The sequence below is a fragment of the Endozoicomonas gorgoniicola genome, from assembly GCF_025562715.2.
In the GTDB taxonomy this organism is placed as follows: domain Bacteria; phylum Pseudomonadota; class Gammaproteobacteria; order Pseudomonadales; family Endozoicomonadaceae; genus Endozoicomonas_A; species Endozoicomonas_A gorgoniicola.
Map to the genome: position 1 here is coordinate 4,052,501 of NZ_JAPFCC010000001.1, position 57,671 is coordinate 4,110,171.

General features: G+C 47.0%; 43 protein-coding genes and 3 pseudogenes (2 of these 46 running past the window's edge). 22 read left to right on the forward strand and 24 right to left on the reverse strand.

The window, feature by feature from the left end; all coding sequences use genetic code 11:
* The 3 genes from NX722_RS18420 to nrdG form a co-directional block, all read left to right on the forward strand.
* A protein-coding gene (locus NX722_RS18420; RefSeq protein ID WP_262564310.1) for a hypothetical protein crosses the window boundary here: on the forward strand, nucleotides 1-1,441 show its 3' portion. 107 nt of this gene lie to the left of the window's left edge; only the last 1,441 of its 1,548 coding nucleotides appear in the window; its start codon lies beyond the left edge, outside the window; the stop codon is at nucleotides 1,439-1,441.
* 283 nt (nucleotides 1,442-1,724) lie between these two features.
* Nucleotides 1,725-3,842: an anaerobic ribonucleoside-triphosphate reductase gene (nrdD, locus tag NX722_RS18425; protein ID WP_262564311.1), complete on the forward strand. Its 2,118-nt coding sequence runs from the start codon at nucleotides 1,725-1,727 to the stop codon at nucleotides 3,840-3,842.
* A gap of 68 nt (nucleotides 3,843-3,910) precedes the next feature.
* Nucleotides 3,911-4,402, forward strand: coding sequence for an anaerobic ribonucleoside-triphosphate reductase-activating protein (gene nrdG, locus NX722_RS18430; protein ID WP_262564312.1), 492 nt, complete (start codon nucleotides 3,911-3,913; stop codon nucleotides 4,400-4,402).
* On the opposite strand, the gene NX722_RS18435 is transcribed toward nrdG, so the two are convergent.
* The 3 genes from NX722_RS18435 to NX722_RS18445 are packed head-to-tail and all read right to left on the reverse strand — an operon-like array spanning nucleotide 4,397 to nucleotide 5,691.
* Nucleotides 4,397-4,801, reverse strand: coding sequence for a hypothetical protein (locus tag NX722_RS18435; RefSeq protein WP_262564313.1), 405 nt, complete (start codon nucleotides 4,799-4,801; stop codon nucleotides 4,397-4,399). The two genes, nrdG and NX722_RS18435, sit on opposite strands and share 6 nt — an antisense overlap.
* 9 nt (nucleotides 4,802-4,810) lie before the next feature.
* On the reverse strand, nucleotides 4,811-5,494 hold the full coding sequence (locus tag NX722_RS18440) for a zinc metallopeptidase (RefSeq protein WP_262564314.1): 684 nt from the start codon (nucleotides 5,492-5,494) through the stop codon (nucleotides 4,811-4,813).
* 20 nt (nucleotides 5,495-5,514) lie between these two features.
* Nucleotides 5,515-5,691 carry a hypothetical protein gene (locus NX722_RS18445; protein WP_262564315.1) on the reverse strand — a complete coding sequence of 59 codons (177 nt, stop codon included), beginning with the start codon at nucleotides 5,689-5,691 and terminating at the stop codon, nucleotides 5,515-5,517.
* 137 nt (nucleotides 5,692-5,828) lie between these two features.
* Between NX722_RS18445 and NX722_RS18450 the strand changes: the two genes are divergently transcribed.
* Complete coding sequence (locus tag NX722_RS18450; RefSeq protein ID WP_262564316.1) at nucleotides 5,829-7,013, forward strand: ADP-ribosylglycohydrolase family protein; 1,185 nt, start codon at nucleotides 5,829-5,831, stop codon at nucleotides 7,011-7,013.
* Here the strand turns inward: NX722_RS18450 and NX722_RS18455 are convergent, their stop codons facing one another.
* Entirely contained in the window at nucleotides 7,014-9,836 is a 2,823-nt protein-coding gene (locus tag NX722_RS18455; RefSeq protein ID WP_262564317.1) for a hypothetical protein, read from the reverse strand.
* A gap of 415 nt (nucleotides 9,837-10,251) precedes the next feature.
* On the opposite strand from NX722_RS18455, the gene NX722_RS18460 reads away from it, so the two are divergent.
* The 6 genes and pseudogenes from NX722_RS18460 to NX722_RS18485 all read left to right on the forward strand — a co-directional run bounded on the left by NX722_RS18460 (nucleotide 10,252) and on the right by NX722_RS18485 (nucleotide 18,121).
* Nucleotides 10,252-10,875, forward strand: a complete 624-nt coding sequence (locus NX722_RS18460; RefSeq protein ID WP_262564318.1) for a DUF1007 family protein — start codon at nucleotides 10,252-10,254, stop codon at nucleotides 10,873-10,875.
* An 80-nt stretch (nucleotides 10,876-10,955) separates the two neighbouring features.
* A pseudogene (locus tag NX722_RS18465) lies at nucleotides 10,956-11,845 on the forward strand (nickel/cobalt transporter).
* Nucleotides 11,846-12,052: 207 nt separating this feature from the next.
* Nucleotides 12,053-13,177: an RNA-guided endonuclease InsQ/TnpB family protein gene (locus NX722_RS18470; RefSeq protein ID WP_262564319.1), complete on the forward strand. Its 1,125-nt coding sequence runs from the start codon at nucleotides 12,053-12,055 to the stop codon at nucleotides 13,175-13,177.
* 607 nt (nucleotides 13,178-13,784) lie between these two features.
* Entirely contained in the window at nucleotides 13,785-15,488 is a 1,704-nt protein-coding gene (locus NX722_RS18475) for an IS66 family transposase (protein ID WP_262563696.1), read from the forward strand.
* 252 nt (nucleotides 15,489-15,740) lie between these two features.
* On the forward strand, nucleotides 15,741-16,571 hold the full coding sequence (locus NX722_RS18480; protein ID WP_262564320.1) for a protein kinase domain-containing protein: 831 nt from the start codon (nucleotides 15,741-15,743) through the stop codon (nucleotides 16,569-16,571).
* 32 nt (nucleotides 16,572-16,603) lie between these two features.
* Nucleotides 16,604-18,121, forward strand: a complete 1,518-nt coding sequence (locus NX722_RS18485; RefSeq protein ID WP_262563985.1) for an IS1182 family transposase — start codon at nucleotides 16,604-16,606, stop codon at nucleotides 18,119-18,121.
* A gap of 321 nt (nucleotides 18,122-18,442) precedes the next feature.
* On the opposite strand, the pseudogene NX722_RS18490 reads toward NX722_RS18485, so the two are convergent.
* The 6 genes and pseudogenes from NX722_RS18490 to NX722_RS18515 all read right to left on the reverse strand — a co-directional run bounded on the left by NX722_RS18490 (nucleotide 18,443) and on the right by NX722_RS18515 (nucleotide 25,428).
* Nucleotides 18,443-19,056 (reverse strand): annotated as a pseudogene (locus NX722_RS18490) (IS1 family transposase).
* Nucleotides 19,057-19,146: 90 nt separating this feature from the next.
* Nucleotides 19,147-20,721 (reverse strand): alkyl hydroperoxide reductase subunit F, encoded by a 1,575-nt coding sequence (gene ahpF / locus NX722_RS18495; RefSeq protein ID WP_262564321.1) that lies wholly within the window; start codon nucleotides 20,719-20,721, stop codon nucleotides 19,147-19,149.
* 86 nt (nucleotides 20,722-20,807) lie between these two features.
* Entirely contained in the window at nucleotides 20,808-21,377 is a 570-nt protein-coding gene (ahpC, locus tag NX722_RS18500; protein ID WP_262564322.1) for an alkyl hydroperoxide reductase subunit C, read from the reverse strand.
* A 137-nt stretch (nucleotides 21,378-21,514) separates the two neighbouring features.
* Entirely contained in the window at nucleotides 21,515-22,891 is a 1,377-nt protein-coding gene (locus NX722_RS18505; protein WP_262564323.1) for a hypothetical protein, read from the reverse strand.
* Entirely contained in the window at nucleotides 22,888-23,880 is a 993-nt protein-coding gene (locus NX722_RS18510; protein WP_262563592.1) for an IS30 family transposase, read from the reverse strand. The genes NX722_RS18505 and NX722_RS18510 overlap by 4 nt, the downstream gene beginning before the upstream one ends.
* 60 nt (nucleotides 23,881-23,940) lie before the next feature.
* Nucleotides 23,941-25,428 (reverse strand): hypothetical protein, encoded by a 1,488-nt coding sequence (locus tag NX722_RS18515; protein WP_262564324.1) that lies wholly within the window; start codon nucleotides 25,426-25,428, stop codon nucleotides 23,941-23,943.
* Nucleotides 25,429-25,669: 241 nt separating this feature from the next.
* On the opposite strand from NX722_RS18515, the gene syd reads away from it, so the two are divergent.
* Nucleotides 25,670-26,230, forward strand: coding sequence for a SecY-interacting protein (syd, locus tag NX722_RS18520; RefSeq protein ID WP_262564325.1), 561 nt, complete (start codon nucleotides 25,670-25,672; stop codon nucleotides 26,228-26,230).
* A 193-nt stretch (nucleotides 26,231-26,423) separates the two neighbouring features.
* On the opposite strand, the gene NX722_RS18525 is transcribed toward syd, so the two are convergent.
* The 3 genes from NX722_RS18525 to NX722_RS18535 all read right to left on the reverse strand — a co-directional run bounded on the left by NX722_RS18525 (nucleotide 26,424) and on the right by NX722_RS18535 (nucleotide 30,735).
* Nucleotides 26,424-27,653 (reverse strand): dicarboxylate/amino acid:cation symporter, encoded by a 1,230-nt coding sequence (locus NX722_RS18525; RefSeq protein WP_262564326.1) that lies wholly within the window; start codon nucleotides 27,651-27,653, stop codon nucleotides 26,424-26,426.
* Nucleotides 27,654-27,807: 154 nt separating this feature from the next.
* Nucleotides 27,808-29,091: a dicarboxylate/amino acid:cation symporter gene (locus NX722_RS18530; RefSeq protein ID WP_262564327.1), complete on the reverse strand. Its 1,284-nt coding sequence runs from the start codon at nucleotides 29,089-29,091 to the stop codon at nucleotides 27,808-27,810.
* Nucleotides 29,092-29,478: 387 nt separating this feature from the next.
* Nucleotides 29,479-30,735 carry an outer membrane protein transport protein gene (locus NX722_RS18535; RefSeq protein ID WP_262564329.1) on the reverse strand — a complete coding sequence of 419 codons (1,257 nt, stop codon included), beginning with the start codon at nucleotides 30,733-30,735 and terminating at the stop codon, nucleotides 29,479-29,481.
* A gap of 249 nt (nucleotides 30,736-30,984) precedes the next feature.
* Between NX722_RS18535 and glk the strand changes: the two genes are divergently transcribed.
* Nucleotides 30,985-31,932 (forward strand): glucokinase, encoded by a 948-nt coding sequence (gene glk, locus NX722_RS18540; RefSeq protein ID WP_262564330.1) that lies wholly within the window; start codon nucleotides 30,985-30,987, stop codon nucleotides 31,930-31,932.
* Between the two features lie 75 nt (nucleotides 31,933-32,007).
* Here the strand turns inward: glk and NX722_RS18545 are convergent, their stop codons facing one another.
* From NX722_RS18545 to NX722_RS18560, 4 genes are all read right to left on the reverse strand, one after another.
* Nucleotides 32,008-32,658, reverse strand: coding sequence for a hypothetical protein (locus NX722_RS18545; protein WP_262564331.1), 651 nt, complete (start codon nucleotides 32,656-32,658; stop codon nucleotides 32,008-32,010).
* Nucleotides 32,659-32,908: 250 nt separating this feature from the next.
* Nucleotides 32,909-33,562 carry a hypothetical protein gene (locus NX722_RS18550; RefSeq protein WP_262564332.1) on the reverse strand — a complete coding sequence of 218 codons (654 nt, stop codon included), beginning with the start codon at nucleotides 33,560-33,562 and terminating at the stop codon, nucleotides 32,909-32,911.
* 102 nt (nucleotides 33,563-33,664) lie between these two features.
* On the reverse strand, nucleotides 33,665-35,047 hold the full coding sequence (gene nhaC / locus NX722_RS18555; RefSeq protein ID WP_262564333.1) for a Na+/H+ antiporter NhaC: 1,383 nt from the start codon (nucleotides 35,045-35,047) through the stop codon (nucleotides 33,665-33,667).
* A gap of 114 nt (nucleotides 35,048-35,161) precedes the next feature.
* Nucleotides 35,162-35,890 carry a redoxin domain-containing protein gene (locus NX722_RS18560; RefSeq protein WP_262564334.1) on the reverse strand — a complete coding sequence of 243 codons (729 nt, stop codon included), beginning with the start codon at nucleotides 35,888-35,890 and terminating at the stop codon, nucleotides 35,162-35,164.
* A gap of 158 nt (nucleotides 35,891-36,048) precedes the next feature.
* Between NX722_RS18560 and rep the strand changes: the two genes are divergently transcribed.
* Entirely contained in the window at nucleotides 36,049-38,061 is a 2,013-nt protein-coding gene (gene rep / locus NX722_RS18565; protein ID WP_262564335.1) for a DNA helicase Rep, read from the forward strand.
* Nucleotides 38,062-38,884: 823 nt separating this feature from the next.
* Nucleotides 38,885-40,258, forward strand: coding sequence for a hypothetical protein (locus NX722_RS18570; RefSeq protein WP_262564336.1), 1,374 nt, complete (start codon nucleotides 38,885-38,887; stop codon nucleotides 40,256-40,258).
* A gap of 170 nt (nucleotides 40,259-40,428) precedes the next feature.
* On the opposite strand, the gene NX722_RS18575 is transcribed toward NX722_RS18570, so the two are convergent.
* The 3 genes from NX722_RS18575 to NX722_RS18585 are packed head-to-tail and all read right to left on the reverse strand — an operon-like array spanning nucleotide 40,429 to nucleotide 42,603.
* Entirely contained in the window at nucleotides 40,429-41,067 is a 639-nt protein-coding gene (locus NX722_RS18575; protein ID WP_262564338.1) for a hypothetical protein, read from the reverse strand.
* 28 nt (nucleotides 41,068-41,095) lie between these two features.
* Nucleotides 41,096-41,689 (reverse strand): 5-formyltetrahydrofolate cyclo-ligase, encoded by a 594-nt coding sequence (locus NX722_RS18580; protein WP_262564339.1) that lies wholly within the window; start codon nucleotides 41,687-41,689, stop codon nucleotides 41,096-41,098.
* A gap of 35 nt (nucleotides 41,690-41,724) precedes the next feature.
* A complete protein-coding gene (locus NX722_RS18585; protein WP_262564340.1) occupies nucleotides 41,725-42,603 on the reverse strand; it encodes a LysR family transcriptional regulator in 879 nt (292 codons plus the stop codon).
* A gap of 136 nt (nucleotides 42,604-42,739) precedes the next feature.
* Here NX722_RS18585 and NX722_RS18590 point away from each other — a divergent pair, with 136 nt between their 5' ends.
* On the forward strand, nucleotides 42,740-43,732 hold the full coding sequence (locus NX722_RS18590; RefSeq protein ID WP_262563592.1) for an IS30 family transposase: 993 nt from the start codon (nucleotides 42,740-42,742) through the stop codon (nucleotides 43,730-43,732).
* A gap of 91 nt (nucleotides 43,733-43,823) precedes the next feature.
* Here the strand turns inward: NX722_RS18590 and NX722_RS18595 are convergent, their stop codons facing one another.
* From NX722_RS18595 to NX722_RS18610, 4 genes are all read right to left on the reverse strand, one after another.
* Nucleotides 43,824-45,158 carry a CoA-disulfide reductase gene (locus NX722_RS18595; RefSeq protein ID WP_262564341.1) on the reverse strand — a complete coding sequence of 445 codons (1,335 nt, stop codon included), beginning with the start codon at nucleotides 45,156-45,158 and terminating at the stop codon, nucleotides 43,824-43,826.
* Nucleotides 45,159-45,260: 102 nt separating this feature from the next.
* Nucleotides 45,261-46,658, reverse strand: a complete 1,398-nt coding sequence (locus NX722_RS18600) for an L-cystine transporter (protein ID WP_262564342.1) — start codon at nucleotides 46,656-46,658, stop codon at nucleotides 45,261-45,263.
* 462 nt (nucleotides 46,659-47,120) lie between these two features.
* Nucleotides 47,121-47,717, reverse strand: coding sequence for a single-stranded DNA-binding protein (gene ssb, locus NX722_RS18605; protein ID WP_262564343.1), 597 nt, complete (start codon nucleotides 47,715-47,717; stop codon nucleotides 47,121-47,123).
* Nucleotides 47,718-47,890: 173 nt separating this feature from the next.
* Nucleotides 47,891-49,243 (reverse strand): MFS transporter, encoded by a 1,353-nt coding sequence (locus tag NX722_RS18610; RefSeq protein ID WP_262564345.1) that lies wholly within the window; start codon nucleotides 49,241-49,243, stop codon nucleotides 47,891-47,893.
* Between the two features lie 196 nt (nucleotides 49,244-49,439).
* On the opposite strand from NX722_RS18610, the gene NX722_RS18615 reads away from it, so the two are divergent.
* From NX722_RS18615 to NX722_RS18645, 7 genes and pseudogenes are all read left to right on the forward strand, one after another.
* Nucleotides 49,440-50,399: a hypothetical protein gene (locus tag NX722_RS18615; RefSeq protein WP_262564346.1), complete on the forward strand. Its 960-nt coding sequence runs from the start codon at nucleotides 49,440-49,442 to the stop codon at nucleotides 50,397-50,399.
* A gap of 116 nt (nucleotides 50,400-50,515) precedes the next feature.
* The gene (gene uvrA, locus NX722_RS18620; RefSeq protein WP_262564347.1) at nucleotides 50,516-53,347 is read left to right on the forward strand and encodes an excinuclease ABC subunit UvrA; all 2,832 of its coding nucleotides are present in this window, start codon (nucleotides 50,516-50,518) and stop codon (nucleotides 53,345-53,347) included.
* 292 nt (nucleotides 53,348-53,639) lie between these two features.
* Nucleotides 53,640-54,029, forward strand: a complete 390-nt coding sequence (locus NX722_RS18625; protein ID WP_262564348.1) for a helix-turn-helix domain-containing protein — start codon at nucleotides 53,640-53,642, stop codon at nucleotides 54,027-54,029.
* A gap of 354 nt (nucleotides 54,030-54,383) precedes the next feature.
* The gene (locus tag NX722_RS18630) at nucleotides 54,384-54,860 is read left to right on the forward strand and encodes a hypothetical protein (protein ID WP_262564349.1); all 477 of its coding nucleotides are present in this window, start codon (nucleotides 54,384-54,386) and stop codon (nucleotides 54,858-54,860) included.
* 20 nt (nucleotides 54,861-54,880) lie between these two features.
* Nucleotides 54,881-56,584 carry an IS66 family transposase gene (locus NX722_RS18635; RefSeq protein ID WP_262563696.1) on the forward strand — a complete coding sequence of 568 codons (1,704 nt, stop codon included), beginning with the start codon at nucleotides 54,881-54,883 and terminating at the stop codon, nucleotides 56,582-56,584.
* Nucleotides 56,585-57,005: 421 nt separating this feature from the next.
* Nucleotides 57,006-57,524: pseudogene (locus tag NX722_RS18640) on the forward strand (ATP-binding cassette domain-containing protein); the annotation flags it as partial.
* A 141-nt stretch (nucleotides 57,525-57,665) separates the two neighbouring features.
* Nucleotides 57,666-57,671: the start of a bactofilin family protein gene (locus NX722_RS18645; RefSeq protein WP_262564350.1), read on the forward strand. Its footprint extends 456 nt past the window's final position; the window shows 6 of its 462 coding nt (coding positions 1-6); it begins with the start codon at nucleotides 57,666-57,668; its stop codon lies beyond the right edge, outside the window.

A 57,671-nucleotide genomic window follows, 5' to 3' on the forward strand; every position in this document is an offset into this window, starting at 1 on the left:
AGTCTGCAAGGCCAGTCAATTTGGTTACGTAGTGGAAGATATCCCACCAGGTAGCGACCTGACATTAATAATAAACCAGGCTCGTACCCAGCCATCACGGACAAAAAGAGCAGCCTGGCAGGCAGATGCTAGCGGTTCTGGCTCCGATGAGCCATGGTATGACATCATTCATCAGTCGATGGTTACACCGCCGCCACCTTCAGAAAACTCCAACAGCGGCTCTGGCTCCGATGAACCATGGTATGAAATCATTCATCAGTCGATGGTTACACCGCCGCCACCTTCAGAAAACTCCAACAGCGGCTCTGGCTCCGATGAACCATGGTATGAAATCATTCATCAGTCGATGGTTACACCGCCGCCACCTTCAGAAAACTCCAGCAGCGGCTCTGGCTCCGATGAGCCACGGGGTAGAATGATTCATGAATCAATGGTTACAGCACCGTCACCACATTCAACATCACCAACCATTCATTATGACGATGATGATGAAGACTTTCACACAGAATACCGGGCAACTGACTCAGGAACCGGAGAGGCTGATAAATATTCAGCAAAAACAACACAGGACGGGATAACCCTACCCAAAAAAATACTGCTTATTCTTCCAAAGTCTGACAGGCCTTACTTAATGACCGGCCCGATCAAAATTAATGATTATGCTTTGAAAATCTGCAGCCCCCCTGAAGAAAATGACGGCTCGGAAAGAAGCTTTGCCGATGTCAAACCTGCCACAGTGAAAATAAAAACCAAATCTGAAACTGACGCCCCTCCTTTCTTTTCCGTAACAGGACAAGGACTGCTTTACATGTCCGGTATTACGCTGGACGCTACAGAAGTACAAATACGCTCTTCGTTAATTTACGCTGACAACTCCATGGTATTTATTGACTGGTCAGATATTATCCTGACATCGTCGAGATCATCTCAGTCAAATAAGTCGATCCTGAGCCTGAAAGGCGGTGCATCGAACATGCTACAGGTAAGGATTTCCGACTCCCGGCTGTATAATGGAATAAGCAAAGGGCGGCTTTCAATGATAGAACCCTCGACTCCCGGAAAGCTGACTACAACAGCAAAACTCTTTGTATCAAACAGCCTCGCCTATGTAACCGAAAATACCAGCGAATTTGAAGGGGGTTCTTTTACGAAAATCACAAAACGCGATTTCAAAACATACACCTCTGCCTCCCCTGATTTCTACACCTATGTTATGCAAAATTGTCCAAATCGCCCCTGGTATCTGATGTCTAAAAATGATGGCTATGGAAGTATGCTTGAGACAATAGACGACATAAGTTGTCTGAAAACCTATGGTGCCAGTTTTTATTCAGTACGCAATTCAACGCAACAGGTAAATAACACCGCCCCTGACCAGGGAGCCAGACCTCTTACACTCTTAATCACTGCGACAGCACTGATCCTTGCAAAAAACCTGTAAGCCAGCCATCAATAAACAGCCCCCGGGAAAACTGTAAGAAAAGTAATATTCGTCACCTCCCAATCAACCCCATGCTGCCCGAAACTTCGGGAATAGTGGACACTGACTTTTTTAGCCACAGGGAAAAATCCCTGCACTTTTTCGTCTTGTCAATATTGAAGATTTATTATCTTTCCGGATAATAAGCGGACGGAAACACTACATCTTGTGTCTCCACAACCAACGCACCACAACCAGATGATTCCCTTCATCATCTCAACCTGATATTCCGGAGAAGTTCTCAATGACCGAGATCATCAAACGCGATGGCTCACGCCAACCATTCGACGCAGAACGTATATTCAAAGCTGTCGTACGCGCGTTGAATGATGCTCATGTTAAAGACGACACTTTTTCCCGATTTGTAGCGTCTAAAGTAGCCAGCACCTGCGAAGGTCAGAAGCAGGTCGATATCTATGATATCCAGGATCTGGTAGAAGACCTGCTGATGAGCAGCCCCTACCATGATGCTGCCCGCAAATACATCGAGTATCGTCATACCCGTGATATTGCCCGGGAATCACGTAACGCTCTAAGCAAAGATATTCTGAGCATTATTAATCAGGATAACGATGAACTGCTGAATGAAAACGCGAACAAGGATAGTAAGATTATTCCAACCCAGCGTGACCTGCTGGCAGGCGTTGTAGCGAAGCACTATGCCAAGCAGCACATTCTGCCAAAAGACATTTCAGCGGCTCATGAACGTGGTGAAATTCATTACCACGACCTGGACTATGCGCCTTTCTTCCCAATGTTCAACTGCATGCTGATCGACATTGAAGGCATGATGACCAAGGGTTTCCGCATGGGTAATGCGGAAATTGAAACACCCCGATCCATCACAACCGCCACTGCGATCACCGCACAGATCATTGCCCAGGTATCCAGCCATATTTATGGCGGTACCAGCATCAATGAGATCGACCGGATTCATGCGCCTTACGTCACGAAAACGTTTGAAAAACACCTGAAAGAAGGTATTCGCTGGATTGGCGATGAAGCCAAAGCCCGTGAATACGCCATGGAGCGTACCGAGAAAGACTGTTTCGACGCTTACCAGGCATTGGAATACGAAGTAAACACCCTTCACACAGCTAACGGTCAGACACCGTTTGTCACCTTTGGCTTTGGTCTGGGAACCAGCTGGGAAGAGCGACTGGTGCAGAAGTCGATTCTGAAGAACCGCATCCGTGGACTGGGTCGTAACAATAAGACACCTGTCTTCCCTAAGCTGGTGTTCGCTATTCGCAAGGGCGTCAATTTCAGCAAGGACGATCCAAACTACGATATCAAACAACTGGCTCTGGAATGTGCCAGCAAGCGCATGTACCCGGATATCCTGAACTACGACAAGCTGGTTGAAGTGACTGGCAGCTTCAAGACACCAATGGGCTGTCGTTCATTCCTGAGTACCTATGAAGAAAATGGCCAGCTGGTACACGACGGTCGTAACAACCTGGGGGTTGTCTCCCTTAACCTGCCTCGTATTGCCATAGAAAGTGACAGTGAAAGCGACTTCTATAAGCGTCTTGATGAGCGTATGGAACTGGCAAAAGCCGCCCTGATGACACGCATCAAACGTCTGGATAATGTTCAGGCAAAAGTGGCGCCTATCCTTTATGTTGAAGGTGCTTGCGGTGTTCGCCTGAAGCCTGAAGATAAAATCAGCGAAATCTTCAAGCATGGCCGAGCCTCTATCTCCCTCGGTTATATTGGTATTCACGAAACCATTAACGCCTTGTATGACAACGGACATATCTACGACAGTGAAGAACTGCGCCAGAAAGCCCTGTCGTTAATTGAATACATGCGTGGTCGTGTAAATGAATGGAAAGCAGAAACCGGCTATGGATTCAGCCTTTACTCCACCCCCAGTGAAAGCCTGTGTGATCGTTTCTGCCGGCTGGACCAGAAAGAGTTCGGTGTTATTGAAGGTGTCACCGATAAAGGTTACTACACCAACTCTTTCCACCTGGATGTTGAAAAGAAGGTCACGCCTTACGACAAGGTGGACTTCGAGATGGATTACCCGATGCACGCCAGCGGTGGTTTCATCTGCTATGGAGAATTCCCGAACCTGCTGAATAACATCAAGGCTCTGGAAAACGTCTGGGACTACACCTACGACAAGGTGCCATACTATGGCACCAACACACCCATCGATACCTGCTACAGCTGTGGTTACGAAGGTGAGTTCAACGCCACCAGCCGTGGTTTCGAATGTCCACAGTGTAAAAACCGGGACTCTGAAAAAATGTCTGTAACCCGTCGTGTTTGTGGTTACCTGGGTCAGCCTAACAGTCGTCCGTTCATTAAAGGTAAGCAGGAAGAAGTGGTACGCCGCGTTAAACACCTGTAACTACAGCCCATGATGACAAGCGGCATCTGGTCAGGTGTCGCTTTCTTATTAACACAGACACAGCCCTTATGAGATACCAGCGTTACTACCCTATTGATGTCGTCAACGGAGAAGGCACACGGGCAACCCTGTTCGTCAGTGGTTGCGAACACTTTTGCAAAGGCTGCCATAACTCCACCACCTGGGACCCGGATTCCGGCATCCCGTACACCGATGAGTTTGAACAGAAAATCCTGGACGACCTTGCCGATGAGCGGGTAAAGCGAGATGGACTTTCTCTGTCTGGTGGTGATCCACTATTTCCGGGCAATCTGGATAATATTGAACGACTGGTCAGCAGGGTAAAAAGTGAGTTGCCGGACAAAGACATCTGGCTCTGGACTGGCTACACCCTTGAACATCTCAGCCCTAAGCAAAAAGCAATTATCAAACACGTCGACGTGCTGATTGACGGTAAGTTTGAAGAAGACAAGCGCAACCTGAGCCTTCCCTGGAGAGGTAGCAGCAACCAGAGGGTTATGCGACTGGTGAACGGCAAACCGGATTCTTATATTTTATAAATCATCAGTATGATCTTGAACGGGGTCACACTGATGCTCTTTGCCAAAACCAAAACTTTTTACTTCGCTGATGCGTACCAAACCATTAAATTGCAAAGCAAAACCATCCACCTGCTCATTCAATATCTGCCCGCGAAAGCTTATAAACATCGGCTGGTAAGGTTTGGATAGATGGGCTTTGTAGTAATTCTGCATTTCTCTGCCTGCCCAGTCGAAACTGACCCAGTAGGTTTTATCAGAAGAGCAGGGAGAAAAAGTGTGAACTTCGCCACCCCAGATATAATGCCCATGGAAAATTTGTTCGGTGACCGGTTCTGCCTGAATCTCTTCTGCCCCGCAAAACACCGAGAACAATAGCGCAGGCAAAACGCTGCAAAATAAAGATCCATCAATAAGCATTGGGATTCCCTACCGCCTCAGAATGATCAACCACCTACCAAGATTCAGCAGGCTCGCTAACGCTGCGGCAACATAGGTATAAGCAGCCGCTTTCAGCACTGCCCGCGCCCCCAGCAGATCATTCCCGGTCAGATACCCTTCTTCCAGAATCGGCATCGCCTTGTCAAAGCTGGCATCCATTTCAACGGGCAGGTTTTTGAACTGCACCCATACGTTCGCCAGCATGCCTGAGATACCAATTAAAACCGTTAAGATCATACTGTGAGGCACACGGGTCAGGGCAAAAATAATCGGCGACACCAGTAAAGCCATCACACTGAACCGTTCGATGGCCATGGCGGTACGAATACGTTTTTGCCGCTTCATGAAATCAGGGTTTTGTTCTTTATGCTGAATCGCATGGCCGGTTTCGTGGGTTGCAACAGCAACGGCTGCCACAGACTGACCATCGTAGTGTTGAGGTGACAGGGAAATTATTTTTTCTTCAGGGTCATAGAAGTCTGCCCCCATTGCCCCGCGAACCACTTTTACCCCGTCAAGCTGAAAGCGTTCAACCAGGTGTTCCGCCAGTTCTCCGCCCGTACCCTGCAGGTCTTTACGCCACTTGCCATAGCGTTTCAGGGTTGTCCTGATCCAGTACTGCGGGCCAAAGATCAAGACCAGTATCAACAACCCGAACAGAACGTAAATCACTCCCTGTCTCCCTTTCCCTGTTAAACAGCCGCTTCGCGAATCATGACCGCCAGAGTTTTCAAAACCACCAGCAGTAATATCAGTCGCGGTGCCCAGTGCATATCTCTTATATCTTGAATAAAGCGTTTGATTAACATCATTATGCCCCCCGCATCACTGGCAGAGTAGCACAGTTTAAACAGGAACTGGACGCTCATACTTCATAGCACCTTCCGGGGGAGCTGCTATGGTTTACACCCTCGGAAATAATTCATGAACGCAACTGGTTGGTATGATGGTTTCTCCAATGTTTAGTACGTCAGCACTTTTCATAGTGTTTTTATTGGTAGCCTCGATGCCAGCATTCGCAACACCTCCCACTAATGCAGAACTTGCCTTGCTGGGTACGGCACTCGGTGACCACAAAGGTGAGCATAATTACAAAAAGAAGCCTGATCAGAAAGGGAACGTAAATTCTTTATTCACCGATGATACTCAAAAAGCCGCAGCCATCTTTGCTTTTTTGTCAGAGTTTTATACAAAAAAATGTAAACACATCAACATGGTCGAAATGGCTCGTTTTCAGTGTTTTATAAAATTTCCAAAAAATCAGCGTTTTGGCTTGATGATGGAAGGCTCTCCTGAGATCAACCTGACCGGCTATGGGGTTGATCATGCACGACTGTTGAAGCGGTTTTATAAAGGGTTTGAGCAAGGCAGCATAAAGAATTACAAGGACATACTTCAGCTTTCTGGCACCTGTATCAAAGGGAATACCGGCTCCTGGGGTAATGGCGGCTGTATGGGGATCGCCCCGATAGTTGGTATTCTTGATAGCAACCCATACATTAGTGATCAGGATTTTGTCAGCCTTGTCACACAGGTGGTTCAGGTTAGCCATAATCATCCTCAGGCAATATCCTCCGCAATCGCTATAGCCCTGGCGGCAAGAAGTAGCATTGAATACCGAACAACCGATGCAATGGAAAGACCTGCACGCCGTGCTTTTGCACAGGCCACTATAGAACGCATTCGTGCGCACGTCAGTGACAGCAGTTTCCTGAAATGCCTGAAGGTTGTTGAAAACTATGTCGGTACCTCTTCGCATGACGATATCTCTTCGCATGGCAGAGCAATGTCAGAATTAAACCAGTATCTTCCCCCAAATGACCGAAGATATAACCCCCGGAGCAGAGTGTTACAGGGCAGCTGGGGGCCCAGTTCGGCAGCAGCCGTTTTACATTTTTTCTTCACTGAAACCGAAACTCAACTGGAGCTGCTTCAACTTGTTGAGCAGTTTACTTCTGATCAGGACACTGTTGGAGCTATGTTGATGGCCCTCAGTGCCCTGAGGGAAGGTGGGTTCAGGCACGATGAATTTAATGCTGATGAGCTACAAGGGTTGCTGAACTTTTTTCCACCATGGGTCAGGATGAACCGGAATGCCAGTGACTACCTGACAGACAATGCCCCGGGTACTGCCACTGATGCTTGTACTTGTGCTGGTGCCTGCGGTTGTGCCACTGGCTACGAAAAGTAGTTAATCCCCTTTACCTTTTGGTTGTTTAGAAAACAGGGGATCATCCTCACTGTTTTCCATTTCGTCCTTGCCCTCTGATTCATTCTGCGAGGACGTCGCACAGTTACAGGCTCCATTGCAACAGATCTCGCCGGTTTCACCTGCATCTGGAATGGCTGGAGGAGTAAATATGTCCAGGCGGTTATGAATCTGAACACGATTCTCCTCTGGATCTGTTGGCCTTATTACGTGCGTCTCTCCTTCATCCCCATTGAGGTTGCTCAGTTCAAGCAGAACCTGAAATTTATCATGCGTCGCATAGTTGCGAACCCAGTTGGAGCTGCTTCTCTTGGTTCGTATACAGGCCAGAACGAGCTGTTCATAAATTTTTTCCAAGTATTCAGTTATGTTCATACCAGGAATAATCTCAACCTGACCCACTGCCTCATGAAAAGACTGTTTCAGCTCATTCGTTTTAAGGTCGTAAATATTCACAGCAATGACACGCTCCCGAAGCCTCTGGATAGCGGTTTCGAAATAGATTGATTTGCCAGTGTCCAGAAGGGGAATCCACCAGAAACTTAATGGGTTATTACCAAACCGGTTGAAAAACGACCCAAGCAAAGTTAACACAGAGATTACAGCTCTTGTGTTAAGAGGCCGCCTCATGGCATCGACGTGCTGAAGTTGTGACGATATAGCCGGATCAGTCTGTGATGTGATTTCACGAATGATTGCATGTTGTGCCCAGAGGGCAATGAACACAGATGCCGAGGCAAAATAACTCCCAAACCGAACAGTTTCAGCATAAGCAGAGTCTCTCGGAAAGAAGAGGTTACACGACAGGGAGGTAATGCCTGTCGTAAAAAAGGTACTGCTGTCAGGCTGGCACTCAGAGAAAGCACCCAGCATATGGGAACCCCCATACAAACCCATAGTCGCAAAAATAGAAATAAGCCCGATGCAGACATCTCGTCGTTGCATCAGAGAAGGCTGGTCGCTGCGAGAATTGTACAGCGTTCTTATGCTGTGCAGTAAATAAGCAGGAAAAGCGGCACCAAAAAGGCCGTTTAATACCTGACAGAGTCGAAGGTTTTCAGGCTGGTCAGGAAGCATCATGCCAAAGATTAATCCGATGATGGTAAACAAGTCTTTCAGGGTGTTCAGCCCTCCCAGAACCATTATGTTCTGAGTTGAAAAACAGTCTGTCATCTTTAATAGTGCGCACAGGGAGATGGTATTGAGTGCTGACGCCACAATACTGGCACCGGTACTGAAGCCTGACATCAGGAATACCAGCAGCTCATCTACATCCACGTCTGAATCAAAATAGGCACCCTGATTGAAATAAACATATGAGAGAATGAGAGTTGAGAATGCCATAACGGCAGAGTGCGTGCCAAACACCCCTCTGGCGGCATCTGCGAAACGTACTCCCGGGCAATAGCTGGTCAGGCCGCAGTATGCCCCCTGACATCCCCCGGCGTTTTTTGTTTCTTTGAGCCTTTGGGGCAGACAAAATCCCTGTTGGTTTATCAGTTGCTGAAGTTCATTGATGCGGTTAAAGGCCATAATTTGACCAAACGTTTGTGTCAACAGGTCGGACACAATGGCTAGCTGGCCTTCAGTAAGGCCCGGGTGATGTCGATTTAATTCTGCAAGGTAGGCATTTAACAACGCAGTACAGTAATAGCTTTCCTCATCGTTTCTGTAGGTATAGGCAAGTGTCGTGTATGCACCCGCAATAACAGAATCCATTCCAGTTTCAAGTACAGCCAGTTCAGCCTGGCTGACTCCAAACCAGTCCCTCAGGTAGTTCCTTAAACCCAGGGCCAGCCCTCTCGGTTGATCAGCCCATAGCCGCAACAGGTCAGCTACCATGGGATCGATGGTGACTTCCTTGTCGATCTGGAAAGTAATCGCGCCATTTATGAACAGTAAATACTGCATCAATTGTGTCGGTTTTAATTTGAATGGGGCTGGAGGCATCTCATGATAATCATCAGGCGCTTTCCTACCCTGCCGCCGCCTCTTATCAGGATCATCATCGCCATCGTCACCCGACGATGGCAGTTTGCCTGATGCAGTGCTTCCGGAGGTCGCTCTGTCTGTATAGGCATCAGTGGTGCTGGACGTTGACGGTTGTGGGTTTGCCTGTCCGGGCTCCGTTTGTTCCTGGTTTGCATGCTGTCTGCCTGTTGCACGGGTTTGCCGATAAATCCCGCTTCCGTTAGATGAAATGGAGACTTCTTCTCCGTCCATGGTTATCCGGGTAGATTTGCCGGGCTCTTCTGTCATCTCTATCAAAGAAACAGGGTTCGGATTGTATGGCTGATAATGGTTATATGTTTCGGTTTTTGTGATATAGCCGGTGCTGCACGGTTCTGAGAGTTGCTCAGTGCAGTTGATAGCCTGTTTTAAATGCTGGACAAATCCGGAGCTGACCATTCTTGCGACATTAAAATGAACATTCAGAGGGTCGTAGTGAGTGTAATCTAACTGAATTTCAATGTTTCCTTTGTCCTGTATAATTTCGTCGAGCGTGTTGTGAATGTTATGGTCATTCTGAGAAGAATTATAAGAAGAGTTATGAGAAGAGTTATGAGAAGCGTTGTGGGTAATCAGAATAACCTTCTGGTTCATAGGCTGGTAAAAAACACGATAGCGTATTTTATTCCTGAATCGGTAAGTCGCTGAATAATCATCATTGCTGAATCGTGTTATTTGTACCTGATCAAACTCTTCCGGGTTCTGAGCTTCAACAACATAGCTACTTAGCTGATAAATGTTTTTGATCTGATTTTCCCGGGGTAGCGAAAACTCTTCAAAAGCAGGAAGATGCACTGAGTCGTGTAAAACTGAGCCGTGGGAGTGTGCTACGCAAAAAAGAAAAAGCACACAATTAACAAAAAAACAGCCAACCCGAAAAGAACTCATTCCCATGGGGCTCCGGAGATTATTAGGTGAATCAGAAAACAGCCCGAACCATTCTAGACATCATTTTATTGGGCTGCCGGATTCTTGCGTTCCCGGGGGATTGAAGATTGCCTTTTTATTAATCGGTCAGAAACCAAAAGCGTAAATCTCGACAATTTTTTCAGAGGTTCCTTATAGATAAGCTAACGGGTCTGTAAGATGATAGCTATTTTCATGTTTTCAACTGGCTCTCCAGCCCCTGCACAAGGTTTTTATGGTTCTCAGATCACTATCCTATTGCAAAAAATTAAGCACACTAGCCTGTCTGGCATTGTTTTCTTTTATGCTCTCAGGGTCTCCTTCTGCCCTGGCTCACCCGCATTCATGGGTTGATATGAAAACTCATGTTGAAGGCAAAGGTGGTGTTATTACTGGTTTTCAAATGGAGTGGACTTTCGATGCCATGTCATCAGCCTTTATGCTTGAGGGAGAGAAAAAGTCCCCACAGGAACTGCAAAAAGCTCTGGAAGAGCTGACTGCCTCTGTCATGGAAAACATTAAGAAAGAACACTATTTCACTCATTTCCTCGACGGCGACAGACATATCGATTTCGGTATAGCCACTGATGCAAAGTTCAGTCGTAACCGCGCTCGACTGGTTCTCACTTTTAACCTGCCACTGTTAAAGCCAGAGCCCTTGAAACAAGACTCTCTGAAGTTACAAATTTTCGAGCCAACTCACTATACCGATATGAGCTGGCTTGCCAGAAGTAGCGTCAGCTTATCGGACGAATTGGCAAAACAGTGTGAACTTAAACTGATTCCCCCCAGTCCGACACCACAACAGATGAGTTATGCTCTTGCCCTGCCAGAAGATGCTGATCCGGATAACACCCTTGGACAACTATTTACCCAGAGCATTCGTTTTCATTGTTCAGTAAAGCCGGGCAAGGAAGTCGGGCAATGACACAGCTCACTTATAAAAACAACGTCGTACGAAAAACACGTCACTGGGTTGTTTTAACCAGTTTTATCGTTGTAATGACCATGATCGGTTACCAGCTCTGGCTGGCGTGGCCCTCATTAGTACTGAAAAGTATTCAGTGGCAACGCATTGTCAATAACCAGCTGGCTGACCTGCTCTATGATGCCAGAGACAATCCGCTGGTTTCGGGCGGTTATCTGGCAGGATTCAGTTTTCTGTATGGCATTCTCCATGCATTGGGTCCCGGACACGGTAAAGTGATTGTAACCACCTACCTGGCGACACAACCAACCAAGGCGAAAGCAAGCCTGATACTCACTTTTGTTTCAGCCTTCTGCCAGGCTATGGTGGCTGTCGCATTGGTCAGTATTCTGTTGTGGGGTTTAAGTGCCAACACTCAGGAGATCAACCAACACGCCCTGAGTTTTATGACGCTAAGCAGCATGATGGTCATTGTTCTTGGTGTCATGATCTGCTGGCGGGTGTTCAGACCATTTATTATCCGGAAAAAAACTGCGGCAACCATCATAAAGAACACGATCACTCATGCGGCTGTGGTCACCAGCACGTAGCGTCTCCGGAAGCCATTAATCAGGCTTCATCATTGCGTGAATACATCAGTGTGATTATGAGTATCGGGTTACGTCCCTGCACTGGAGCGATCTTGGTGCTGTTTTTTGCCAACATGGTAGGGCTTTACTGGATGGGTGTCGTCAGTGCCATGCTGATGTCGATGGGAACTGCAATCACAACCTCTGCACTGGCGCTGTTGACGCTCTCGGGCAAGAAGGTGGTTCATCGCTATCTGTCAACCAAACATTCACACCAGCAAAGACGCTGGCAATGGGCGGGGTACAGTTTGCAACTGCTGGGTGGCACTCTCCTGATTCTGCTGGGCTTGTTGCTGGTCAGCTCTCAAAGCACAGGGCTATCACCCATGCTGACTATGTGATCCTGTCTTCTGAATCCATAAAACCATTAAAAAAAGCGGTACCAGACAAGTACCGCTTTTAGTTGTCGCTTTATGTCACGATATAAATTTATCGAAACTAGCGGAAAACCCCGTACTTTTAGTGCGGGGATGGATAGCGAGCAGTCTGGAAGACTGCTTATAGAAGATACTTGAAGATTTTACATTTATTGATATAAACTTGTAAGTATGAATAAACGAGCTTTCAAATACAGATTTTACCCAACGCCTGAGCAGGAAACCTTGCTTGCTCAGACGTTTGGCTGTATTCGGTTCGTTTACAACCATATCCTTCGCTGGCGTACTGATGAGTACTACAACAATGGTTGTAGTATTAATTACAATGCCGCCTCGAAGCAGCTTACAGAGCTGAAAAAGAACCCTGAGTACCAGTGGTTGAAAGATGTTTCTTCTGTACCTGTTCAGCAAGCACTACGACACCAGCAAACCGCCTTCAAAAACTTCTGGGAAGGTCGGGCGAAATACCCCACTTTCAAAAAGAGACACGCAAAGCAGAGTGCTACTTTTGCCGCTTCTGCTTTCAAGTACAAAGAAGGTCAGCTATTCATAGCTAAAAGCAAAGAGCCTTTGAATATCCGCTGGAGCAGAGAGCTATCGTCAGAGCCTTCCAGCATAACCATCAGCAAAGACAGAGCTGGACGCTACTTTGTATCCATGCTGTGCGAGTTTGAAGCTAAACCAATGCCTATTTCTAACAAGACAGTGGGCATTGATTTAGGCTTAAATGATCTGTTCGTCACTTCAGACGGCCAAAAATCCGGTAATCCAAGACACACCAAGCGTTACGAGCAAAAGCTCGCCTACCTTCAGCGTAAGCTGGTGAAAAAGCAGAAAAGCAGTAACAACCGAGCTAAAGCAAAGCTCAAGGTTGCCCGCCTTCATGCGAAAATAGCTGATTGCCGGATGGATGCTACTCATAAAGCATCCCGCAAACTAATTAACGAGAACCAAGTTGTTTGTGTAGAGTCCCTGAATGTGAAAGGCATGATCAAAAATCCAAAACTGGCAAAGCATATAGCTGATGCAAACTGGGGTGAATTTGTACGGCAGTTGCAGTACAAAGCCGAGTGGGCAGAAAGGATTGTTGTTCAGATAGACCGATTCTTTCCCAGCTCCAGGCGTTGCTCCAGTTGCGGATTCATCCATGAAAGTTTGCCGTTGTCTATCCGTGAATGGAAATGCCCGAAGTGCAATACCCTTCACGACAGGGATATTAATGCGGCAATCAATATCAAAACCGCCGGGCTGGCGGGGTTGGCCTGTGGAGCGACTGGAACGGGGGTTGCAGCCTAGCTGCAATCTAGAGAAGGCGTGTCGAAGCAGGAAGCCTGTTTGGTGACGAACAGGAATCCCCGTCCTTCAGGGCGGGGAGGATGTCAAAGCTGCTGATATACTAAAACCTTTCATGCCTTGAAAATAAAGCTGCTGAATTCAAGTCATAAGTGCATAACCCATGACTTTTCTTGTTTGATAAACCTCTTAAGCATTAAGCGCTCGTCTTCACTGAGCCGAACATGATACTTGATAGCCATGATAACTCCGTCTTTTTACTGACCCGGAGTTAATAGGATAAGCGTTATTCAGCTATCATGTGGCAGCAAACAAGCTACTACCGCCCAATAAGGGAGTCCAGTAAGCACATGGTAGGCAGAGAATTGGGCAGGCAGGCTCCAACGCCATAACTCAAATACAAATTGCCCGAATATTGCACACTCGGTCATCAAAAAATTTGAGAGTCGAGTGAAAGAGACCTCAACCAGAAATAAACCTGTACCAAGAAATAAATCTGGAAAATACAGTGAACTTAACCGTTGATTACGGGTAACTGCTCAAAATTGACTGGCAAATCAACCTCTACAGGTCAAAGAAAGTTATCCTGATCTTTCGTATATTTCACCGTATGCACCTGCCTGACTCACTATTCTCCAGTACAGACAATGAACAGTTGCGTTCATTCGTCAAAAACCTTCTCGACACGGTCGAGAAGCAATCTGTGCAAATTGAAAGGCAGCGCGTTCAGATCGAACAGCTGGTCGAAGAGAACGAACAGCTTCGAGCAGAAATTCGCCACCTGAAGAAGCACAAGGGCAAGCCTAAAATCAGGCCTAATGTCTCGGACAAGGGCGATGATCAGGAAGACAGCTCTTCTGCGGAAGACACTGATCAGGCTGCCGGGAAAAGTGACACTGATCGTCCGCCGAAAAGTAAACGACCACGATCACAAGAAGCCGGTGAAACCGCTGCACCACCAATGACTGTTGACCGAGAGGAAATCTGTTCAATCGCTGCTCCCGGTGAGAACTGGCGCTTCAAGTGCTATATCGACTTTTTCCATACTGAGCTGGACTTGCGTTTTGTCACTACTCGCTACAGGCGTGAGTATTACACAACTCCGGAAGGCGGGGTGTCAGCCCCGCTACCTGATCATGTGAAAGACCGTTTTGGCGACAACCTGAAAGCCCATCTGCTGGATTTTTATCATTCATGCAGTACGACACAGCCACTACTGCTATCTTGGCTGCACGACCATGGATGCTCAATATCAGAAGGTTCCCTGAGCAACATCCTGACGAAAGGCCATGATATTTTCCACCAGGAAAAAGAAGAATTGCTGGAAGCAGGGCTGACTTGCTCTGATTATCTCCAGGCCGACGACACAGGTGCTCGCCACCAAGGAAAAAACGGCTACTGCCTGTTTATCGGCAACCCTTATTTTTCCTACTTCCATAGCAGCGACAGTAAGAGCAGGATTAATTTCCTGGGCTGTCTGCAAGGGCAGCAGCGGCTTTATCTTCTCAACGACGTTGCCATTGACTACATGGAGAATCAGGTTGATGTGTCGAAGAAGTGGATCACTGCGCTATCCGAATGCGGCGAGAAGCGTTTCTCAACAGAAGAAGAGTGGGAGAGCTTCCTTAACAGCATTGGTTGTGCTGCCCCGCAACAAAGGCGCTGGGCGACAGAGGGTGTTTTAAAGGCCGCATTGATGCTCAATCATCGCCTTGAGAACCTGATTATCCATAGCGATGGAGCCCGGCAGTTTGATACAGCCTTTCAGCATTCGCTGTGTTGGTACCATGCGGGAAGAAACATGGACAAGCTGATACCGGCCAATGACCTGGAACGAGCCGCCCGTGACACCGTGCAGGATCAGTACTGGTGCCTCTACGACGACATTGAGGCCTACCAGAAAAAACCAACGGACAAGGAGAAACAGAAGCTCTACCAGGAGTTTGATCGTTGGGTAACACAGCGGGTTGACTACCCTGCCTTGCAGGCTGAGTTGGGCAAACTGATGGTTGTCAGGGAAGAGCTGTTATTGGTTCTTGAGTATCCGTGGCTGCCACTGCACAACAACCTGAGCGAGAGGCAGATCAGAGAGTATGTGAAACGGCGAAAGGTTAGCGGTGGTACCCGGAGTAAACTTGGGAGGAAATGCCGCGACACCTTTGCCAGTTTGAAAAAGACCTGTAAACAACACGGGGTGTCCTTTGCCAACTATCTCAGGGACAGGCTGACTGGAACCAATCTGATTCCGCAGCTGGGGCATCTCATCCTGAAGGCATCAGGCTATCAGGAAACGGTTCTTGCCAATGGAATATGAGCAGTTACGATTACGGGTCATAAGTATTATTAAAAACGGATCATTTCAAACTGGTTTATAAAGATCAAATAAAAAAATATGAAATTATTTCGAAAAAAAATTATCAGAAGCGCCCTGTTAACTTACTGTTGCTATGTCTCTGGTTCTGGGGCAGCCAGTCATTGCTACACACTGCACGATATAAATACCCCGTCAAATCCAGAGTCTTATGCAAGTGGTTTATTCTATTTTTTTACCACGCCCGGCAGAGCCGTGAAGAAGTTCTTCAGCAACTCCGGAAGCGACAGTACAATGAACAACAACCTGCAGGCCGGCTTATCTTTCAACCTGAAGGACTGGATACTACACCCTTACGACCTGAACAATATCTGTATAACTCAGAGCAACCCTATTAACAGTGGTCAGCATGGACGGATATTTCCGGGCAAGGTTCTGAACAGTAGCTCAACAACAAATGCACTTGTATTCAAAACCATCCATCCACTTGGATCCAATCAAGAAAAAATCAGATACAAACATTCTGAAGTTGACTATATGGCTTTAGAAAGGGAGGTTCGTATACAGAAAAAAATTGGTTCGCATCCAAACATACTGGTTTTCCATGATGCTTATTACTTCTGGCCACCCAATAAAAAAAACGACAGGATGATTTTAGCCTTTAGTATGGACAGGCTCAATAAATCACTTGCAGAAAGAATTAATGAAGTAATGAATGATCAATTCTCAACTTTATATAAACTGAAAGTTTATTTAGGATACCCAGCCAGAAAACAGATAACCGCAAAACAAACTGCAAAATATATAGCACAGGTTTTATCAGGCATTGGGCATTTAATCAGTATTGGACTACTAAACGTGGACTTAAACTTTACAAATATCATGCTGGATGACAATGACAACATAAAGTTGATTGACTTTAGCCGGGTCAATGAGTACGACCTGAAAAACCATGAAGATGAATATTTACATGAAGACGTTAAAGACAATATTGGAAATATTCTGTCAAACAGCTTTGCCTTTCTTATGGATTACGCTACGTTAACTCCTAGGAGCCTGACCGAGAATAGGATTTATCTGATATAATAGCGTTCAAAACGCAGCCCTGATGAAGCCTGATGTCGCCACCACCAAAATTCAAGGATAGCCCTGTTGAGTTCGACCAGCACCTGCTGTTTCCAACCAACATCTTTGATCTTCTTCCCAAAGATCATGACTGCTACATCTATGAGACCATCTTCCAGAACATTGATACCTCGGAAGTTGAAAAGCAGTACCATCACCTTGGACAGCATGCCTACCCACCCAAGCTGATCGTAGGTATCCTGATCTACGCCTACAGTCATGGTGTATTCAGCTCCCGTGAAATAGAAAAACGGTGTCGGCAGGACTTGGCATTCATGTACATCTCTCAGATGAATTGCCCAAACTTTCGGGTCCTGGGGGACTTCCGCAAAAACAACCTGTCGTTTTTTCATGACTGTTTCAAACAGTCCGTCAAGCTGGCGATGGAGCTGAAACTGGCATCGCTTGGGCATATCAGCCTGGATGGTTCGAAATTCAAAGCCAACAGTTCAAAGCATAAGGCCATGAGCTACGGCCGGCTTAAAGCCAAAGAGGCAGAACTCAGCGCTGAGGTTGATGAACTGATCAAAAAAGCCAGCCAGTGCGATCAGGAAGAAGACGACGCCTACAAAGAAACCAATGGCTACAGTATTCCTGAAGACCTCCTGTTTAAAGAAGAACGGCTGAAGAAAATTAAGGCTGCTAAAAAAGCACTGGAAGAGCGTGAGAAAGCCCTCAATCCGGACGAGCCAATAGACGACAAGAAACAGATTAGCTTTGCAGACCATGATGCCCGGATGATGAGCAAGAAGGGGTACTGCGAATACAGCTACAATGCTCAAATTAATGTAGATGCGGATCACCAGATCATTGTCGGCCAACACATCAGTCAACGCGCCAACGACGTACAGGAAGTAGAGCCTGCTCTTCAGGCTTTGTCAGAATCTACCGATGGCGCGGCTGTGGATAAATGGAGTATGGACAACGGCTATTTTTCAGGGCCAAATCTGCACACCTTGGATAAACATGGAATAGACGGTTATATCGCTACTGACAAGGAAGAAAAACCGGCTGTTACGGACCTTGAAAATACTGATCGAAAATTTGTCAAAGCGGATTTTACATACAATATTGAAGCTGACGTCTTCATCTGTCCGGCTGGGGAAAAATTGGTTACCAATCCAGCCAGTAAAGCTAAGAGGAAAGGCTACCGGGCAAACAAGGAAGTATGCCGAGAGTGCGCTTACCGCTCCAGATGCAGTGGCTCCAAGAAAAGTGCAGGCAAGGTAATTCGCACAGACAAGTTTGAAACTGCACGACAAGCCATGAATAAAAAAATGGAAACAAGCGAAGCGAAAGCGGTATACGAACGTCGCAAAGTAATAGCGGAACCGCCGTTTGGTCAGATAAAAAACTCTGGATTCAGGAGTTTCAGTCTGCGCGGGAAAGAGAAAGTGGAAGCAGAGTTTTCACTGGTATGCACAGTGCATAATTTCAAAAAAATTGTGAAGAAAGCTTTAACGGGTTCACTCCGTCTTGAGGATTTAAAAAAGGTTGAAAAAGCGGCATAAAGGTAAAGAAAAGCTGTAAATTGGCAAAAATGAGCAAATCAACCTCAAAAAGTGGTTGTTTTTTGCTCATTTTGAATTTTGCGAAACCTTTAGGAGGACTGCCTAAGCTATTCTCGGTCAGGCTCCTAGTGAAAGAGATTTTTTTAATAATATATTATATCAGGTAATTAATCTCAGTGAAAATTCAGTATCAATTGCGCAAATAAACTACATTTTCAGGTCTGCCATTGAATCCCTAGAAGGTTTTCAGCAATAAAATAGAAAAAATAATCCAATCTCGAGTTAGCATTAGAGAAAATAAACAGACAGTTTGGTCACGTTTCAAACAGGTTGATACCACATCCGTGAGATGAACTCTCCGATCACCTTATCGTGCAGTTCCTCTGAGCGAGAAAAGCAGATAGTTCTACGGGTTAATCGTTTAAGACGTGTACGTAGTGTCAGATTTTTTCTCTCGATGCTTTGTGTCAGTTTCTTGCTGATAATATGGCTCTGTGCCGGTAGCTCTGAGCCATAGGGTTTCCAATCATCGGTGCAGTAGAACCTGAACTTATAGGGTTTGACCAACTTTATCAGCTTCTTCAAGGTTTTCTTCGTTCTGCGTCCAAAGACATGAGCGATCACCCTCTGGTAGCGAGGCTCCCATGCGTAGAACAGCCAGCGCTGATTTTTCTTATTGCCAACATAGGACCATTGTTCATCCATCTGGCAGATTAGCACCAGCTCTTCATTGTCGAAAGGGAGTGACGTTACATAGTCATGCTCACTATGCGCTCGTGGGTGCCTGGTTTGTTAGCGTTGTAGAGAAACTCAAGCTGGAAGCTGTGTTTGCAATTTCGACATAGGTAACGCTGCATACCTGAGGGTTCTTTGCCATTTTTCACAACTCCATCTGTGGTATCACAGTGAACACATACAACTTTAATGATTGCCATAGGGAAAAATAGATAGAGTATCAGCAAAGCTCTTCCGAAAAATATACGAGATCAACGCATCTGATTCATGACCTATGGTTGTAGCGACAGCTATGCAGCCAGATCAGCCGCAACCGGCGTTCGAATCAGATAGTCAAAAGCCCCGAGTGAAGCTGTTGCACCGCTGCCCATAGCAATAATAATCTGCTTGTACGGTGAATCGGTCACATCCCCTGCTGCAAACACACCGGGAACAGACGTTTCACCCTGAGCAGACGTAATGATTTCACCTCTTGGCGTCAGCTCAACATCACCCTTCAGGAACTCGGTGTTAGGCACCAGACCAATCTGAACAAAGATACCTGCCAACTCGATGCTTTTCTTTTCATCTGTTCTGCGATCCGTGTAATTCAGGCCGGTTACCCGCTCGCCATCACCCACGACCTCAGTCGTTAACGCTTCGGTAATGATATCAATGTTACCCATGGATTGAGCTTTGCGCTGCAACACTTCATCGGCACGCAACTTGTTATCAAATTCCAGAACCGTTACGTGTTCAACGATACCAGCCAGATCAATCGCGGCCTCTATACCCGAGTTACCACCACCAATCACCGCCACCTTTTTACCTTTAAACAGAGGGCCATCGCAGTGAGGGCAATAAGCAACACCTGCACCACGGTACTCTTTCTCCCCCGGAACGTTCATCTCTCTCCAGCGCGCTCCGGTGGCAAGAACCAGTGAGCGGCTTTTCAGTTTTGCACCGCTTTCCAGCTCCACTTCGATCAGGTCACCAACCTGTTCTGCCGCAATGACTTTGCTGGCTTGCTGGTTGGTAATAATGTCGACGTCGTAGTCACGAACGTGTTCTTCCAAACTGCTCACCAGTTTGGGGCCTTCTGTCGCCTTGACCGAGATAAAGTTTTCAATACCGACGGTATCCAACACCTGTCCGCCAAAGCGGTCAGCCACTACGCCGGTACGAATCCCTTTACGGGCAGCGTAAATAGCCGCCGAAGCACCGGCTGGCCCACCGCCAACCACCAGTAGCTCGTAGGGGGCTTTTTCGTTAATAGCTTCAGCCTGTCGTTCACCGGCACCGGTGTCGATTCTGTTAAGAATTTCTTCAAGAGAAATTCGTCCCTGGGCGAACGACTCGCCATTCAGGAAGACCGATGGCACCGCCATCACCTTACGACGGTCGACTTCTTCCTGATACAAGGCCCCGTCAATCATGACATGAGTAATATTTGGGTTAATGGCTGCCATTTTATTCAATGCCTGAACCACATCCGGGCAGTTCTGGCAGCTGAGGGAAACATAGGTCTCAAACTGGTACCGACCGGGCAGAGCTTTAATCTGTGCAATAACGTCGTCAGACAGTTTTGTGTCGTGTCCACCGCTGTGCAGTAAGGCCAGCACCAGCGATGTGAATTCATGCCCCATGGGCAGACCGGCAAATTCTATTTGAGTGCCTGCATCCGCAGAGCGTATGGCCATGGAAGGCTTACGATGGTTGTCGCCTTCAACGCGCGTGACCAGGCTGGACTGTTCAACAATGTCATCGATCAATCCGGACATTTCTCTGGATTTTGCATCACCAGCCAGAGACGCAACCAGCTCAATGGGTCTCTTGAGGTTCTGCAGGTAGGTGTTTAATTGAGCTTTAATCTTTGCGTCTAACATGATGATTCCAATCCTTTTACTAAAACATCAGGGGGCAAGTCGCTTCCCCCCGGCTTTGCCCCCTGATGGTTGACGAACTTCCTGCCTCAGATCTTGCCAACCAGATCCAGAGACGGTGCCAGAGTCTCTTCACCTGGCTGCCATGCCGCCGGGCATACTTCACCGTCGTGAGTTGCTACGTACTGGGCAGCCTGTACCCGACGCAGCAGGTCTTTGGCAGAGCGGCCAATGCCCAGGTCATTGGTTTCAATCGCCTTGATTTCACCTTCCGGATTGATGATGAAAGTACCGCGCAGTGCCAGACCGTCTTCTTCAATCATCACACCGAAATTGCGGGTGATGGTTCCGGTTGGGTCGCCCACCATTGGGAACCTGATCTTGTTGATGGTTTCAGAGCTGTCGTGCCACGCTTTGTGAGTGAAGTGCGTATCAGTAGACACGGAGTACACTTCCACCCCCAGCTCCTGCAATTTGGCGTAGTGGTCAGCTACATCACCCAGCTCGGTCGGACAAACAAAGGTGAAATCCGCAGGGTAGAAGAACACCACCGACCACTTGCCGAGCAGGCTTTCTTCAGTCACGTCGACAAATTCGCCATTGTGAAAAGCAGTGGCTTTAAAGGGCTTGATTTTGGTGTTAATAAGAGATTGAGTCATGGTTCCGTACCTTCATTTTCTCAGTGTTTATCCTTCGGGACGACGGCTTGTTGCTGCGTCCCGTTGATGGGTTTAATACTAAGAAGCGCAGGAAAAAACGTACAATTGATTGGTAAAATCGGTGTGATAGTTTTTTTCTATTTCGGCATCATCTGCAAACCAGCCTCGCCCGGATTTGCCTTACGCTTTTGGCGGCAATAAAGGGTGGCTACGATAGTAACCGCCGTAACTAAAATCACACTGCCTATGCTGCCACCCAAGATTGCTCCTGTTGATGACACAGAGCTATTTTCTGTCTCCGAACGGGTACTGTTGATATTTCTAAGTGTCGATTGGACAGAAACGTCCGGAGCAGCCCGGGAAGGCTTAATCTTGTTATCTGTAAAGGGAACGCCTGTTTGAGAAACACGGGAACTTGTGGGCAAAGGCTTGCTTGTCATTCTTGTCATTCTTGTCATTGATGTTGTCAGAGCCGGAGTGGTTGTTTGACGGTTGGTTGATAAGGTGGGGAATGGCTTTACAGGTGTTGTCGCTACCAGCGTTTCTGTTGGCATGAGCGTTGTTTTTGACAGCATCGCGTCTGTTTTTATGGTGACTGTTTCAGTCGTTGGTGTAGAGGAGGTCCCTGTAGTGGAAGTTTTTGCGGTGGATGATAATGAAGTACCATCATCAACCCACAGGTTAGGTAAAAATTTCTTTCTTACTTTGCCACCGGAATTTGGCAGCAATGTATTTCTCAGGGTGACTGTTCCCAGGATGTTTTTATACTGTCCACCTAAAAGGCTTGCCAGGCTTTCAGACTGGCCGTCCAGAGTAATGCCACCCCAGTGAGAAGGCCAGCCATCATAACGAGTCATTGAGATATTGCTAAAGCTGCCATAGACAGGCAAATGCTTATATTTAATGAAATCATTAAACCTTACATAAATGGGAATCATTTTTGAGCCATAACCAGCATCAGCACTGAACCTGGAGCCTTGAAACGTTGTATTTCTGATTTTAAACCTGACAGGGTTGACCAGGGTGATCAGTCCTGCGTCACCATCATTCAGGTAAGGGTCAAAATTGATGATGGAAAGATGGTTAATATCTGTAAGGTTCGTATTGGTAACGTTGATAGCCGGACTGGCTACCTGATTGTCTTTATGCTCCCGGTAGTTGATAGCAACGTTACTTATTTTTACCGAATTAACGCCATTAATATCAAAATACCTGGAAAGATAATTTTTCCTGATAATCAGATTATTAAAATGAATGGCTGTATTTTTACCGGAAACATTAAACAGCTTGTCTGTATTTTTATTTTTTGATGAAATCCATGTTTTAAAACTGAACCCGGAGATAACACAATTATTGCAGTTAAAAATAGTTCCTATAACATCTTCCTTTATATAGGAAGCTACTCTGTACTTTGCAGCCGGCTTCAGCATGGGCTGTATATTATCTAGACTCGTAACACCAAAAATAGCAATATTATTACAGTTTGCGATCGTAATAGGATGACCTGAATTCAAGTCATAAGTGCATAACCCATGACTTTTCTTGCATCTATTCCAGTTGACTCTTTAAATGCCTCATAAGGAGTCTTGTAGCCCAGGCACTTTCTTGGCCTGTTGTTCAGCTTATCCACTGCAATGATGACATCTTTTTCTGTCACGCCATTAAGCTCCATCGACTTGGGGAAATACTGCCTTAGCAAACCATTAGCATTCTCATTCTGGCCTCTTTCCCAAGAATGGTAGGGGGCAGCAAAGTAGCTGTCACATTTTAAAGCTTTGGCAATTGATTCATGCTGAACAAACTCCTTTCCATTGTCGTATGTTATTGTCTTTACAAACCTTTTCAGAGGCTTGAGTACGTCAATTATTCCCTGTTTAACCGCTTTTGCCTTCTTGCCTGGTAGAGGGACAGCAAGGCGAAGCTTGGTTTTTCGTTCATCTAATGTAGCGATGGCTCCTTTATGATTTTTACCTATTACAGTATCAGCTTCCCAGTCACCAACTCGCTCTCTGTTGTTGACCACTTCGGGGCGTTCTTCAATGCCAACCCGATTTGGTATACCGGTTCGGTTATGAGCTGAACCGTATCGCTTTCGATAAGTTTTTTTCTGGTGCCTCAAGTGCTTATAGAGCGAGCCTCCGCGCCGTTTATCATCCGCTACAAATTGATAAATCGTCTCATGATGCAGCTTGATTACACCGTCCTTTTCAAGCCTTCCAGCCACTTGTTCAGGACTCCAATCTGAACGGATATCGTTTGAAATACGTTGTTTAATGTCGTCTGTCAGCTTAATAGCTTTTGGCTTATCTTTGTGCCGCTGCCGAGCTGTGCGATTAGCCTGTTGGTGCCTGTACCCTCTTTGCCCTTTATTGCGGTTTACTTCTCGCGACACGGTAGGCTGTGAACGGCCAAGCTTTTTAGCAATTTTGTTTTGTGAAGTCCCATTTTTGAGTTCAGTTTCGATATAATATCTCTCTTCAGAGCTCAGGTGTGTATAGGCCATCCTTGGCTTCCTCTGTATGGTTTGGTTGCTTTACAGAATACCCCTGAGTTCTGATTCACTTCAAAGGTTCTGAAACAATCCTCTGGTTACAGAGGTTATGCACTTATGATACGAATTCAGGTGAGATAAATTCTGTGTGCCAATGATGAGAAATAGTTTATTACTCTGATTAACAATAGAGATCGATGTATTATCCGCTAATGACTTAACTTCAAAGTCAGCGGAATTCTTTTCAAGAAATTTAAGGCATAACCGCCTGTCTGATTTGACAAGACGGTTACAGACCTTCATGTTTTCTGCGCCCCTGTCAACGGGAGAGGGTGTTACCGTTTGGGTGGCATTGACCTGTATTGTCGCTGCTGGTGTTACCACCATTAATGAATGGGAACGAGTATGGCTTATGGATGGATATGCTCTTGACAGGATCGGTGTCAACAGTACAGGGAGGGTAGACATTACGTTATTAACCCTACTGACAGAGGTAGACTGCACGTTCAACCCTTTTATTTGAAGATTTGGAAGATTAATAATGTTAGTTTTACTGCTACCATCCTCTACCGTTAAGTCCTTGATTGTCACTAAGCCTTTAACCTGTCGGTAAGCTTCTATTAACAACCCAGCCCATAAACCGGGTGTACCATCAAAGCGTATCCCCTCAGCCCTGTCGGTGATTAACCCAAAACCACTAAAGTCAAATTGTTCAATGACCCCATTAACCCGTTTTTTTATATATTTCTCAGGACTCTCAAACGAGATGGAAAGCCCTATATAAACGGGGTTTGTTGGTTGCCCATAAGAACTGGCAGCAATATCTGCATTTAATACAGTAAAATCAACCGGATTAATCAAACTTATTATTTTTTTGGGTTCAGACGGATTATAAAAATCTTCAATATCAATTTCACTTATTGAAATATTTTCAAGTTTGATCTCAGGCGTATTTTTTATGGTAATGGCAGGTTCCTTTAATTTATTGTTATCTTCACTACTGGCGTAAAAGTTTGATATTGTCAGTGAGAGTATATTCTCAGCCATAAAATATCCGGTCTCAGTATGAGTGTCGCCTTTCGCTTCTATATCATTCAAATGCACGATAGACTTGCTGCCTTTTACAGTAAATATTTTCTTTATTTTTTCATTATAATCTTGAACATCCCTATCAACAGAAAAACCCGAGATTAAGCAGCTCTCACACTGATCAATACTACCAATGATTTCCTGCCCGTAATAACTCGGGTGAGTAAGCCGGTACTTATAAATTTCTCTAATTCCTTTTAGCTTTATTGATTCTGGTACATCTTCAGGCTGCTCCGAGATGGTTAATTTTGGTTTTTTACCATCACTTTTTTTAACGCCAAACAAAGCGATCTGATTAGAGCTTACAATAGTGATTGGATAGGGTAAAACACTGTCCTCATCAAGAAAAAAAATAGTGTTACTTTTATTATATAGGTAAATTTCGCTATCTTTTTTCAGCTCCTCTGTCTGGTAGTCTCCCGGATATTTTTTGATAAAATCGAGACAGGGTTGCTTATCATCATCCGACAACCTGTTGCAGACATTATTATCAGAAGAAACAGATGCCTCGGAAAAAAGTAGACATGTTAAAAAAAAACACCAACTAATCTCTTTATGTACTGCATAATTCGCTCATGGGAAAATGGTTTGAAAGCGACGGATAAGCTTAGCAAAAGGGCATTAAGTCAGCTGAGTGCTACAGACTGGTGTCGTAAAGACTTCCCCTCTTGTTACCATTATTTTTACTATTTTTTAAAGGTTCTCACTGCCAATGAATGCGAGTCGTTCCGACCTGATCAGTGCTTTACAGCAATTTCATCGCCGACATTTTCAATCGTACCAACAGCAACACCATCAACCACCCACTGTAGAACACGACAGTGACTGGCCTTCTCCCTGTGAGCAGGGTGAAGTCAAAAATGGTGAAACCGCACATTGGCAGCCGGTTCCCTGCGAACCTCCATTGGATTTTGCCAATATTGAACAGGCTCTTGAACTGGAGCTTCATCCGGATATCAAAACGTATTTTGGCAGTTTCTTTTGTGCCAACCTTGCCGCACAAGCTTCAGACGGGAAGCTGGAGCTGTTGTTTCCCTGGAGCCCGGAAGACTTTGAACGACTGCAGGAAAATATGCTGGGGCATGTATGGATGAAGCGCCAACTCAGGCAGCAGGAAACGGTATTTTTTGCTGTGACGGATATTGATGATGTCATTCTGTCTGTGGTCAACAGTACTGGTGAAATCTGGGCTGAAAAGGTGGGCAAAAAGCCTCACCGGAAGATAGCCGGTTCAATGACTGAATTTATTACCAGTCTGGAGCCGGTTGTCTGATAATTAACAAACCTTGTTAAATCCTGGGCCTTTCCTGATCTGGCAGGGGAAATATGGCATTTTCTATGCAGGCGGCTGGACCAACTGGTTTGACAGCCAGGAGTCTGCGCTGCGATCAGCCAAAGCCATTGCAGCAAAATTGACATCCTCCCCCACCTGAGGAGGCTGTCGCAGGAGGTATTACGCGGTTTTTTCATAACGTGATTCTGTGAGAAACAATAGTGCAAACCACCGTATCGCCTGTAACGTTAACCACGGTGCAGGCGGGGTCCAGAATCCGGTCAACGGCAATAATGATACCCATTGCTTCCAATGGCAGCCCCAAAGTATTCAGCAGTACACCAATGGTCACAATCGCGCCTCCGGGAATTCCACCCGTAGCAATAGCCAGCAACAGAGCAGTAAACCCCAGGTCAATCAGTTCAACCCTGTTCAGAGTCAACCCGTAAGCATCAGCAACAAAGATACAAGCAACCACCATATAGATCGCCGCACCCGACATATTCATGGTGGCGCCAAGCGGCACAGAGAATCCGGCAATACGACTAGAGACGTTCAGCTTGTCAGTCAGTGTGCGCAGAGTCACCGGAATCGTGGCATTAGAGCTGGCAGTGGACAGGGCGAATATCATCTGTTCACGGGTTTTTCGGATAAAATCCAGTGGATTGCGACCGGTAGTGAGAAAAACCACCAGCGGATAAAAAACAAACAGCCAGAACAAAATCACCAGCAAAGCGGTTCCCACATAAGACAGCACGCTCAGAATGCTATTCATATCCAGGGTAGCTGCCAGCTTGGCAGTCAAAAAAAAGACCCCCCAGGGAGCCAGTGACATGACCATAGTGACCAGCTTCATCATCACATTATTGGCGACAGCAAACGCGTTACTGGCTCTTACAGAGTCCGGTTTGTCCAGCTTTTTAATAGCCACACCGGTAATCAGGGCCATAAACAGAATTTGCAGAATATCCCCTTCTGCAAACGCCTGAAAAGGGTTCACAGGAACAATATTAACGACCATCGCCAGCAACGAGGGCGGCTCTTCAAGGCTAAGAGTGACAGAAGGATCAGCCAGTCCCAGATCTGCCCCCAACCCCGGCCGCCACAGGCTGGCAACAAAGATAGCAGCCACAATAGCAACAACGGTATTCACCAGATAAAGCCCAAAGGTTAATACCCCCAGACGACCAAACTGACCGATGTCTTCCAGTGTGCAGACCGCATTGACAATAGAAATGAAGATCAGGGGCATCACCACCAGCTTGATCATGGCGACAAACAGGGTACCACCGGTTCCAAAAGTGTTTGTAATCACCACTGTCTGCAGGAAGCCATCCGGAGCTGCAAACGCCTGCACAACACCGCCAAAAACAAGGCCGATAATCAGCGCAATTAGAATATGAGAGGCAAGGCGATTATCCATAGTATCTGGCTCCAGAACAGACAATACCGACGTAGATGAAGCTTAGCGACAACAACCGGGACCTTCCTGCTTATCCCCCGGAACAGCGCACAAAAAAAACGCCCCGAAGGGCGCTTTAGAAAGGAGCATGAGTTAATAATTTCTTTCGTATCAATCAGGCAAATGCTGAGTTGGCTGAGCCATAGCTTTCCTCAGAACCTCCGGCTTCATGACATACTTCGGTATGGGCAACAATAGTGCTGACGGCCGTGTCGCCGACTACATTAACCACAGTGCAGGCAGCGTCCAGAATCCGGTCAACGGCAATAATGATACCCATTGCTTCTACCGGCAGACCCAGGGTATGCAACAGTACACCAATAGTCACAATCGCTCCGCCGGGAATTCCTCCCGTAGCAATAGCCAGCAGGAAAGTGGTAAAGCCCAGAGTGACCAGTTCAGCACCGCCCAGTGTCAGACCGTAAGCATTGGCAACAAAGATGGTCGCCACCACCATGTAGATGGCCGCACCGGACATGTTCATGGTGGCACCCAGTGGCACAGAGAATCCAGCTACACGACTTGAGACGTTCAGCTTGTCAGTCAGAGTGCGCAGAGTGACTGGAATAGTGGCATTGGAACTGGCAGTAGACAGTGCAAACATCATCTGTTCACGGGTCTGGCGAATAAACTCCACCGGGCTGCGACGGGTAATAGCCCCCACCACCAGCGGGTAAAACACAAACAGCCAGAACACAATCACCAGCAGGCCGGTTCCTACGTAAGACATAACGCTCAGAATGCTGGCCATATCCAGGGTTGCCGCCATCTGTGCTGTCAGGAAAAATACCCCCCACGGAGCCAGAGACATAATCATGGTGATCAGCTTCATCATCACATTGTTGGCAACGGCAAAGGCTTTACTGGCACTGTGTGTGTCGTGATTTTCCAGCTTCTTGATAGCCACACCAGTAATAATCGCCATGAACAGGATTTGCAAAATATTACCTTCCGCAAAGGCCTGGAAAGGATTCGCCGGAACAATACCAATAACCATTGCCAGCAGTGATGGCGGCTCCCTCAGACTGAGGCCGACAGAGGCATCAGCCATTCCCAGATCTGCGCCTAACCCGGGCTGAAGAAGAGTGGCCAGGAAAATAGCAGCAGCAATAGCAATCACCGTATTGATCAGGTAAAGCCCAAAGGTTTTCACTCCCAGACGACCAAACTGGCTGATGTCTTCCAGTGTACAGACGGCATTCACAATGGAAATAAAAATCAGCGGCATAACCACCAGCTTGATCATGGCAACAAACAGGGAGCCAGCGGTACCGAAGGTGTTTTCAATCAGATACGTCTGCAAAAAACCTTCCGGTGCTGCAAACGCCTGCACCAGGCCACCAAATATAAGGCCAATAAGCAAAGCAAGAAGTATACGGGGGGCTAGATTACTACCCATTAAATGCCTGGCTCCCAGAACAGAAAATGTTCGCGCAATATGAAATTTATTAATAATACGCGCACTTTATAGATGAGCCTCAGACAACACAACCCTGTGAAAAGTAAGAAATTTCAGAGTTTTTTTCTGCAAAAAGAGTAATTAAAAAAAATATAAATGGATATTGTTCTTTTTTCCTAAATATACCCTTAACTGGTCGTATGATCGTCAAAAGAAAAAACCACAATATTTTTTTACGCGGCTTGTACGTATAGCGATGTAGGTTGGGACGAGCGGAACGCGTTTATGCCCTTGGGTAATTCCCAACACGGGAGCTCAATGTTATTCACCGTGTTGGGAGTCTCTTCGTTCGTCCTAACCTACGCAGCGAAGCAGATATTTTCTGTCTTAGAACCAGTAGCTGAACTGCATACCGAAGATGTAGGCGTCGCCACCTGCTTCAAATTCATACTCAACATTACCAAACCCAGTACTTTCAACTTCCTGTCCTTTTTTCTGGTCACCATCCAGATAAGCAAAGCCTGCGTCAATGGTCATGTTTTCCTGAATGGCGTAGGTTGCACCAATGGAATACCAGAAACGGTCACTGTCTGGAATGCTGAGCGTTCTGTCATCTCTTTTCACTGGACTGTGGTCAATTGCGACACCTGCCCGGAGCGTCCACTGGTTGTTCAGGTAATGGGTGACACCTGCTGAATATCTCCATGCATCTTTCCAGTTTTCTTCTTTCTCGAAACAGACACCGTTTCCAACCTTGCATGAAGAGGAAGTTGCTTTCAGCTCTTTGAAGCTACTCCAGCCCGTACGGAGAACACTGTATGAGACTGCCCATTTCGGAGCCACTCTGTGGTAACCAGACAATTCCCAGAGATCCGGAAATTCAATATCCAGTTCGGCTGATGTATTGGTTAATCCCTCTCCGAGGAAATCACCCTTGCCTTCAAGGGTTGTGTCAATGCTTGAGCGATACGTCAAAGCAATCCGGTTATTCTGGTCTATTTCCCAGATCGCGCCAACGTTCCATCCATAGCCATAACCATCCCCTTCCATTTTGATAGCACGACGTCCTCCGATACCCGGAACTTTTGGGGGAATATAGCGATTCAGCTCAGCATCGGCGTACAAAACATTCAAACCAGCACCGACACTAAATTGTTCATTAATACGATAAGAGCCGTTTACTGCCCAGTTCACCGTCATAAGATCGGTATTACCACCGCCTAGAGAACCAACATTCTTTGGGTATTCCGTTGACAAACCAAAGTTTGAGAAAACCGATGTACCCACAGCAAACTGTTCATTAATTGGGTGGATATAGTGCATATTTGGCACCCATGCGTCCGGAGCAATATCTTTGGCTTTACCTGTATCGCCATAGGTTGCACCATGAACTTCTGCATCCACACTCGGATTAATATAAGTAAGACCGCCAGAGAATGCAGCCCTGTCAAACATTGCCATCGCAGCAGGGTTTCTTGCCCCCACAGCGGCATTGTCAGCAATGGCACCTTCCCCGGCAAAAGCCCGGCCTAAACCCGTGGCAGAATGTTCAACTAACTGAAAACCAGCAGCCGCTGCGTGTTGTGAAGCGAAGGCAATCGTGGTCGCAAGCAGGGTTTTCTTAAGTAGACATTTATTATTCATAACGGCTTCCTGTTTCTTAGAATTATTATTTGTACCTGACCTGTCTGTGTTTCAGTCAGGTGTCGCCGGGAACAAAAGATCCAACTCCCGAAACACAGCCATTATAAGTATAATTTCCAAAAAATATACGACTATTGAGTTCTTTTAGCCGATTTCCCAAATAGCGGCTGCAATTCATTCGGAATTTCACATAAACTTGCCGCTTCGCATTTATTACCACTAATTTCTTATACCGATAAGTGAAGTATTATGAAAGATTCCGCCCTGGTCGCAGATATTGGCGGCACTAATGCACGGTTTGCCCTTAGCCATAACGATGTGCTGGATTCAAAAAGTGTACAGATTCTGACCTGTGACGATTATGAAAATCTTGATGCAGCCTTTAATGCTTACCTTGAAGCACAAAACACAACGGTAGACGAAGCCTGTCTTGCAATGGCGTGTCCGGTCAGTGAAAACATCAGCATGACCAACAACCACTGGGCGTTTAACTGCAAGTCCATGCAGGACAAGCTGAGGCTTGAGTCTTTCAAGGTCATTAACGATTTCACGGCACAGGCGCTTGCATTGCCTGCCCTTAAAGACAGTGAACTGATCAAGGTGGGTCGGGGCGAAGGCCTGGAACATGCTGCCCGCCTGATTATCGGCCCTGGCACCGGCCTGGGGGTAGCAGGACTGAAAGAAGTTGGTGAACACTGGCTGCCACTGCCGGGAGAAGGTGGCCATGCTGCCCTGTCTGCGGTGAGTGATCTGGATATTGCGGTTCTTAAAGAACTGCACAAAACATCAGACTTTATTTACTGGGAATCCATTCTCTGCGGCTCTGGCCTGGAGAATCTGTACCGCGCCCACAGCGCTCTGGCAGGCGAAAACAACAGACTCAAAGACTTTGAAATCACTCAGCAGGCACTGGCAGGCGAAAAGGTGGCAGAACAAGCCCTTGAACATTTCTGCGAACTGCTCGGTCGAGCCGCCAGCAATGCGGCTCTGACGCTGGGGGCTCGTGGTGGCGTTTATATCGTCGGTGGCATTATTCCCCGCTTCCCGGAGTTCTTTGCTGAATCAAAATTCCGGGAAGCGTTTGAAACCAACGTTAAAATGGTGGATTACCTGCAACAGATACCAACGTATCTGGTGGTGGCTGACAACCCCGGACTGATCGGTGCCAGTGCTGCTCTGCATAACCCCCTGGTCTAATCTCTTTATCCGCTGGGTTGGTAGTCAACCCAGCCTGATGCTATTACTCAATAAACAGACCACTCAACAAGCAGATCAATCAGGAAAGCATCCCAACTCGTATTGTATATAGTCTTTTGCCTGATAATAGTCTTCGTTTATTTTTTCTGATGACCAAGGGTCTACTTTATAAAAATAACTGGCAGCGTTGTTATAAACTTTCCAATAATGCCCTTGCTTAACGCAGATGATTGTATGTTGAAAGTCGAAACCACCAGGTCCACTGGCTAATACTGTTCTCAAGGCTATTCGTTCCGTACGTAAAATATGCCTGCTGTGCCAATCCATATAATGACAGGCATCCAACCGTAGTACTTTTATTCCAGGTGCAGACTGTGGCATGCAAGTACCATCGTCGTCATGGTAGATGCGGTTTCCCTCTTCCTCACGCCTTATCTCAAGCGCACAACCGTTCATCGGGAAAGTCAGAATAAGTGTACCGTCAGGCTCTCCAAAGGGAACGAACAGCGAGTTTGCATCATTCTGTTCGTATCCACAGTACCAGTCCTTTCCTGCATCTGTTAAGCGTACATTAAGCATCACAATACGGTCATTGTTAATGAATGGCATACCGGTAACATTGCACCTGCCTGACAGGAAGTACTCTTCGTCGTCTAATTGCACAATGAAGCCTGTTGTCCGCACCGTATCAAATGGCCGCAGTCTGAGAAAGGCTAAATCCACCATTAGTAACGTTACCAGCTTACCTTCTGAACTCCGGGAGCCTGTCGAACTTAAGTTCGACAGGCTTATAGAATATAGCTCAAGAGAAGCCAAACCCTGCCGCAACTACCTCCCGGTTAGGAACAATGCAAAGCCACTGTATGCCAGGGCAATGGAAAATATTTACTGGGAATCCACTCTCTGCGGCTCTGGCCTGGAGAATCTGTACCGCGCCCACAGCACTCTGGCAGGCGAAAAGGTGGCTGTAAACAGATCAATCAGGAAAGCATCCTAACTCGTATTGTATATAGTCTTTTGCCTGATAATAGTCCTCGCCTGTTTTTTCTAATGTATAAGGATCCAGTTTATAAAAACTACTGGAAGCGTTGTTATAAACTTTCCAATAATGCCCTTGTTTAACGCATATTATGGTGTGTTGAAAGTCGCAACCACCAGACGACCCACTGGCTAATATTGTTTTAAAGGCTACTCGTGCCACGCGTTCAATATGTCTGCTGTGCCAATCCATATAATGACAGGCATCCACCCTTAGTACTTTTACTCCAGGTGCAGACTGTGGCATGCAAGCACCCCTGTCGTCGTGGTAGATGCGGTTTCCCTCTTCCTCACGCCTTACTTCAAGCGCACAACCACTCATCGGGAAAGTCAGAATAAGTGTACCGTCAGGCTGTCCAAAGGGAACGAACAGCGACTTTACATCATTATATTTGTATCCACAGTACCAGTCTTCGCCTGCATCGGTTAAGCGTACATTAAGTATTACAATACGATCATTGTTAATGAATGGCATACCGGTAACATTGCACCTGCCTGACAGGAAGTACTCTTCGCCGTCTAATTGCACAATGAAGCCTGTTGTCCGCACCGCATCAAATGGCCGCAGTCTGAGAAAGGCTAAATCCAACATTCGTAACGTTACCAGCTTGCCTTCTGAACTCCGAAAGCCTGTCGAACTTAAGTTCGACAGGCTTATAGAATATAGTTCAAGAGAAGCCAAACCCTGCCGCAACTACCTCCCGGTTCGGAACAACGCAAAGCCACTGTAAGCCAGTGCAATGGAAAACAAAGGGTTCATCCAGTTAAGCAATGCCCATGGCGCATACTCCAGAACCGATACACCCAGTGTTGAGGCAAAGAAGGCTCCACCTGTCGTCCAGGGAATTAATGCGGTCGTCAGCGTTGCACCTTCTTCCAGTGAGCGACTCATCACACAACGGTCTAAACCTTTTTCATCGTAGGCATCGCCAAACAATTGTCCACCCAGAATAATCGTCATGTACGCTTCACCCATCCCCATATTGCCAAACAGGCTGGTGATAATGGTGGTTGCTACCAGTGTGGCAGCACGCTTTACCCGGGACAGAATGCCGACAATCAGCACTCTGAGAAAACCAAAGCGATCCAGAATACCGCCTAATGCCAGTGCCATAAGGGATAGCGACAACGTCCACATCATGGATGAGATGCCCCCCCGCCCCAGCAATGAATCCAGCTCCGCCACTTCGGAACGGACACTGCCGCCATAGAACAAACTGTTCAGCACCACGCCAAATTCCTGCCCTTGCAAAACCAGAGCCAGCAGAACCGCCACGATGGCAGATCCGGCCATTGCCAGTTCAGCAGACACTCGACGTGTACTAAGTATCAGCATGGCTAACAATGGCAATAGAGCCCACAGACTGATATTGAACGTTGAACGCAAACCGTCGGATAAAGAGTCCAGGTGTTCAGCAGGCAATACGCTCTCGCTGTAGTTCAACCCATAAAACGTAAACAGTGCCAGCACGATTAAATAGACGGGGCCACTCGTATAACTCATGCTTTTTATATGAGCGTACAGATCGGTTCTGGATGTCATAGCCGAGAGGTTTGTGGTGTCTGAAACCGGCGACATTTTATCGCCAAAACTGGCACCGGAAATGATCATGCCTGCCACAACCGCCACTGGAAAACCCATGGACTCACCAATGCTCATCAGCACCACACCTGCCGTGCCAACGGTTCCCCAGCTGGTACCGGTCGCCAGAGACATGATGGTACAGAACAACAGCCCTGCCGGTAGAAAGATGGCTGGTTCAATCAGACGAATACCGTAATAAAGCAGAGTGGCCAGCGTACCGCTCTCAATAAAGGCAGCGATAATGACTCCGATCAGAATGAAAATATAAATGGCGGATAATGCACTATGGATACCGTCATTCATGGCACTTTTTATGGTGTGGTAATCTGCGCCCAACCTCCGGGCGCTCACGCCTGCAATTAGCAGGCACAGCAGCATAAGACTGTGCAGGCTGGTCTGTAATATAAAAAGGCCAGTGCCGATCGTAATAACAATAAGGCCAAAGGTCAGCAACGCATGAAGAAATCCCGGTTGTCTGGAGTGTACAGCCAACTTCCCACCTTCCTTGTGTTTGATTAAATTATTAATGTTTCTACGGTCTGCAAGACTAACAAAGCTGGAGCATAAGGGCTATTGAATGCCACTCAACAGCCCGAACAGCCGTCTTTATTTTTGTTTCTTAATCTGGTTTCGAACGTCTTTATGACTGTGTTCCATTCCTCCATCACCGGGCTTCCAACCCTGTGGCACCAGCATGCCTTCGTTTTCCTCTACAAATTTCAGTGCTGCCGCTTTCCGGTAAAGTTCGTCAACATCCCGCCCTATGCTGTTCATCTGCACTTCTGAAATCTGAACCTTACCCTGCCTGTCGATAAAGAATGTAGCCCGCAGTGCCAGACCGTCCTCGCCTTCGACACCATAGTTTCGAATAATCTTGTGATCGGCATCAGACACCATGATAAAGTCCGCATCACCAATACCAATCGGCGTATTCCTGTCACCCGCAGCGGGTTTGTCCGACCTCATACGCCACGCCTGATGTGAAGCCTCTTTATCTTTATTCAGATAGGCTTCGTCTGTAGACAGCACCAGTACCTCGTAACCAAGTTCGTGAAAGTCGTCAATACGGTTTTTCAGGGCAATCAGTTCAGTGGGGCAGATAAAGGTGCAGTTTTTCGGATAGGTCAGCAACATAATCCGACCTTTGCCAATCAAACTGGAGAGACTGAATGTTTCCACCAGCTTGCCAGCAGGGTTACCCTGTTGCGGCACCACTGCCGGTGCTTCAAACAAAGGGGCATAGCTGCCGGGAATCGGAAAGGCTTCTGCAGAAGACGCTGTCAGGGTCAGAGAAACCACCGCAGCAGAAATAACAGTAAACGTTCTGATTTTCATAACAACCTCGGGTACAAAGTACGAATCAGGTTTAGCAGAAAATCAGATCAGTGGAGATAAACTCAGGGGCATTAGAATCAGAAGTGTTCTGAATAGCATCTACCTGCGATATAACTGGTATAATCGATTATTTACCCACATTAATAATTGTTCCGCCAGTGCATAAACTTAACGACCGACAAGCTAAAGCCGTCAAATACATTGATACACCCTTACTGGTTCTGGCAGGCGCAGGCAGTGGTAAAACCAGTGTTATTACCACCAAAATTGCCTATCTGATCGAAACCTGTGGCATCAATGCCCGTAATATTATTGCCGTCACCTTTACCAACAAGGCGGCACGGGAGATGAAAGAGCGTGTCGGAAAACTGGTTCAGGGACGCAAATCACATGGCCTGACCGTTTCAACCTTCCACAACCTGGGACTGAACCTGATTCGTCGTGAATACAGGGCGCTGGGTTACAAGCCCGGCTTTTCCATTTTTGATGCGCAGGATGCCCACGCACTGATTGGCGAACTGATGCAGCGGGAAATGGGTGCCGATGAAGACAGTGTCGACAGTGTGCAGCACACGATTTCCAACTGGAAAAACGACCTGGTGCTGCCAGCAGAAGCGATGCAAACCGCGCGACAGCCGCATGAACAACTGGCAGCGCGGGTTTATGAGCACTACAACCGAACCCTTAAAGCCTACAACGCCGTTGATTTTGATGACCTGATTCTGCAACCCGTTATGCTGTTCCGGCACCATCCGGAGATTCTTGAACGCTGGCAGAACAAAGTACATTACGTTCTGGTAGACGAATACCAGGATACCAACGGAGCCCAGTATGAACTGATCAGCGCTCTGGTCGGTACTCGTGGCAAGCTCACGGTAGTAGGCGACGATGACCAGTCAATCTACGCCTGGCGTGGCGCCCGCCCGGAAAATCTGGCGCTGTTGAAAGATGACTACCCAAGCCTGAGGGTCATCAAGCTGGAACAGAATTACCGGTCCACCAGTCGTATTCTTAAAGCCGCCAATACCCTGATCGCCAACAACCCCCATGTGTTTGAAAAAACCCTGTGGAGTGAACTCGGTATGGGCGACATTATTCGGGTGATCCGCTGCAAAAGTGACGACGCCGAGTGCGAACGCATTGCTACAGAAATCCTTACCCAGAAGCTCAGACACGATACCAACTACCGTGACTATGCGGTGCTGTACCGGGGTAACTTTCAGTCCCGCCTGCTGGAAATGAAACTGCAACAGCATCAGATCCCTTACCATATTAATGGCGGCACGTCGTTTTTCTCCCGGGCTGAGGTCAAAGATATCATGGCTTACCTGCGCCTTCTGGTGAATCAGGACGATGACAACGCTTTCCTGCGCGTCGTCAATGTTCCCCGTCGTGAGATTGGCCCATCTACGCTGGAAAAACTGGGTAATTATGCCAGTGAACACCAGTTAAGCCTGTACGCAGCCTGTCAGGAAATGGGTTTACAGGAAGCGATTTCCCCAAAGTATGTGAAAAAACTCAGGGATTTCACTGAGTGGATGGATACTATTTCCAGACTGTCACAGACAGAGGAAGATCCACTCAAAGCCGTTCGGGAAATGATCGACGACTGTGGCTATGAAAACTGGCTGATGCAGACAACAGCTACCCCGGCCGGTGCAGAGAAGCGCATGGCCAATGTCTGGTTCCTGATCGACTCTTTGCAGCAGTCTCTTGAACGGGGCGATGAAGACGCTACCCTGGAAGACGCAATCAGTCGCCTGATTCTTCGGGATATGATGGAGCGTCAGGAAGAAGAAGACGACGCAGACCGAGTACAACTGCTTACCCTGCACGCCTCCAAAGGCCTTGAATACCCACATGTCTTTATGATGGGCATGGAAGAAGACCTGCTGCCACACCGAACCAGTATTGAAGAGGACAACATAGAGGAAGAACGTCGTCTGACTTACGTCGGCATTACCCGCGCCAGAAAATCTCTGACCATGACCCTGGCAGGGCAACGCAAACAGTTCGGCGAGGTCATTGATACAACACCCAGCCGCTTCCTTGATGAACTACCCCAGGAAGACCTGACCTATTCAGGATTTGGTGAAAAAGCCACTGAGGAACAGAAAAAACTGACCGGTAACAATGCCCTTGCGGCGCTTCGTCAAAGTCTTAGCAGCTGATAAGAACGACCCTCGCAGACTCAATGCAGCCTGCGAGAAAAACTGAAAAAACAGAGACTTTTTTGAATATCTATCCATTTTTTTCCAGGATTAAGCACAAATATTGACTGAACTCATAATTAAGTTAATTAATTATGCGCGACAAAGACTGTTTACTTGCAGAGGTTAATGTTTTGTGACAGATTTCACTGGAAACTTAATACAAAGCAACAAAAACTAACGGAGAGAATCCTATTTTTTCTACCGCTGATCGTTGCTGACTATCGGGCTAAATTCACTATCCACAGGGGAGTTGCCTGACAAAAACCGGAGAGAGTAATAATAATGGTAAGAAAAACCCGCGACCCTATCTCTGTATTGCTGACAGTGTTTGTTCTGGCTGTAGCGACTACCGCCGCAACCGCCTCACTGATTTAGGCATTGATATGCAAGGCTGCCAGGGAACGGCAAGCTTAATGTTTATGTGCAGGGGGTGATGGCAGAATGGGTATTATTAGTTGCAAAAAAAAAGCGCAAAATGTTAGTGCCATTGGCTCCAAATGAGATCGCCCCGGGCTGCTGGCACTATGACTTTTACGCAACGTCCGGGCGCTCTTTGCGTCCCGTTTAGTACATCTCTATTGGGTTCATGCACTTCCGGATCATTGTCTTTGTCTACTCCAATAGCTCTAGAGGAATCCTCCCTGAAAAGTTCTCACTTAGAAACTATCTAAAAACTTTTTCTCGTACATAGTCTTTTCAGATGGTCTATAAGTGATAGGGCTTTGGAGCTTATTCCCCAAAGCCTTGCTGCGAAATAAATAGAAACAACAGTGGTGGAGAGATGAGAGAGCCTGATACCTTTAAACGTTTATTTGTGCGCTCGCTGTTAATAACCTTTCTGGTGTGTCGGGCTGGAGTAGCAATAGCTGGCAAGGGCGACGAAGCGGCTATACCTGAACAGTTACAAGAAATTCTCGAATCACTGGATTACAAAGTGGTTAAGTGCAAACCGCTGGAAGATGGCAGGTTCTGCCATTCCTCCTCGATTGTACGCTCAATGCAAATCTATGACAGGGAGCATGACAGCATAGAGATTCATGGTGCACGCTTGATGACGTTACTCATGCTTCGACTTCCTGAACAACCGCCTGTTATTTCCCGGTTTCAAGACATTGACCCACAGTCGTGGGATAGCCCTCATGCTCAGGCAGCAGCGGTGAGTGACATGCTGGTGAAACAGCTTATGATGAAGTTTGCACTTCAGAGAGAGCAACTGATAGCAAGTTTGGAGCGTATTTCGAATCATGGATATCACAGCATCCTTCTAACGGCGATAAATACCTTAGAACCCATTAGACAAAATGCAGAACAAGTCGCCCGCCTCCCTATTGAGCTGATCAATGATCTCAGGCTGGATATGGATCAATTTGAAAGCCTTGAAGTTGCCATTCTTCTGTCAATGGCATCAGCTGAATCTACTTTGGTGCTTGATGGCAGTGACCCTTCCGGGGTCAGGTTAGTATCCATGGGCTACGTGAACCCCGTGAACTCTCTGGACGCAGGAATTGTCAACATCCCAGAGTTCGAAATAACTATTCGGTATTACAGAGAACTCTCTCAGCAATCGGTGGAAGATATGCTGAATGCTGCATCATTCCGATTTGTTGTATCTCCCGAATACGGGTTATTGCCCTTGCAACCGCTGAACGTGTCTGTTCAGGAAGAGCCTGCACTGGTTGCAGGAACACCAATAAGCCCTGCTAGTTGCAGCAGCAATGAATGCCCTGCTACTTGCTACGATACGCGAGCTGGCGATTTCAGAAGTATGGGGTTATCTGATGAAAAGCCTGTGAAAAGCCGGGTTACCCCAAAGCTGAAAGAAGGTCTTCCAGAAGAATCCGTTAAAGATAAATGGGAGCGTTATAGCAATAATCGATTCCGGCACTTCACCTCCCTCTATAAGGTAACCGCTACTCTCCTGGTCTCATCCTTTGGCTACTTACTTCATCAGAATGAAAGAATCAGAGCTTATTTGTATCAATCAGTTTGTGGCGGCGTTGATGATATCGGACAGTGTGGGCTGTACTATGTGCATCTTGCTGAGAATGCGGGCAAAGACTTCAGAACAGCAGTTTATAGTCGCACTTGCGGGAATCTGAACTGGCCTGAATGCCAGCAGTACTACATGGATAATTATATTCCGGGTGGGCGATAAGCAAGAGAGACTGCCACAAGTATTAGACGTCGATGTTCGCCCAGCTGAAGATACGACAGAAAACGTAAAGCATTCAAAGGCAATGGCACTGACTTAAGGCTCCAGCCCTTGACATAAAAAGTTGACAATTTCCAGTCACAATACGAGGGTGGCAGGGGGCTGCTGTGACTTTAAACCCGAGTTACTTTTGTATAGAACCTCATTCCAGGGTGCAAAGTAAAGACAGGCCAGGTCAATTTGCCTTTAAATAAGGGCTTAAAGAATTCATATGAAGTCGCTGGTGAACTAAATTTTGGCTTCAGTGCGTAGGCTTCTGGCAAGTAAGGGCCTATCAGTGATGGAGACGAAAGTACTGTTATTTGTTTATCCAGTAAACCCGGGTAAACCCGCTCCTCGTCATAGCCGCCTATCAATGTCTCTCTAACACAGAAAGAACTATACGATCCCATTATTACAAGGCTGGTTATGTTATTGAGTACCAGATGCTTCATCAGAGGAGGCTTGGTGCTGGAAGAAAGTACACCATCATCCTCTTTTGTACATGAAAAATCTGGTTCTCCAATAATGTTATAGATATGTTTGGCTCTGCGCTCTATGCATTCATGTACAACAATGATTTGGCAACCTAAACCCTTACAAAAACGTAGCACACACTGCTGACTTTTTTGTCTGGCTACACAATTACTGAATGTTTCAGATATACACGGGCAATCCTTTTCGTCTATTACAATCACAGCAGTTTTTGCCTGACTTTCAGGGTCATGAAACTGGACGATGCCGTCAAATAAACTGCCATTAATTACTGACACTTTAGAATCTCCGGGTTGTCCCCCGTTTTTAATCAGAAAATTTCTTCAACACATTATAGGCTTTGCCCTCAGTGACTATGCCTGACATTGGCACATCCCATTCCGCCACCGGAATCGATTCTACTTTCTGACATTCATGAGCCAGCCCGACTAAAACCGGCTTATCGGATGTTTTGACAAAGGCAAAGGCCCGATCATAAAAACCACCACCCATCCCCAGACGTCCACCCGACTCATCAAAACCGGTTAGAGGCATCAATACCAGATCCAGTTCAGTGGCCGGAATACACAACGACAAATCCAGTACGGGTTCCGGAATATTAAAGCGATTAGGCAACAGAACCGTCTCCGGGGTATATCGCTGAAAATACATTTGGGTCTTATCATTATTATCCAGTACTGGCAGATAACAGCTTTTGCCTTCATGCCAGGCATATTGCACAATGCATTCGGGACTGATTTCACCGTCATTGGCAAGGTACACAGCAAGCTTCCGGCTTTTGCTGAATTCAGGTAACTGTTTTAGCTGTTTCAGCACGCCAGCCGCTGCCTGCTCTTGCTGAAGCCCTGATAACGCCCGACGACGATCTCTTAACGCTGACCTCAGTGCCTTACGATCCATGATTAACCCCTTCCTCAAATTAACGACCTCTCAAATTAACGACAATGTTTTCTGACAATTTCTGCCAGCGCCTGAGTGGCAGGACCGGTGTTGTCATCATCAGGAAAGACCATATACAGAGGCACTACCCTTATTCCCTTTGAATCCATGGGTAATACGTTAATGGTTCCGGCTTCCAGCTGCGCTTCAATATAGTGTTCAGGCAGCCAGGCAAACCCCAGCCCCTGCTCCAGCAACCGGACCACTGTCGTCATATTACTCACGGTCCAGCGTTCTTCAGTACCCAGCCAGCCAGCACTGCTACTGCGTTTAATTCCGGAATCGCGAACAACAATCTGTCGCTGTTGTTTTAATTCCTTTTCAGTAATGGTTTTGCCGGATTGAAACAGGGGGTGATCAAAACGGGCAACGGGCAAAAATCTTATAGAAAGCAGTTTCTCGCCCAGAAACCCGGAAGGCAGCACACCGGTAATCACCAGGTCAGCCTGACCAGAAACCAACCGTTCAGTGGTTCCTGATAACACCGATTCCACCAGCTCCAGGCGGGTACTGCGTGATACCTGCGAAAAATCTTCCAGAATATCCATCAGAATCGTATCGGGAAATAACACCTCAACCGCCAGCGTCAGCTCGCCTTCCCACCCCATCGACAGACTGCCTGCAATTTTTTCCAGAGCATCGCATTCCTTCAGCAAAACCTGAGAACGACGCAGCATAACCTTGCCCGCCTCTGTCAGTTCTGCCTTGCGCCCACGCACCTCAAGAATCCGCACACCCAGCTGATCCTGCAACTTATTAACGGCATAGCTGATCGTCGACTGACTTTTATGCAGAGCGCTGGAAGCCTGGGCAAAACCTCCATATTCAACAACAGCGTGAAGCATACGCCACTGTTCCAGTGTAACTTTTGACATTGTTATTTGTTATTTCCTGAATTCGTATCATAAGTGCATAACCTCTGTAACCAGAGGATTGTTTCAGAACCTTTGAAGTGAATCAGAACTCAGGGGTATTCTGTAAAGCAACCAAACCATACAGAGGAAGCCAAGGATGGCCTATACACACCTGAGCTCTGAAGAGAGATATTATATCGAAACTGAACTCAAAAATGGGACTTCACAAAACAAAATTGCTAAAAAGCTTGGCCGTTCACAGCCTACCGTGTCGCGAGAAGTAAACCGCAATAAAGGGCAAAGAGGGTACAGGCACCAACAGGCTAATCGCACAGCTCGGCAGCGGCACAAAGATAAGCCAAAAGCTATTAAGCTGACAGACGACATTAAACAACGTATTTCAAACGATATCCGTTCAGATTGGAGTCCTGAACAAGTGGCTGGAAGGCTTGAAAAGGACGGTGTAATCAAGCTGCATCATGAGACGATTTATCAATTTGTAGCGGATGATAAACGGCGCGGAGGCTCGCTCTATAAGCACTTGAGGCACCAGAAAAAAACTTATCGAAAGCGATACGGTTCAGCTCATAACCGAACCGGTATACCAAATCGGGTTGGCATTGAAGAACGCCCCGAAGTGGTCAACAACAGAGAGCGAGTTGGTGACTGGGAAGCTGATACTGTAATAGGTAAAAATCATAAAGGAGCCATCGCTACATTAGATGAACGAAAAACCAAGCTTCGCCTTGCTGTCCCTCTACCAGGCAAGAAGGCAAAAGCGGTTAAACAGGGAATAATTGACGTACTCAAGCCTCTGAAAAGGTTTGTAAAGACAATAACATACGACAATGGAAAGGAGTTTGTTCAGCATGAATCAATTGCCAAAGCTTTAAAATGTGACAGCTACTTTGCTGCCCCCTACCATTCTTGGGAAAGAGGCCAGAATGAGAATGCTAATGGTTTGCTAAGGCAGTATTTCCCCAAGTCGATGGAGCTTAATGGCGTGACAGAAAAAGATGTCATCATTGCAGTGGATAAGCTGAACAACAGGCCAAGAAAGTGCCTGGGCTACAAGACTCCTTATGAGGCATTTAAAGAGTCAACTGGAATAGATGCAAGAAAAGTCATGGGTTATGCACTTATGACTTGAATTCAGGTTTGTTATTCAGCAGGTGACTTGTAAGACACCAGAGTATTCTGCCTGTTCCAGGCTACTGCCAGCAACCTGAATCCGGGAATCATTATTTAGCAACATTCCCCGCAACATTCAGCGCATCCCAGGTGCGGGCAAACGGCGGAGCATAACAGAGATCCAGCATACCCAGCTCTTCGGTAGTCATGCCGGAATAAATAGCTGCTGCCAATGCATCAACACGCAGTACAGCACCACGCCTGCCGACCAGTTGTCCGCCCAGAATTTTTTTACTCTCACGCTCATAGATCAGTTTGACCCGGATATCTGACTGACCCGGATAATAATTGGTATGGCTTTTGTCGTTAATAACAACGACCTTATAATCCATACCGGCAGCTTTAGCGTCTGCCTCGGAAATGCCGGTACGGCCCGCTTCAATATCCAGCACCTTAACCGCCGCAGACCCAAGGGTTCCCGGAAATGTTTTCTCCGCCCCCGTCAGGTTTTCACCCAGCATCCGCCCCAGCTTGTTCGCCGTGGTCGCCAGGGGTATAAAGACCTGTTCCTGCTTAACACGATGATACACCGTGGCACAGTCGCCCGCCGCGTATATGTCTTTGAGACTGGTACGAGCCTGCTCGTCAATCACCAGAGCGCCATTAGACAGCCTGTTAATACCCGTATCTTTGAGAAACTGTGTATTGGGCAGTACACCGGTACAAACCACCACCAGATCGGCTTTGTACTGCCCCTTATCCGTGACAAGCCCCGTTACAGTGGCATCGCCCTGCAGGGAGAGGACCGATTCTTCCAGATGCAGTTCAACACCCTGTCGTTTAATTTCATCCGCAATCAGCTCGCTGATTTCCGGGTCAAAACTGTCTTTCACGACCCGGTCTGACAGCTCAATCAGCCGGACACGCTTGCCACGTTCTTTCATGGCTTCAACGACTTCCAGACCAATATAACCAGCTCCCACGACAACAACATCCTGAACACTGTCAGCCAGTGTCGCTTCTTTCAGCCCAAAACCGTCCGCCAGAGTCTTCAGGAAAAACACATTACCAAGATCAAGGTTGGCAATGGGCGGACGAATAGCAGAAGCGCCGGTTGCGATCATCAAACGGTCATAAGATTCTGTGTAGATTTCATTACTTTCAAGATTTCGAACCCGAAGTGTTTTCGTTTCTGCATCCACCTGCTCAACCCGGTGACGAACCCTCAGGTCAATACCGGACTGAACAAACTGATCAGCACTGCGCTCTGCCATATAAGAGGCATCATCAAAATAACCACCCACAAAATAGGGCAGGCCACAAGCACCAAAGGAAACAATCTCACTCTGTTCCAGCACTACAATACTGGCTTCACGGTCAGTACGGCGGGCTTTTGCCGCAGCGCTCATGCCTGCCGCTTCTGCGCCAATAATGACGATATTCATGTCCGAATTCCTTATTGCTTATCCATGACGTTGAAGAGAGATACAAAACATCCCGGACCAGCCGGGATGTTTTGTATTAAGAATGGTAAGAAGGTAGAAGGGTCAGGATACCGCTTCCAGATCCATCTCCAGTTCCTGAGATGAGTTATACGTGTCCATATCTGTCTCACCCAATAGACGACTGGTGACAAATCCTGAAGTAATGGCACCATTAACATTCAATGCCGTCCGGCCCATATCAATCAATGGCTCAATGGAGATCAGCAAACCAGCCAGAGCCACTGGCAGATTCAGTGAAGACAGCACAATCAGCGCCGCAAAGGTTGCCCCGCCGCCTACGCCAGCCACACCAAAAGAACCCACCACAATGGTGGCAATCAGTGTAAAGATGAAAGAAATGTCCATAGGGTTGATGCCTACGGTGGGTGCAATCATGACTGCCAGCATGGCAGGGTAAATACCTGCACAGCCATTTTGACCAATCGTTGCACCAAAAGAAGCTGCAAAGTTAGCAATACCTTCTGGTATTCCCAGGCTTTGGGTTTGCGTCTGAACCGTCAGAGGAATGGTGCCGGCACTACTGCGAGAGGTAAAAGCAAAACTCAGCACAGGAATTACCTTTTTCACGAAGGTCAGCGGATTGCCGCCCATCAGGCCAATCAGAATCAGATGCACAACGAACATCAACAGCAATGCAATATAAGAAGCCAGTACAAAGTTGATCAGGTTCAGAATGTCATCAAAATGACTGGTAGCCATGACTTTTGTCATCAGAGCCAGCACACCATAAGGCGTCAGGCGAAGTACGACGGTCACCATACGCATGACCACAGAGTGTGTAACTTCCATCGCCTTGTCGAACAACTCACCCTGCTCTGGTTTTTTCTTATGAATTCCCAGCCCTGCAAGACCAATGAAAGCCGAGAAAATAACCACAGAGATAATAGAAGTAGAACGCAAACCGGCCATATCCTGGAACGGATTAGCAGGAATCGCATCAACCAACATGGATGCAATAGACAACTGCTCGGCAGTTCCCAGGCGGTCAGTCAGCATCTCGGCACGGGCCAGCTCTCTGGCTCCTGCTGTCAGCCCTTCTGCTGACAGACCAAACAGCAGTGAAACGCCTACGCCGATCAGGCCTGCGATTGCCACCGTAAACAACAGCACTCCGATACTGACACCACTGATTTTTCCCAGTGACTGACCACCTTTAAACTTAAGAATGGCTGTAATAATCGACACCATCACCAGCGGTGTCACAATCATACGCAGCAGTTGTACATAGCCGCGCCCGACAATATCAATGTATTCGATAGATGACGTTATTGTCTGCGAGCCCGGGCCATATACCCAATGCAATATCAGGCCGTACGAGGCACCGAGCCCCAGTGCAATAAATACACGACGGGTAAACTTCATATACTGGCTTTGCAAGCGGTACAGGTAATAGATCATTGCTAACATCATGCCGATGTTGAGCATTACATACAGACTCATGGAGTACTCCTGAGAATCAATAAAAATGAATGGCTTTTTAACGTTGAGCGGGCAAGCCGGTTTCAGGCGAACGTTTCAAGGGTACTCATCGTCACAGAACTGATCACAAGATAGTGAAGACTTTGTCACGTGGCGATCAGTTATACCAATCGCAGTTATTAGCTATTATCTTGCGCTGACTTTTCAGCAACAACAGGGAGTAAGCTTTACAGGAACGTGGTTGAACATGGAATGACCCGAATAAAACTGCATGACGAGCATTTTTTGATATTGACCGTTGCTTCGCAGTACGCCCGGAAAGACTATCAATGCACCGGAAATAACTGAAATAAATAATTATTATTTTTTTATAACTTATAGAAATATATAAATTGCCCTGAATTTAAGTCAGAGGGCTTTCCAGCAGCCAAAAATAAGGGAGCATCAGGCTCCCTTATTGAAATGACATTAATTCAGTTCCGATCAGAACGGAATATCATCATCAAAGTCGTCAAACCCTGCAGCCGCTGGCTGAGGCTGGGATGATGCAGGTGCAGGTGCAGGTGCAGGTGCAGGTGCAGGACGCTGTTGCGTCTGGGACTGCGGTGGTTGCGCATACGGTTGCGGTTGCTGAAGCGCACGGTTTTGCGTAGCCTGTGACTGCTGCGGGGTAGCCGGTGCCGGCTGGTAGCTTCCACCCATCGGGTTTGGTGCAGCTCCCATGCCAGCGTCCTGACGGCTGTCCAGCATTTGCATCTGGCCACCGAAATCAACCACGACTTCAGTGGTGTAACGATCCTGACCTTGCTGGTCCTGCCATTTACGGGTTTGCAATTTACCTTCGAGGTAAACCTTGGATCCCTTGCGCAGATACTGTTGACAAATCTCAGCCAGCTTGCCGAACACCACAACACGATGCCATTCGGTACGATCCTGACGCTGACCGGTATTTTTATCCGTCCAGGATTCGCTGGTCGCCACGTTAAGAGTGGCAATCGCACTGCCATTTTGGGTAAACCGGACATCCGGATCGCCGCCCAGATTACCGATCAGAATGACCTTGTTAACACCACGTGCCATCTAAATTCTCCAATATTATATATCCGGTAAATGTTGTGCTTGCTATCGAGAGCAACCTGTCAAAAGCCGCTTATGCTATCAAAAGCCGCTCATGGCTGTATCAGTAGACAACATTTACTCATGGCGGTTTCATCAATGTGTCAGCAGGTGCCGACTCCTGTCAACCGGGCAGGTCAACACTCTCCATACTGTCGCAGCGCTGACAGGTCGAGTGTCCTGCGGTTCACTTTTAAATAGGCGGTTCGTTCCCTGCCCAGAACCGTGACTTCTTCAACCCCGGGGATAACGGCAAGCGTCCGGCTCATTGAACCGGCATCCTGACCATTGGCAGGATTCAGTGCCATCACCATACTGCTGACATAGGGGGGATGTTTCATGGTAACAGACAATAGCCACCAGAGTGCAGTGGGAATTGCACAGACCATCAACACCCCGTTCAGTCCCCAGTACTCATAACCCCAACCAGATAAAACCCCGCCCAGGGCTGCCCCGGAAAACTGGCAGGTTGAGTACAGTCCCATGGTGGTACCACGGGTGCCAGCAGGGGATAACTTGCTGGCCAGTGAAGGCAGAGACGCCTCCAGAAAATTAAAACCGGCGAAGAATACCAGTAATCCAGAAATCAGCAACCAGCGATGCTCCCCCGCTTGAGCCATAAACACCATCGACACTAACAGCAGCGTAACCGCCGTTACAAAACACTGTTTCAACCGCCGTTGTTTTTCGCTGTAGATGATGAAGGGGATAATCACCAGAAAAGAGCCCAGCAACCCCACCAGATACACCCCGCCATGAGATGCACGGGGGATGTTCATGGTACTTTCGAGTTCACGGGGCAGAAACACAAATAGCCCCATAACGATGAAATGCAGGGTAAAAATGCCAACCATCAAACGCAACAATTCAACGTTATGCAGAACTTGTCGGACGCTTTTTTTTCTGACGGATGAATTCAGATCCTGCCGCCGTGTCGTCGCTGAAGGAACGACCAGCAACACAATCAAAATGCCCACACCTGCCAGCCAGGCATTACTGAGGAACAGTCCTGACAGCCCCCAGCCCGCAGCAATAGAGGGTCCGAGCATCATGGCGAGACAAAAGGACAAACCGATTCCCATACCAAAAATCGCCATGGAACGGGTACGGTATTGTTCACGAGTCAGGTCTGCCAGCAGCGCAGTCACCGCTCCGGCGATGGCGCCACAACCCTGCAGGACCCGCCCCAGGATCACCCCCTGAATCGATCCGGCATAAGCAGCCACCAGGCTCCCTGCCACAAACAGTAACAAACCGGCAATAATAATTTTTTTACGCCCCACCCGGTCTGACAGCCAGCCAAACGGTATCTGCAATAACGCCTGACTGAAGCCATAAGCCCCAATCGCCAGCCCCACCAGCAAGGGCGTTGCACCTTCGAGCTGATCGGCATACAGCGCCATCACAGGCAGAACCATAAACAGTCCGAACATGCGGAACATAAATACCAGAGACAGAGAGAGAGATGCTTTGATTTCCTGACCAGACATTACTGACTTCTTATAACTTTTTTCCAGTAACGGCAAGTTTATCAGGAAATACCGAAAACAAGTTCACAAATAGCAAAATAATCGACCCCGTACTTGTGCATTCATTCATCCTGTCGGGCAATTTTTTCCCACACTTCCCTCTGTCTCAACTATTTTTTTCACTGGTTAATATCAAAACTGAAGGGAATGAGTATTTATGACGTACCCAAAAACAGCACCTTTTTTTCAGTTCAGAAAAAGCCTGCTCATTATTCTGCTCTGTCTGGTCACAGTCACTCCAACTCAACAGGCCCATGCCAATAAAAGCCTTATTATTCCTGCAGCGCTTACCTTAGCAGTAGCGGGAATATACTTTCTGACAGAATACCACCTCGGTTATGACAATGGCTTTGAAGAGAGCATGACCCTGCTTCCGGCAATCACCTATCAGGTTGATTCCACTAACAGTCATAAAAACGGTGGCTCTGAAGTAATACTCACTCCTAAGATAATTCGCGGACAGTACATTAAACCAATACGCTCTGAGCGAACCGTTATGCAATTTGCAGGGCGTGCTGTCTGTTCACCAATTACAAACACCAAAGGCACATCAGTTGACCTGAGTGACCTCAACAGACAGTGCCGGGAATGGTTCAATGACCATACGATGAAGTTCCCTCATCAGGCGCTGGGAGTAAAAATAGACCAACTCGATACCCTTTTACTGCCTAAGCTGGTTTACAACGTCAACACAAAAAAGCTGGACCTTCTCGCCACTCCGGTTTCTTTCGTTAAACAGGATGGCAGTCCCTCCAGTGTAAATTCCGCCATAACCAGAAGTGAAACAAAGTGGCAACGATTATCGCCGTCTTTCCCGGAACTGGACAACCTGTCCTTAGAGGAGAAAAAGGAACTGCATATCTGCCATCACGCTCCGGAACTGTCGAAAATGCAACACCCTCTGGAAAGCGCCGATCACCATTACTATTACGACTTTCCCGTTCCTGGCATTTCACACCTTCATAAAACCAGCCATGAATTCTTCATTGCTACCCAGTATTCCAAACTATTAGGAAACTGGGGGTATTACTGGGTCATTGATGCCCCCTGGCCAAACGGTTATCGAAATCTGACATTCGCTAAAACCAAATACATCGATCCGTCGCAGCCTCTATAAATGCAGCCTCTATAAATATCGGCGGCAGACCATGCTCGATAAAATTCAATACAGCTCCACACAATGTTTGTTTTATACTCCTCCGTTGGTTTAATGCCCACGCAGAGGAGCAGGCAGTGGACAAAATTACGGTACAGGGCGCAAGAACGCATAACCTGAAGAACATCGATCTGGAAATGCCAAGAGACAGCCTGATCGTGATAACGGGTCTGTCTGGCTCAGGTAAGTCTTCACTGGCGTTCGATACCCTGTACGCTGAAGGCCAGCGCCGCTACGTTGAATCCTTGTCAGCCTATGCCCGCCAGTTTCTGTCGATGATGGAAAAGCCGGATGTCGACCATATAGAAGGTCTTTCACCGGCAATTTCTATCGAACAAAAGTCCACCAGTCACAACCCTCGCTCGACAGTGGGTACCATTACTGAAATATACGACTACCTGCGTCTGCTCTTTGCCCGTACCGGCATTCCGCGCTGCCCAAAACACCACCAACCACTGGAAGCCCAGACAGTCAGCCAGATGGTCGACCAGGTTCTTGCTATCCCGGAAGGCACCAAACTGATGCTTCTGGCTCCGGTGGTCAGGGATCGAAAAGGTGAACACCTGCATGTATTCAATGAACTGAAAACCCAGGGTTTTATCCGCGCCCGTATCAACGGCATTGTCACCGACCTCGACAACCCTCCGGCTCTGGACAAGAAAAAGAAGCACACTATTGAAGTGGTGGTTGACCGTTTCAAGGTGCGCGACGATCTGCAACTGCGTCTGGCTGAGTCCATTGAAACCGCGCTGGAACTGACCGACGGACTGGTGTCGGTGAGCTATATGGACGGTGAGCAGGACGACGTCGTTTATTCCGCACGCTTTGCCTGTCCGGAATGTGGTTACAGCATCAATGAGCTGGAACCCCGAATGTTCTCCTTTAACAACCCGGCAGGAGCCTGCCCTGGCTGTGACGGTCTGGGCATTAAACAGTTCTTCGACCAGGACCGTATTGTTCAGCACCCCGAGTTAACGCTGGCAGAAGGTGCAATCCGGGGCTGGGACAGACGCAGTGTTTATTACTTCCACATGCTGAAATCTCTGGCAAAACATTACGGATTTAATATTGATACGGCATTTGATGACCTGACTGCCAAACAGCAGGAAACCATCCTGTACGGCTCCGGTGATGAACAGATTGATTTCAGTTATGTTAATGACCGTGGCGATATCTATAAAAAGCGTCATCGCTTTGAAGGCATCATCCCGAATTTTGAACGACGCTTCCGCGATACTGAGTCTCAGGCTGTGCGGGATGAGCTGTCGAAATACCTGAGTACCCAGAACTGTCCGGGCTGTAAAGGTTCGCGTCTGCGTCTGGAATCCCGCAATGTCTTTGTGCAGGAAGAAACCCTGCCAGAGCTGGTGAAGCTACCTGTTGAGCGAGCCCTGACGTATTTCAACGAACTGAAACTGCCGGGCAACCGGGGAGAAATTGCTGAAAAAATCCTGAAGGAAATTTGTGAACGTTTAAACTTTCTGGTCAACGTTGGCCTGAATTACCTGACCCTGGATCGCAGCGCCGATACCCTGTCGGGTGGTGAAGCCCAGCGTATCCGCCTTGCCAGCCAGATTGGTGCCGGACTGGTGGGTGTTATGTATATTCTTGACGAACCCAGTATCGGACTGCATCAGCGGGATAATGAGCGCTTACTGAACACCCTGACCCGACTGCGCAACCTTGGCAATACAGTCATTGTCGTAGAGCATGATGAAGATGCTATTCGTATGGCAGACCATGTGATTGATATTGGTCCGGGGGCGGGCATTCACGGGGGAGAAATTATCGCCCAGGGTTCTCCCCAACAGGTCATGGATAATGAACAGTCCCTGACTGGTCAGTACCTGTCAGGTACTAAAGCCATAGCAATTCCGGAAAACCGCACACCAAGGGACAAGAAAAAAACGCTAAAGCTCTCCGGCTGCTCCGGCAACAACCTCAAAAACGTCACGCTGGAAATTCCTGTCGGATTGATGACCTGTGTCACTGGCGTTTCCGGCTCCGGTAAGTCAACCCTGATCAACAGTACTCTTTACCCGATTTGTGCAACTGAGCTGAACAAGGCGACAACCCTCACCCCGGCGTCGTACAAAAAAATCACCGGCATGAGTCATTTCGACAAATGCATTGATATTGACCAGAGCCCGATTGGCCGTACACCACGCTCCAATCCCGCCACCTACACTGGCATATTCACCGCGATTCGTGAACTGTTTGCCGGTACCCAGGAAGCCCGCTCCCGGGGGTATAAACCTGGTCGTTTCAGCTTCAACGTCAAAGGCGGACGCTGCGAAGCCTGTCAGGGTGATGGTGTAATCAAGGTAGAAATGCATTTTCTGCCGGATATCTACGTTCCCTGTGACGTCTGCAAGGGAAAGCGTTACAACCGTGAAACCCTTGATGTTAAATACAAGGGTAAGAGCATTGATGAAGTGCTGAACATGACCGTGGAAGAAGCACTGGAATTTTTCGAAGCCATTCCCGCTATTAACCGCAAACTGCAGACACTGATGGACGTTGGCCTGTCGTATATTCATCTGGGGCAGAATGCGACAACCCTGTCTGGCGGTGAAGCCCAGCGGGTCAAACTGGCCAAAGAGCTGTCCAAGCGTGATACCGGCAAGACCATGTATATTCTGGACGAACCAACGACCGGCCTGCACTTCCACGATATACAACAGCTGCTTAATGTTCTGCACCGTTTACGGGATCATGGTAATACTGTCGTTGTGATAGAACACAATCTGGATGTGATTAAAACCGCAGACTGGATTGTGGATCTTGGGCCGGAAGGTGGTGATGGCGGTGGTGAAATCATTGCCACGGGTACGCCTGAAGCTGTTGCTGAGATGGATAGTTCCCACACAGGGCGTTTCCTGAAGCCCATGCTACCCCTGATGCAATAACGATTGATACCTCTTAACCGAAACAGCAATTACTGTTGTTTCGGTCATTTCTCTTTCTAAAGGACTCATCATAGATCATCAGTGTTGCAGATGCCCCGAATGATAGATGTCTATCGAAAATAAAGATGTAAGCATAATAAATTATGGTTCTAAAGATTTTAGGTTATCAGCTAGTTGTTGACAGGATTACTTTTTTATAGCAGGCTGTACACAATTTCGATGTTTGGGGAATATATCTGTGCGTACTACTACTTACGCGTCAATCATATCTGTATTGATTATGCACTACCGAATGGAGCTTGGTTTCAGCAAAATCAAGTTTTCAGATTGGTTAGGGCTATCGCCATCAACCTGGGGAAAAATTGAAAATGGGGAAATACAATTTTCTATAAACACTCTTTATCGCTTTAAAGAAAGAAGTGGTTTTAATACCTGGTGTATTATAGCGGTAGGTGATTACTATGAGTCAATTCTTAAAGAAAATCAGTGGGAGATCGTAAACCAGCTAGAAGGTGATGATTTATTATTAATTAAAGCTAAAGAGTATTACAAAGAATTTGATGTCTATGGTAATAAATTAAATAGTTTAAGTGCAGAAAATAGTAGTGAGTATATTCCTATTTTATTTACTGGAATGATGAATAAAAAAGTAGCTCCTATCTTTCAAAAAATATGCGAATAAAAAGTTAAATCTATATATTCGGTCATATGAAATTAAATATTCCTACTTTATTAGACTATCTCTATGAAAGACTCAACAGTAGAGGCGTAGTTAGTTATACAAATCGTACCTTCTAAGTAAGCTATTGCACTGGCAATCTGGACACCAGACCCGTGTTGGATTTCCTTGCAATTGCCAACTATTAATCGTCATTCCGCCTTAGTCTGATGTTTAGCTTGCCATGCTCATTACGGTATTTAGAAGGTGCCATTGGTATTATGTGATCAGGGTTATGACTCAACAATATCATCTGAGCAATAAGTCAGTAGGTATTTTTAACAAATTAATAAGGTTCTGAGTTCAGGTTGAATCAATATGCATTCTTTACGTTTCAAAGAGAATTATAAACTCCATCTCACAATGGCCTTTACAGCTCTCAAAATCAACTTTTTTTGTGGAGTTATGGTAATCGGGTTTCCAGAGCTAGACATAATTCCCACAATAAAATCAATTTCGATTTATCTTAGTTTTGCGTCAGTAATTTTAATGAATATATCATCACTTTCATTTTATTTATATGCTAAAAGGAAAAAAGACATCAATATTGCTGTTGCTTTGGGGGTTGAAATTGGAGCTGTCAGTTTACTATTTATTGGACTTCCCATAATTCTCGAGCAACTTATAATAATAGATTTTTCTACCTGCACGGTAATAAGTACAATATTTTTTTCTAATATTTACATGGGAATAGCCCCACTTATCACTGTTTATTTGGTAGATCGCAAAAAAAAACGTAACTGCTCAAAATTGACTGGCAAATCAACCTCTACAGGTCAAAGAAAGTTATCCTGATCTTTCGTATATTTCACCGTATGCACCTGCCTGACTCACTATTCTCCAGTACAGACAATGAACAGTTGCGTTCATTCGTCAAAAACCTTCTCGACACGGTCGAGAAGCAATCTGTGCAAATTGAAAGGCAGCGCGTTCAGATCGAACAGCTGGTCGAAGAGAACGAACAGCTTCGAGCAGAAATTCGCCACCTGAAGAAGCACAAGGGCAAGCCTAAAATCAGGCCTAATGTCTCGGACAAGGGCGATGATCAGGAAGACAGCTCTTCTGCGGAAGACACTGATCAGGCTGCCGGGAAAAGTGACACTGATCGTCCGCCGAAAAGTAAACGACCACGATCACAAGAAGCCGGTGAAACCGCTGCACCACCAATGACTGTTGACCGAGAGGAAATCTGTTCAATCGCTGCTCCCGGTGAGAACTGGCGCTTCAAGTGCTATATCGACTTTTTCCATACTGAGCTGGACTTGCGTTTTGTCACTACTCGCTACAGGCGTGAGTATTACACAACTCCGGAAGGCGGGGTGTCAGCCCCGCTACCTGATCATGTGAAAGACCGTTTTGGCGACAACCTGAAAGCCCATCTGCTGGATTTTTATCATTCATGCAGTACGACACAGCCACTACTGCTATCTTGGCTGCACGACCATGGATGCTCAATATCAGAAGGTTCCCTGAGCAACATCCTGACGAAAGGCCATGATATTTTCCACCAGGAAAAAGAAGAATTGCTGGAAGCAGGGCTGACTTGCTCTGATTATCTCCAGGCCGACGACACAGGTGCTCGCCACCAAGGAAAAAACGGCTACTGCCTGTTTATCGGCAACCCTTATTTTTCCTACTTCCATAGCAGCGACAGTAAGAGCAGGATTAATTTCCTGGGCTGTCTGCAAGGGCAGCAGCGGCTTTATCTTCTCAACGACGTTGCCATTGACTACATGGAGAATCAGGTTGATGTGTCGAAGAAGTGGATCACTGCGCTATCCGAATGCGGCGAGAAGCGTTTCTCAACAGAAGAAGAGTGGGAGAGCTTCCTTAACAGCATTGGTTGTGCTGCCCCGCAACAAAGGCGCTGGGCGACAGAGGGTGTTTTAAAGGCCGCATTGATGCTCAATCATCGCCTTGAGAACCTGATTATCCATAGCGATGGAGCCCGGCAGTTTGATACAGCCTTTCAGCATTCGCTGTGTTGGTACCATGCGGGAAGAAACATGGACAAGCTGATACCGGCCAATGACCTGGAACGAGCCGCCCGTGACACCGTGCAGGATCAGTACTGGTGCCTCTACGACGACATTGAGGCCTACCAGAAAAAACCAACGGACAAGGAGAAACAGAAGCTCTACCAGGAGTTTGATCGTTGGGTAACACAGCGGGTTGACTACCCTGCCTTGCAGGCTGAGTTGGGCAAACTGATGGTTGTCAGGGAAGAGCTGTTATTGGTTCTTGAGTATCCGTGGCTGCCACTGCACAACAACCTGAGCGAGAGGCAGATCAGAGAGTATGTGAAACGGCGAAAGGTTAGCGGTGGTACCCGGAGTAAACTTGGGAGGAAATGCCGCGACACCTTTGCCAGTTTGAAAAAGACCTGTAAACAACACGGGGTGTCCTTTGCCAACTATCTCAGGGACAGGCTGACTGGAACCAATCTGATTCCGCAGCTGGGGCATCTCATCCTGAAGGCATCAGGCTATCAGGAAACGGTTCTTGCCAATGGAATATGAGCAGTTACAAAAAAACTGGCTCCTCAGGGATAATTGTAAAAATGAACAAATTTTAAGAAAGAGGCACCAGCGGCTGATTTCTGGTACGTTTTTGTTTGCAGACACTAAAGAGTCGGCAAACAAAACGTTAGGGTGAAACTCATATTGACAGTCTTTTCCGGACTTACAGCCCAAGAGGTACCCTACAGCAGCAAGTTTCCCCTTCCCTGAAGTGGTGACGGCCAAACACCGCTATGATGTTTGCTGATAAAACACGACACCATATTGGTGAGAGGCCGCCCCGATGGAAGTATGTCAGCCACTGAATAAAGTTGCCAATTCTTGCCATGCAATTCAACAGCTTGATCAGCAGTTTCGGCTCTGCGCCAACAGTACGACCCCATTCAACACTTTGAAGACTATGAAGGTGAAGTTCACAAGCTTTTTGCCAGACATCTACGTTCCCTGTGACGTCTGCAAGGGAAAGCGTTACAACCGTGAAACCCTTGATGTTAAATACAAGGGTAAGAGCATTGATGAAGTGCTGAACATGACCGTGGAAGAAGCGCTGGAATTTTTCGAAGCCATTCCCGCTATTAACCGCAAACTGCAGACACTGATGGACGTTGGCCTGTCGTATATTCACCTGGGGCAGAATGCGACAACCCTGTCTGGCGGTGAAGCCCAGCGGGTCAAACTGGCCAAAGAGCTGTCCAAGCGTGATACCGGCAAGACCATGTATATTCTGGACGAACCAACGACCGGCCTGCACTTCCACGATATACAACAGCTGCTTAATGTTCTGCACCGTTTACGGGATCATGGCAATACAGTCGTAGTTATCGAACATAACCTCGATGTCATTAAAACGGCGGACTGGATCGTGGATCTGGGACCAGAAGGGGGCGATGGTGGCGGTGACATCTTCCCGAAAGGTGTCACAGGTGTTATTGCCATTTAAGAAACGTTATTTTTCAAAGTATACTGCTTCAGACTGATAATGATTGCAGTCATTGCCTTGATCCCTGAGAATAACGCACAAAAATCAATCTGCGTCTTTATGCGTAGTTTTCTGACATTAACTACATAGGTTTCTTCGTCCATGTGG

Excerpts from the sequence above, each read along its gene's own strand:
- NX722_RS18535 (WP_262564329.1), bottom strand. The coding sequence starts at position 30,735 with ATGAATAATAAATGTCTACTTAAGAAAACCCTGCTTGCGACCACGATT.
- nrdG (WP_262564312.1), top strand. The coding sequence starts at position 3,911 with ATGAGATACCAGCGTTACTACCCTATTGATGTCGTCAACGGAGAAGGC.
- ssb (WP_262564343.1), bottom strand. The coding sequence starts at position 47,717 with ATGGCACGTGGTGTTAACAAGGTCATTCTGATCGGTAATCTGGGCGGC.
- NX722_RS18550 (WP_262564332.1), bottom strand. The coding sequence starts at position 33,562 with ATGTTGGATTTAGCCTTTCTCAGACTGCGGCCATTTGATGCGGTGCGG.
- NX722_RS18630 (WP_262564349.1), top strand. The coding sequence starts at position 54,384 with ATGCATTCTTTACGTTTCAAAGAGAATTATAAACTCCATCTCACAATG.
- NX722_RS18475 (WP_262563696.1), top strand. The coding sequence starts at position 13,785 with ATGCACCTGCCTGACTCACTATTCTCCAGTACAGACAATGAACAGTTG.
- NX722_RS18570 (WP_262564336.1), top strand. The coding sequence starts at position 38,885 with ATGAGAGAGCCTGATACCTTTAAACGTTTATTTGTGCGCTCGCTGTTA.
- NX722_RS18450 (WP_262564316.1), top strand. The coding sequence starts at position 5,829 with ATGCCAGCATTCGCAACACCTCCCACTAATGCAGAACTTGCCTTGCTG.
- glk (WP_262564330.1), top strand. The coding sequence starts at position 30,985 with ATGAAAGATTCCGCCCTGGTCGCAGATATTGGCGGCACTAATGCACGG.
- NX722_RS18470 (WP_262564319.1), top strand. The coding sequence starts at position 12,053 with ATGAATAAACGAGCTTTCAAATACAGATTTTACCCAACGCCTGAGCAG.
- NX722_RS18560 (WP_262564334.1), bottom strand. The coding sequence starts at position 35,890 with ATGAAAATCAGAACGTTTACTGTTATTTCTGCTGCGGTGGTTTCTCTG.
- NX722_RS18530 (WP_262564327.1), bottom strand. The coding sequence starts at position 29,091 with ATGGGTAGTAATCTAGCCCCCCGTATACTTCTTGCTTTGCTTATTGGC.
- NX722_RS18445 (WP_262564315.1), bottom strand. The coding sequence starts at position 5,691 with ATGAGCGTCCAGTTCCTGTTTAAACTGTGCTACTCTGCCAGTGATGCG.
- ahpF (WP_262564321.1), bottom strand. The coding sequence starts at position 20,721 with ATGTTAGACGCAAAGATTAAAGCTCAATTAAACACCTACCTGCAGAAC.
- syd (WP_262564325.1), top strand. The coding sequence starts at position 25,670 with ATGAATGCGAGTCGTTCCGACCTGATCAGTGCTTTACAGCAATTTCAT.
- NX722_RS18610 (WP_262564345.1), bottom strand. The coding sequence starts at position 49,243 with ATGTCTGGTCAGGAAATCAAAGCATCTCTCTCTCTGTCTCTGGTATTT.
- NX722_RS18525 (WP_262564326.1), bottom strand. The coding sequence starts at position 27,653 with ATGGATAATCGCCTTGCCTCTCATATTCTAATTGCGCTGATTATCGGC.
- NX722_RS18460 (WP_262564318.1), top strand. The coding sequence starts at position 10,252 with ATGCTCTCAGGGTCTCCTTCTGCCCTGGCTCACCCGCATTCATGGGTT.
- ahpC (WP_262564322.1), bottom strand. The coding sequence starts at position 21,377 with ATGACTCAATCTCTTATTAACACCAAAATCAAGCCCTTTAAAGCCACT.
- NX722_RS18635 (WP_262563696.1), top strand. The coding sequence starts at position 54,881 with ATGCACCTGCCTGACTCACTATTCTCCAGTACAGACAATGAACAGTTG.
- NX722_RS18600 (WP_262564342.1), bottom strand. The coding sequence starts at position 46,658 with ATGAGTCTGTATGTAATGCTCAACATCGGCATGATGTTAGCAATGATC.
- NX722_RS18625 (WP_262564348.1), top strand. The coding sequence starts at position 53,640 with ATGGAGCTTGGTTTCAGCAAAATCAAGTTTTCAGATTGGTTAGGGCTA.
- NX722_RS18595 (WP_262564341.1), bottom strand. The coding sequence starts at position 45,158 with ATGAATATCGTCATTATTGGCGCAGAAGCGGCAGGCATGAGCGCTGCG.
- nrdD (WP_262564311.1), top strand. The coding sequence starts at position 1,725 with ATGACCGAGATCATCAAACGCGATGGCTCACGCCAACCATTCGACGCA.
- NX722_RS18545 (WP_262564331.1), bottom strand. The coding sequence starts at position 32,658 with ATGGTGGATTTAGCCTTTCTCAGACTGCGGCCATTTGATACGGTGCGG.
- NX722_RS18485 (WP_262563985.1), top strand. The coding sequence starts at position 16,604 with ATGTCGCCACCACCAAAATTCAAGGATAGCCCTGTTGAGTTCGACCAG.
- NX722_RS18585 (WP_262564340.1), bottom strand. The coding sequence starts at position 42,603 with ATGTCAAAAGTTACACTGGAACAGTGGCGTATGCTTCACGCTGTTGTT.
- NX722_RS18590 (WP_262563592.1), top strand. The coding sequence starts at position 42,740 with ATGGCCTATACACACCTGAGCTCTGAAGAGAGATATTATATCGAAACT.
- NX722_RS18435 (WP_262564313.1), bottom strand. The coding sequence starts at position 4,801 with ATGCTTATTGATGGATCTTTATTTTGCAGCGTTTTGCCTGCGCTATTG.
- NX722_RS18510 (WP_262563592.1), bottom strand. The coding sequence starts at position 23,880 with ATGGCCTATACACACCTGAGCTCTGAAGAGAGATATTATATCGAAACT.
- NX722_RS18615 (WP_262564346.1), top strand. The coding sequence starts at position 49,440 with ATGACGTACCCAAAAACAGCACCTTTTTTTCAGTTCAGAAAAAGCCTG.
- NX722_RS18580 (WP_262564339.1), bottom strand. The coding sequence starts at position 41,689 with ATGGATCGTAAGGCACTGAGGTCAGCGTTAAGAGATCGTCGTCGGGCG.